We start from the raw sequence: 57,671 nt of genomic DNA on the forward strand, positions 1-57,671 counted from the left end.
GCGTTCGGGTGCGGCGGATGATGCGTGCGTGTGTGCGGGTCGGTGGTCGGGGATGGGGAGGTCAGCGGTCGGCGGGGGTGTCCGTGCCGGTGGCCGGGGTCTGGGGGCCGGGGTTGTCCGGTGTGGTTGTTTCCTTCTGACCGTACGGCGCATCGGTGGGGGTGGAGGGGTGAGGGTGGAGGTTTTCCGGTTCCTGGCCGTCCGACGCCTCGGCGTCCTCGCCGCGTGCGCGGAACGTGCCACGCTGGAAGCCGGCGAGTGAGGAGGCGGCGCGCTCCGCCGTGAACTCCTCCTCGGAGCCGTCCTGTTCGGCGGGCGCGGCGTCCTCGCGGAGCTCGACGGCGAGGCTGGTCTGGGGGACACGGCGGGGGAGCGGGGCCATGCCCGGGCGGCGCCCGGGGTGTGCGCCCTCGCCCGCACCCGCGTCACCAGGGACCCTGGGCCCTCCCGGCCGGTCGGTCTCACCCGCACGGGAGTGCTCCGAGTCGCCCTGTACGCCTCGTCGGCGCGCGGGCAGAGGCGGGACGGAGGCCTCGACGTCCCGCGCCTGCCTCTCGGGTCCCGGGGCCTCCGTACGCCGCTGTCGGACCGGAAGCCGGTCGTCGACGTCCGCCTGTCCAGGAGCCCCTGTGGTCGCACTCCGCTCCACGCCGGGTGTGCCGACGTCCGTGCTGCCGCGCTGGACTGTGCCGGCGTCCGTGCTGCCGTGTCGGACAGCGACTGCTGCGTCGGAGTCGGTCAGTTCAGCCGCCCCTGTGTTCGCACTCTGCTTCACATCGGTTCCGGCGGTGCCCGCGTCGCTGTGTCGGAGGAGCCCCTCGGCGTTGGTGCTTGCCGGTTCGAGGGCTCCCTGCTCCACGCCGGGTGCGTCGGCTGCCGTGATGCCGCGTTGGACGAGGGCTCCGGCGTCGGAGTCGGCCAGTTCGGTCGCCCCCGTGCTCGTACCCCGCCCCGCACCGGACTCGGCGATGTCCGCGGTGCCGCTGAGGACAGCGACTCCCGTGTCGGCGTGGGTCAGTTCAGGGAGGCCCCCCGCCACAGTGGGTTCGTCGGCGTGCCGGACCGGGCCTCCCGTCCCGACGCGGGCCAGGCTCGCGGTCGTACCCCAGGTCGTGCCCGGCCCGGTCGCCTCCCCCGTACCCGGCACATCGGCACCCGCGATGTCCCGGACCACGATGTCCTGCGGCAGCAGCACGATCGCCGTCGTGCCGCCGTACGGCGACGGGCGCAGGGTGACCGCAATGCCGTGGCGGGTGGCGAGGCGGCCGATGACGAACATGCCGAGGCGGAGGTCGTCGGCGAGGGCGACCACGTCGAACTTCGGAGGCACCGCCAACTGGGAGTTGAGGGACGCGTAGTCCTCCTCCGACATGCCGAGGCCACGGTCCTCGACCTCGACGGCCAGGCCCTTGGCGACCGACGAGGCCTGCACCGTGACCGGCGCCGGCGCGGGCGAGTACACGGTCGCGTTGTCGATGAGCTCGGCCAGCAGATGGATCACGTCGGCCACCGCGGGCGGCGCGAGATACACGTCCTCCTCGGTGTGCACCTCCACCCGCCGGTACTCGGCGACCTCGCCCACCGCACTGCGCAGGATGTCGACCAGCGCGACCGGCTCCTGCCAGCTGCGCCCCGGCCGCTCACCGCTGATGACGACGAGATTCTCCTCGTACCGCCGCAACTGACTGGCCGTGGAGTCCAGTTCGTACAGACCCTTGAGGACCTCGGGATCGGTGTGCCGACGCTCCAGCGCGTCGAGCTTGGTGAGCTGGAGGTTGACCAGGTTCTGGCTCTGCCGGGCGATCCCGAGGATCACCTTCTGGAAGCCGCGCCGGGTGTCGGCGAGTTCGATCGCCGTGTGCACCGCCGTACGCTGCGCCTTGTTGAACGCCCGTGCCACCGCGCCGAGTTCGTCACCGCCGTAGTCCAGCGGCGGGGCCGCGAGGTCCGCGTCGACCGTCTCGCCCCGCTCCAGCCGCGACACCACGTCGGGCAGCCGCTCCTCGGCGAGGCTCAGCGTGGCCTCGCGCAGCCCGTTCAGTCGCCGGGACAGGGACCGGGTGATCCGCCAGGACATGCCGATGCACACCAGCAGGCCCAGCAGCCCGCCCGCGCTCAGCGAGGCGGCGGTGAGCAGCAGACTGTGCGCGTTGTCCGCGCTGCGGTCGAGCAGCCCGGACGTCTGGTCCTGGATCAGCCGGGTGTACGCGGCGGCGACCTTGTCCAGCGCGGCCGTCCACTTCTTCTGCGCGTCGGGCAGCGCCACCTCGCCGCCGGCGGCGGAGGCCCGGGCGGCGAGCACCTGGTCCTCGATCTTCGTCAGGCTCTGCCACTCGGAGCTCTGGAGGATCCGCTCGGTCTGTGTCTTCGCGCTGCCGCTCAACTGCGGGACGATCTGGTCCTCGACGAGCCACCGCTGGGCGTCGACCAGCTGCGCGAACCCGATCCACTCCTTCTCGGTGAGGTGTCCGGACGGCCAGGCCAGGGTGAGCTGCGCGTCCTCCTGGGAGACCAGTTCCGCCGCGTGCTCCAGCGCGACCAGTGGGCCGGCCTGCGAGGTGAGGTCGCCGTCGTCGACCTGGGAGAGCTCCTGGAAGGCGTGGATCTGGCCGTCGATGATCGCGCTGTACTGGTCGAGGACCTGGGCGGGGGTGATGTCGGTGGGGTCGTCCACCTGGTCCCGGTAGTACTCCAGGCTGGCCACCGAGCCGAGCACCGAGTACAGCCGGTCCGAGATGCGTGACGGCGCCTTCGCGATCGCGTCGGACCGCCCGACCAGCTTGGCGACCGCCTTGTCCGTCTCCTCGCGCTGCGCGTCCAGCGCGGCCCGGGAGCCGCGCGGCGAGGCCAGCAGGGCCGCCGACAGGCTGCGTTCGCGCTGGAGGGCGAGTGTGGCGTCGGTGCCCATGGCCCCGGTCGACCGGCTCAACTCGGTCTGTCCGCGCAGCCGTAGGCCCTCGGTGAACATCTGCGTCGTCGTCACGCCCCACAGGGCGGTGAGCGTGACGCTGGGCACCAGGGCCAGCAGGATCAGGGAGAGACGTATGGAGCCGAGGCGGCGCCTTGCACCTGTCCGTGGAGACATTCGTCGTCCTAGGCGATGAGCAGGGAAGGGAGGGGGGTGCGGAGAGCGGGGTGGCGGGCTCGGGTCGGGTCCGTCACCGGGTGCCGTTGGCCGCGAACCTGGCCACCGCGTCCACGTTCGCCTTGGTCACGAACGCCGGACCGGTGAGCACGGGCGCCACCCCGCCCCCGCTGACGTTGCCGTTGGTCCGGTACAGCCAGAGCGAGTCGATGGCGAGATACCCCTGGAGATAGGGCTGTTGGTCCACGGCGAACTGCACGGCACCGCTCTTGACCGCCTTCACCAGGTCTTTGTCGATATCGAAGGTGGCGACGCGCGCCTTGCTGCCCGCGTCCTTCACCGACGCGACCGCGGTGAGCGCGAACTGCGCGCCGTTCGTGACGACTTCGTCGACCGTCGGATCTTGCCGCAGCCGGGCCGTGATCACGGCGGTGAGGGCCTTGGTGTCGGTGCCGTCCACATAGAGGTTCTCGGTCTCGCCGTCGAAGGTCTTCTTCACCCCGGCGCAGCGGGCCTCCAGGGCGATGTTGCCGCGCTCCTGGATCACACACAGGGCGTGCCGGGCCTTGAGGCCGTCCAGCTTGTCGCCGACGGCCCGGCCGGCCACGCTCTCGTCCTGGCCGAAGAACTCCAGGAGCCCCGTGGACTGCCAGGAGTCGCTACCGGAGTTGAGGCCGACCACGGGGATGCCGGCCGCCTTTGCGGCGGCGACCGGTGCGCGCATCGCCTGCGGTTTGGCGAGGGTCACCGCGATGCCGTCGACCTTCTCGCGCACCGCGTCCCGCACCAGTTCGGCCTGTCCGGCCGAGTCGGGGTCGCTGCTGTACGTCAGCTCGATGCCGTCCTTGGCGGCCGCCGTCTCGGCACCCTTGCGCACCAGGTCCCAGAAGGTGTCGCCCTCGGGGGCGTGGGTGATCAGAGCGATTTTGAGCCCGGCTCCGTCCGCCTTGCCGACGGTGACGGCGGCGGTGCCGGTGCCGGAGTCCGACGTACCGCCGGAAGCGGAACAGCCGACCACGAGCAGACAGGCGGCGGCGACGGCCAGGACGGCAACACGTCTGTGGGAAGCGGGAGGTGGGGGAGGAGTGATCATGATGGTGCGACACCTCGCTGTGCGGCCGAGCTGGAGGAACGGCGAAAGGGAGCACTCCGGTGAAGTTCGACTCGTCGTACGCCGTCCGGGTGACTCTCGCTGGCCGGAGCCAATCGCGTGCGGCCGTCGATAGTCAAGTGAGCAGCGACTTTCAGTGAGTTCTTGCTGCCGCTTCGTGATGTTCAGGTGCGTACCAGCCGTAAAGCTTCACGGTTTGCGCCCGATCACCCCGTACATCGCGATGTCCTCGTCCCGGATCCCGTCGGTGTCCGTGCCGTCCGGATGCCACTTGTGCACCTGCACGATTCCGGGGGCGACGAGGTCGAGCCCGTCGAAGAACTCGGCGGCCTCGGCGTGGCTGCGCAGCCGCATCGGCATGTCACGGGCCGCGTACTCGCGGGCGACCCGGCCGACCTCCGCCGGGGCGAACTCGGCGGTGCCGATGGACATCGCCAAATGGCTTCCGGAGGGCAGTGGTTCGAGGAGGCGGCGGACGATGCCCACCGCGTCGTGCTCGTCCAGCATGAAGTGGACGATCGCGACGACGGTCAGGGCGACCGGCTCGCCGAGGTCGAGCGTCTCGCGGAACCCGGGGGAGTCGAGAATGCTCGCCGGGTCACGCATGTCCGCCTCGACGTACGCCGTCCTGCCCTCCGGCGTGCTGGTCAGCAGCCCCTCGGAGAGCGCGAGGACCAGCGGGTCGTTGTCGACGTACACCACGCGGGCGTCGGGGGCCGCCGACTGGGCGATCTCATGGATGTTCGGCGAGGTGGGGATGCCGGAGCCGATGTCCAGGAACTGCCGGATCCCCGCCTCCGCGGCGAGCCACCGCACGGCCCGGTTCATCCAGTCGCGGTTGGCCCGCATGTGCACGGGCAGCGCGGGCCACTCGCGGCACATGGCGTCGCCCGCCTCCCGGTCGGCGGGGTAGTGGTCCTTGCCGCCGAGGATGTAGTCGTAGATCCGAGCGGCATGCGCGGTCTCGGTGTCGATGCGGTCGGTGGGCCGTCCGTTGGCGGGCAATGTGCCCCTCCCGTCGCGTGGAATACGAGTTCAAGGTTCAACTTCCCATCAGACGCAGGGTAGTTGTGCGCGCACGTGAGAAATCGCGATCCTCGGTGATCCGCACCAACCACTGGGTACGCCCCGGCGACTTCATCCGTACGTCAGATTCGAGCAGGGATCGTCATCCGCGGACCGCGCGCCGTCCGCGACCTCGGTGGGCAGGGCCGTCGGTGTCGCGGAGGGGGTGGCGGCGTACGACCGGCCGACTACGACGCTGATCCCGGCCCCCGTGACGGACTCCAGCTCGGCACCCGGGAACGCCTCGGCGACGGTACGGGCCCGGGACAGCTCGCCGGGCCCGTACTCGACGGACGTGCCGGTGTGGTCCTGCGTGGCCGCCGTCGACGTACCGGTGACGGTGAAACCGTCCGACGTGAGCGTCGCGGCGGCCCGCGCGGCCAGGCCCGTCACCGTGGTGCCGTTGTAGACGGAGACATCGATCCCGGCCCCGGAGACCGGCGAGGCGGAGACGGGCGAGGCGGAGGCGGCCGGCACCGCCTTCTTCTTCCCACTCGCGTTCTTGCCGTCGATCGTCCGGTCCGCCTTCAGCGTGGCGAACAGCTCGCTCGCGTCCGGCTGCACGATCGCGACGCGTGACCCCTCGTACCGCCAGGGCACGGTCACGAACTTGGTGTCGTGCAGGTCGATGTCCTTCAGTGCCATGGCGAAGGAGATGAGCTTGTCGGCCGTGCCCAGACCCGAGTCGACGGTCAGTGACTTCGTGGCCGCGTCGGCGAGCGGCAGCAGCCTGGTCGGGGTGAGCCCCCTGCTCCTCACCTCCTTGAGCAGGCTGGCCACGAACGCCTGCTGGCGCTTGATACGGCCGATGTCGGAGCCGTCCCCGATGCCGTGCCGGATCCGGACGTAGTCCAGCGCCTTCTGCCCGGAGACGGTCTCCTCGCCCTTCTTGAAGAGCCGCTTGCCCGGGGTCGTGCGGTGGGGGTTGAGGTCGTTCTGATAGACGTCCTGGGGAAGGCACACCTTCACGCCGCCCACCACCTCGGTCAGCCGGGCGAAGCCCTTGAAGTCGACGACGACGGTGTGGTCCACGCGCAGCCCGGTGAGCTGCTCGACGGTGTTCTGGGTGCAGGCCGGGTTGCCCTTGGCGGTGTCGCCGACGGAATAGGCGGCGTTGAACATCGTGTCGGTCTGTGTCTTCGTCCAGCTGCCGTCGGGGAGCTTGCACGGCGGGATGGCCACCAGGGTGTCGCGCGGGATGGAGACCGCGAGGGCGTGCTGATGGTCGGCGTAGATGTGCAGCAGGAACGTGGTGTCGGAGCGCCCGATGTCGTCCTTGTCGCCGCCGCCGAGCTTGTCGTTGCCTCCGGTGCGGGCGTCGGAGCCGATCAGCAGGACGTTCTCGCCCTTCTGGGAGGCCGCGTCGGGGCGGTGGTCGGAGAGGCCGCCCGAGTCGAAGGTGCTGATGTTGCCGTCCAGCTTGAGGTAGAGCCAGCCGGCGCCGGCGGTCGCGAGCACCAGTACGGCGAGGCAGATCAGCAGCGCGAGGCGTATCCGGCGCCCCCGGCGACGTGCGGCCCGGCGGCGGCCGCTCTGCCTGTGCCGCGGGGGCGCGGGCCTTCGCGTGCTGGTGATCGTCATGCGCGCCCTCTTGTGTATTGCGGGGGTTTGTCATGTTCGCCCTGAGTTGTACAGTTGCGCACCACAGCAACCGTCATCCGACGGGCGGCCGGGGCAAGTGTGCTCGACCGACGTAAGAGTGAGTTGAGAAGAACTCCGGAGAAAGAGGTCGCGGCCGTGCTCCGTAACGGACTGGAACCCTGGCACCTGCTGATCGTGGCGATAGTCGTCATCGTGCTGTTCGGCTCGAAGAAGCTGCCCGACACCGCACGAGCGCTCGGCAGGTCCATGCGCATCCTCAAGAGCGAGGCGAAGGCGCTGAAGGACGACGACACCGCGGCCCCGGAGCCACCGGCCACTACCCCGGCGGCGGGCCCCACGACCTGACCCGGGGCGTCCCCGACCGGCCGCCCACCGGCACCGATCCGCACTGCGACGACGGCGCACCGGGCGGGCCGCGGCCTACGGCGACGTACCGGCATCCAGGCTCGCCTCGCCCGTGCGAACCAGCTCACTTTCAGGTCCGTCCGGCAGGCGTACCGGCATCCAGGCTCGCCTCGCCCGTGCGAACCAGCTCACCTTCAGGTCCGTCCGGCAGGCGTTCCGGCTTCCTGGGTCGCCTCGCCCGTGCGAACCAGCCCACCCCCAGGTCCGCCCGGCATGTCCAGCGCCAGGTTCGTCGCGCCTTGGCGCGGGGAGCGGCCGCAACGGCGTGCCGCCTCGGGTCGCGGTCCGCGGTGATGTCCCTGCACGGACCGGCGCAGCCCCTCCGGTCCGTCCCGGAAGTCCAGTGCCAGGCGCGGCATGCCCTTGCCGCGGTGCGTCGGTGAGCGACGCGCGAGGGCGAGCCGCTCCCCGCCGTGGTCGGCGCTGTGCCGCCTGGGTCGGGCCCCGCCTGCGCGGAGCGGATCAGCCCTCGCGGTCCGTACGGCGACGGCCCGGCCTCAGGGTGCCGTAGATGCGCCCCCACCACGGGATGGTCCGCCGACCAGCCCTCCACACGCGAACTCCCCCTGAAACACCGGCTGTTCATCCCGCGCACGTCAGGTGGGTCGGGGTGGGCAGCCGGTGGTTCAGAGGGAGTCGGTGGTGGAGCGGGGTCAGGCGGGCTGCTCTTTGGCGGTGCCCTGTGGCGCCGCCGCCCGCGCTGCCTTGCGTCGCTTGCGACGGCTCACGCGCGGCTCCTGGTCCGGCAGCCAGCCGAAGGTCATGCAGCTGCCGACGACACCGAGCAGGAGCCCGACGAAGAAGCCGCCCAGGTTGGAGGTGAGCCAGGTGCCCAGGGCGAGCAGCACCCCGGTGATCGAGTAGAAGAGGCGCTGGGCGGGGTTGAACAGGATGAGCAGCCCCAGCACCACCATCAACGCCGGCAGCAGGTAGCCGGCCAGTCCCTGCATGCCGATGTGCAGGATGACCTTCAGTGACGCCTTCTCGGTGAGCAGGATCCAGGCCCCGCCCAGGGTGAGCAACAGCCCGCCCGAGAACGGACGGTCGGCCCGCCAGGCGCGGAAGGCCGACCGCACTCCCTGTGGAGACCGGAGTGGAGTGTCCGACATCAGCAACCCGTACCGCTGAAGCTGAGCTTGAGGCCCGGAAGTTTGAACACCGCGGCCGTGGTCGCGTAGTTGGTCTGCCGCAGGTTGCTGATCTGGACAGTGTCGGCCTGCTGGCTGAAGACACCGCTCGGACCCTTGACCCCGGCCTTGGTCAGCGTGCTGGCGTCGTTGCCGATCTCGATGTTGGTGAAGGACGCGTTGCCCGACATCTCCGTGGAGTCGGTGATCAGGTCGGTGGCCGTCACCTTCTCCGAGCCGCTGCCCGCCTTGATGAGCAGGTTGGTGCCGCCCAGGTCGACGCTCTGGCACAGGCTGTCCAGGGTCGCGTGCTTGATCGCGGAGGTCACGACCAGCACCTGCCCGCCGGTGTCGCCCTCGTTGGGGCTGTTCGGCGCCATGTTGTCGAGCCCGCCGAACTGCTCGAACCCGGTGCCGGTCATCTCCTTGGCGGTGACCGTGAACGCCATCCCGGAGATCGCGAACTGCACGCCCAGCGCGCCCTCCGCGGTGAGAACCGCGAGCGTCGCGGCGATCAGAGTGGCCGGCACCGCCATCACGGCGGCCCGGCGGGCCCGGACCCGTCCGCGTCTGACGGGGTCGGGCGAGGAACCGCTTTCCGGGTTCTCGGGGGTGTTGTCGGCGGACGACGAGACGTCCGAGGACGAGGCCATGTCTGCTCCCAGGTGCATTAGAAAGTGCGGTCCGGCATCTCACTGGCACGTTGTCCTGGCGCGGACAGCGCATGCGGCGCGCGACCCTCACAACTCCCGGCGGGCGCAAGGGCTTTCTCGCTACTCCGCAGTAGCCGCTGAGGAAGTTACCCGGGGTTACATTCGAGGGTCAAGGGAGTTGTGAAAAAAGGGTGCTGGTTGTGCCCCACCTGTGCGTCAAGGAATTCCAGCGTCTCGGCAAAACTATTGAACGATCGTCAACTACCCTGTTTCTTCTTGACGTTGACTGACCATCAGGTCTACAACTCTCACTGGTTCACCCCGGATCCGTGGCGCCGGATCCGTCACGCGGCACTGCCCGCGTCTCCCGGACGTCCTGTCCGTACCGGGCACCTCCCGTGCCCGCCTCCTCCCAGGCACCCACACGGTCGCTTCCCCCCTCGGTCCGTGCCGAGTGCCTTTCCGCCCGGCCCGGCCGGAGGCCACCCCACGGTTCTCCGGCCGGTCACCGGCCGGCTGCCGTTGCCGGTCCGTCACGTACGGAGAAGGCGTGACGGGCCGGTGACGGCGGACGCCGCGTCGCGTCCTCGCACCCCTTTCAGACCCCCCACCTCGGAAAAGAGGCACCCCCGCATGCGTACGCGAACCCTGCTCACCCTCACCGCCGCCCTCGCCGCCTTCACCCTCCCGGCGATCTCCCCGGCCTCTGCCGCCGACAACGTCCTCACCACCGGATCCGCGGGCGGCGACGCCGTCGCCGAAACCACCACGCTCACCGCACCCCTGGCGAGCGGCACCACGGCCACGCTCTACTCCAGCGCGACCGGCACCACGGGCATCACCTGCACCACCTCGCAGTTCACCGCGACGGTCGACAGCAACCCGGCCGCTCCCGGCACGGCCTCCGAGTCGCTCACCGCGCACACCTTCAGCAACTGCACCTCGAACAACGTGGGTGTGCTCGGCGTCACCAGCGTCACGGTCAACAACCTGGCGTACACCACCACCGTGGCCTCCGACGGCACCGTCACCGTGGCCCCCGGGAGCGCCGGCGCCATTCAGACCACCGTCGTGCTCAGGACCCTGCTGGGCAGCGTCACCTGTGTCTACCAGGCGACGAACGGCGACCTCACCGGCGCGGCCTCCAACACCGACAACAGCATCCAGTTCGCCAACCAGCAGTTCACCAGGACCTCCGGCTCCTCGCTCTGCCCGGCCAGCGGCTTCTGGACCGCGAAGTACGCCCCGGTCGCCACCTCCGACGGCGCGGCGGTCTTCGTCAACTGACCCTCACGCGCACGGCGTTCAGCGTCGACGCAGACGCAGCGCCAGGGCGGCGCCCCCGGTGATCACCAGCACCGCGGCGGCGCCGCCCGCCACGAGCGGGGCCGAAGGGCCGGAGTCCGCGGTGGGGGTGGAGGCCACGGGAGTGGTGTCGGGGCTCGCCTTCGACGGCGTCGGTGAAGGTGTCGCCGTCCGGGGCTCGGCGCTCGGCGAGGCGCTCGCGGAGGTCTTCGCGCCCGCGGCCACGGACGGCGAGGGCGAAGGCGTGCCCGGCTCCTTCGTCTTGTCTTTCGCGTTCTCTTTCGCGGCCGTCGGGAACACCACGTCGGAACACGAGTAGTAGGTGTCCGGCGTACTGCTGTTCTGCCAGATCGTGTACAGCACATGGCGACCGGTCCGGTCGGAGGGCAGCTTCGCCGGCAGGCGGTACGCGCCGCCCGTCAACGCCGGGTCCTTGACCTCGGCGAAGGGCTGCGACGGCAGGTCGGACCAGGTGAGCGGCTTCGACGGGTCGTAGCCGGGCTTGGTCAGGAACATCTTGAACGTGCCAGTGTGCGGGATCGTCGAGGCGTACGTCATCGTCATCGACGCGCCTGGAGTGAGGCGCGTCGACGGCCAGTCGGTGCGGGTCAGGTCGAGACCCTTGTAGGCTGGCAGGCCGCCGCTGCAGAGCTCGCCGTCGGGAACGGTCTGCCGGTCGCGGCCGTTCACGTTCGCGATCCGCAGGTTGTCCCAGGCGGCGAAGGAACTGCCGTTCGCGGCGACGGCGGCGCGGCAGGCCGCCGTACCCGCCCGCTCGCCGCCCTCGGGGGAGCAGGCGTAGGCGCGGCTCACCGGATCGGTCGGCGCTCCGTGCGCCTGCGCCGGACCCGCCGCCCAGACGGTGAGCAGCAGCGGGGCGGCGGCGGTGGCCGCCAGAACGGTGCGGTATGCGGTCATCCGGGGCATGCGGGACGTCTCCTCGGCCGACGCGGGAACGGTTTGCTCCCGTGCAGTACGGAAAACGGGCCCGGCGCGTTCAGTGCGGGACAGCAGCGGGCGAAAGGGGTCATTCCCTCTCAACTCCTCGGCGGCGAGGGTGGGTTTCCCGCCGGATCGAGGGTTTCCCCTGTATTCACATGACCTTCCCTTTGCCTATCGTTCGACCACAGCCGACCCACAGGTAACCCCTTCAACAATCGGCTCACGCGCCCAGGGGGTGTCTGCCGGCCCCCTGCGGCGTCGCGACGTCTGGCACGCACGCTCGCCGCGTTGCCGAACCGCCCACGTGGCTCCGTCACGAGGGCGCTCCGGCGCCTTGGCTCGCACGCGCCCCCACTCTCGACTTCGCTCGAGCGGGGGGACCCCCGGACGCCGCTTCTTCCTCCGCGGTGGACCGGCAGACACCCCCTGCCCGGCCACCGCGCCGCTTTTCGATCTACCCCCCGCCGCTTCACCGACGAAGCGATCAGACCGCCGCTCCGCGCTGCCCGGAGACGGCTACGAAAGGCAAGCCCTTGCGTACCTCCCCCTCCCTGCGACGGAAGCTGGTCTCCGTCGCCGCGGTCTCCGCCGCGCTGTTCTCGGCGGCCGGCACCACCGTCGCCGTGGCCCAGGAGTCCGCCGCCCCGCGGGCCGCCGCGGTCCCCACCGCGCAGACCGAGGCCGCCCCCGGCGTCGCGGCCGAGCGCCTCATCGTCGGCTACAAGTCCGGTGCCACCGAGGCCAAGTCGAACAAGGCCGCCGAGGCCGACGCCGTCGCCAAGGGCAAGGAGGCCGGCGAGGACGTCGACTTCCAGCGCCGCCTCGGCACCGGTGCCGCCCTCGTCGACCTGGGCGCGGACCTGACCCGCACCGATGTCGCCGACGTGGTCGCCGAGTACAAGGCCGACCCGCAGGTCGCCTACGTCGTACCGGACCGCCTGAACACGCCGCAGGCCGACCCGAACGACACCGAGTACGCCAAGCAGTGGGACCTGTTCGAGGCCACGGCCGGCATGAACGTCCCCGGCGCCTGGAACACCACCACCGGTTCCGGCGTCACTGTCGCCGTCATCGACACCGGCTACGTCGCCCACACCGACCTCGCCGCGAACATCGTCGCCGGTTACGACTTCATCGCCGACACCGCGGTCTCCGTCGACGGCGACGGCCGCGACAGCAACCCGGCCGACCCGGGCGACCACTACGCGGCCAACGAGTGCGGCTCCGGCATCCCGGTGTCCAACTCCTCCTGGCACGGCACGCACGTGGCCGGCACCATCGCCGCGGTCACCAACAACAGCAAGGGCATCGCGGGCATCGCCTACGGCGCGAAGATCTCCCCGGTCCGCGTCCTCGGCAAGTGCGGCGGCTACGACTCCGACATCATCGACGCCATCACCTGGGCGTCCGGCGGCACCGTCTCCGGCGTGCCCGCCAACACCAATGTCGCCAAGGTCATCAACATGAGCCTGGGCGGTGACGGTGCCTGCACCACCGCGACCCAGAGCGCCATCACCGCCGCCGTGAACCGCGGCACCGTCGTCGCCGTCGCCGCGGGCAACGACAACGAGAACGTCTCGGGCCACTCGCCGGGCAACTGCAACAACGTCATATCCGTCGCCGCGACCAGCCGCACCGGCGCCAAGGCGTCGTACTCCAACTACGGTTCCCTGGTCGACATCTCGGCGCCCGGCGGCCAGACCAGCACCGGCACCGCCAACGGCATCCTGTCGACGCTGAACTCCGGTGCCACGACGGCGTCCACCGAGAGCTACGCCTACTACCAGGGCACCAGCATGGCCACCCCGCACATCGCGGGCCTCGCCGCGCTGCTGAAGTCGGCCAACTCCTCGCTGACCCCGGCCCAGATCGAGACCGCCATCAAGAACAACGCCCGTGCCCTGCCGGGTGCTTGCTCGGGCGGCTGCGGCGCGGGTCTCGCGGACGCGGCGAAGACGGTCGCGGCCGTGAGTGGTGGTACGAGCACGGGGACGACGTTCTCCAACACCACCGCCGCGTCCATCCCGGACAACGGCTCGGCGATCGAGTCCTCCATCGCGGTCACCGGCCGCACCGGCAACGCCCCCTCGGCCCTCCAGGTCGCGGTGGACATCACCCACACCTACCGCGGTGACCTGGTGGTCAGCCTCGTCGCCCCGGACGGCACGGTGTACACCCTGAAGTCCGCCAGCTCCTCGGACTCCGCGGACAACGTCAACACCACCTACACCGTGAACGCTTCGAGCGAGACGGCCAACGGCACCTGGAAGCTGCGCGTCCAGGACACGGCCGCGCAGGACACGGGCACGCTCAACAGCTGGAAGCTGACCTTCTGAGCTGCTGAGTCTCGAACTCTCTGAGCGCGCCCTGAACAGGCGGGCCGGCCGGTGCGGATGGGGCACCGGGCCGGCCCGCCTTTTTGTGCCGCCCGCCCGGTTTCTCCCGCCGATGCCTGCGGTACGCGCACAAGTGATCTACAAGTTGTGGGAGGCCTGGAAACTGGACGGAGTTCGGGTGTCCCGTGATGGCCGTCGGACCGTGAGATATCGTGTACAGGGAGTAAGAAACAAACGGCATGGCCTGTTCTTTTCAGGGCATGCTCTCTCGCCCCCAGGAGAGACTCGCCTATGGCCAGGCAATTACGAGCCGAACAGACTCGCGCGGCGATCATCGCCGCCGCCGCGGAGCTGTTCGACCGGCGCGGATACGAGTCGACGAGTCTCAGCGACATCGTCGATCATGCCCAAGTCACGAAGGGCGCACTCTATTTCCACTTCGCGGCGAAGCAGGATCTCGCTCACGCCATCATGGAGATCCAGTACAGAAACCTGAACCGGCTCTCGGAGGAGATGGACAGCCGCGGCTGCACCGCGCTCGAGGCCCTGATCCGCTCCACGTTCGGCATGGCGCGGCTGTCCCTGGAGGGGCCGTTGCCGAGCGCAGGTCTCCGGCTCGCCACCGGCGGCCTGGAACTGCCGCCCGAACTCCCGCACCCCTTCACCCAGTGCCTGGGCCTCGCCACCCGCAGACTCCACGACGCGGTCAAGGAGTCCGACCTCCACGCCGACATCGATGTCGACGCCGCCGCGCACTCCCTCGTCGCGTCCCTGGTCGGCACCCGGGTGGTGGGCCACTCCCTCGAACCCGTCACCCGTCACCCCCGCCGGCTGGCCGGGCTGTGGCACATCCTCATCCGCGGCATGGTGCCGGTGCCCCGCCGCGCCCGCTATCTGAGCCTCGTCACCCACCTGGAGCGGGAGCTCAGAGCCGCGTGATCCGCGCGGTACCGTGGCGCCCATGCCCGATATCCCGCCCGTGATCCTCGCCGCCGAACCCGGCTCGTTCCCGCACAGCGTGCTCGCCGAGCGGCATCCCGCGATCATCCGGCAGGTGCGGGATGCCTTCCCCTACGGCCCCGAGCAGCACCGCGCCCTCGACGCGCTGCTGGAGAGCTGCACCAAGGGCGTCATCGAACCGCTTCCCGCCACCGCGCCGGACCGTGCCGCATGGGCGGCCTGGGGGGCGGACGAGTACCTGGGCCGCTCCTGGTTCGATGTGCCGTGGCTCTGGTCGGAGAGCTGGTTCTATCGCCAACTCCTCGAAGCCGTGGGCTACTTCGGCTCCGGGCCCTGGCAGGGCATCGACCCCTTCCGTCCCTTCAAGCTCGCCGAGCTCGACGCCCCGGAGACCGACGAGGAACTGGCCGCGCTCGACGCCCTCGGCGGCCGGCCCGCCGACGAACAAGGCGCGGCCCTGCTGCACGGCTCCCTGTGGGGCAACCGCGCGGACCTCGGCTTCCGCCTGTCCGACGCCGAGGGCCGGGACGCCGTCCCGGGGCTGGTCGCCGACGACAGCGCCGCCCTCTGGTCGCTTCTCGACGGCGCGGACACCCTCTGTCTCGTCGCCGACAACGCGGGCCGCGAACTTGTCCCGGACCTCCTCCTGATCGCCCACCTCCTCGCCCAGGGGCGCGTCCGTCGGGCGATCCTGCACGTCAAGTCGTATCCGTACTACGTCTCCGACGCCACGACCGCCGATGTGGTCGACGCCGTGCGCCGGCTGACCCGGGCGCCGGGCGCGGCGGCCGACCACGGGCGCGATCTGTGGTCGGCGATGGCCGACGGCAGCCTCACCGTGCGCGCCCACCCCTTCTCCTGTGCCCCGCTGCCGTACGAGGCGATGCCGGACGATCTGCGTGCCGAGTTCGCCGAAGCCGCGCTGACCGTCGTCAAGGGCGACCTCAACTACCGTCGCCTGGTGGGGGATCGGATGTGGCCGCCCACGACCCCCTTCGCCGACGTCACGGCCCACTTCCCGGGCCCGGTGGCCGCTCTGCGCACCCTGAAGTCCGACGTGATCACCGGCCTCGCCCCCGCGACGGAGGCCGCGCTGGTGGCGGCGCAGGGGCAGCGATGGCGGACCGGCGGCACGCACGCCCTGATCCAGGTACGCCCCTGAGCGGGTCGGGTGAAGTCCTCCACGGTTCGGCAGCGCCCTGAAGGGGCGCGGGGCCGTATCCATATGCGGCTCCTCCGCGGGGCGTGACCAGCCACGACGGCGCCGCGGACGGGTGACAGCACATCGCGGCACTTCCCGCGGAGCGCTTAGCGCTCAACCGGCCTGTATCGGCAGCGATGTGAGTCCGTTGACGAAGTCGGACACCAGCCGCCCGGGCGGTCCCGCCGCGCGGATTCGGAGCGCAGTCGTTCATGCGACTCCGGGTGCTCGGCCAGAGTCAGCAGTCCGCAGGGCGGCGTACGGGCGCATGGCCGCGGCGGCGGATTGTTGGCTTGCTTGTGTGTAGTGATCATGCCAAGCGGAGCGTCATCATGCGCGGATGGCGTCACGTCCATCGTGTTCGGGAAGAGGAAAGGCGGCGGCCGCCGCGATCGCCCTCGCGCTCGCGCTCACGGCCTGCGGCGACGACAACGACTCCGCGTCCTCGGACGGCGACCGGCGGACGGTCACCGTGGCCGCGCTGCCCCTGGTCGACTGCGCCATGCTCTACATCGCGCAGGACCGGGGCCTGTTCGAGAAGGAGGGCCTGGACGTCCGAGTCCAGCAGATCCAGCAGAGCCTCCAGGCGCTGCCGGCCCTGTCCAAGGGGCAGATCGACATGGTCGCGAGCGCGAACTACGTCACCTACTTCCAGGCCCACGAGAAGGGCACCCTCGACATCCGTATCGTCGCCGAGTCGATCAGGGCCGCGCCGAAAATGATGGACGTGCTGGTGCCGAAGGACTCCGACATCAAGTCCGTCGCCGACCTCACCGGCCGCAAGCTCGCCGTCAACGTCCTCAACAACGTCCAGTCACTGACCTTCAACGAGATCCTCGCGGAACAGGGCGCCCCCGGTAAGCCCGTCTACCGGCAGATCCCCTTCCCGCAGATGGGCGCCGCCCTGGACAAGGGGCAGGTCGACGCCGTGCACGTCGTCGAGCCCTACGACAGCGCCATCCAGGACGAGTGGGGAGCGCGAGTCCTCGTGGACGGGGCGTCCGCGCCCGTCGAGTCCATCCCGCTCAGCGGATACCTCACCACCCAGAAGTACGCCTCCAGGAACGCCGATTCGCTGGCCGCGTTCCAGCGAGCCCTCAAGGCGGCCGTGAAGATCGCCGAGGCGGACCCCGAGGCCGTGCGCAAGGTGCTGCCGACCTACACCAAGGTGACCGAGAAACAGGCGGAGTCGATCGACCTGCCGGTCTTCCCGGCGGCCATGGACGCGGCGCAGATCGGCCGGCTCACCGAACTCATGAAGAAACAGGGGATGTTGAGCAAGCCGATCGATCCGGCGACGTTGCTGGTGCGGTGAAGCGGACGGGGCGGCTGCGGGAGTGGTGGCTGGGCGCCCTCGGCGTACTGCTCGCCCTCGGCGTGTGCGAGGCGGTGAGCCGGGCCGGGATCGTCCGCCGCAGCTACCTCCCGCCCGCCTCCGAAGTCCTCGCCCGGGCCGTGGAGTTGGCGGGTGACAGCGTGTTCCTGGACGGGGTCGGCGCCACCCTGCGCGCCTGGGCGCTCGGCCTCGGACTGGCCTGTGCCATCGCCGTCCCGCTCGGCCTTCTCTTCGGCAGCGTGCCGGTCGTCGACGCCGCCGTACGCGCGATCGTGGAGTTCCTGCGGCCGCTGCCGTCCGTGGCACTGATCCCGCTGGTCTCCCTGCTGCTCGGCTCGGGCACCGAGACCAAGGTCGCGCTCGTCACCTACGCCTCCGTGTGGCCGATCCTCTTCAACACCGTCTACGGCCTCGGCGAGACCGACCCCCTCGCCAGGGACACCCTGCGGGCCTTCGGCTTCGGCCGGCTGTCGGTACTCCTGCGCGTCGAACTCCCCGGCACGGCCCCCTTCATCGCCGCCGGCATCCGAATCTCGGCCGCCGTCGCCCTCATCCTCGCCGTCGCCACGGAGATCATCGCCGGGTTCGGCGAGGGCCTTGGCATCTACATCGCCCAGGCAGGCCTCGCCACGGACGGCACCCGCGACGTGCTCGCGGGCGTGGTCTGGGCCGGGACACTCGGGCTCGTCATCAACGGGGTGCTGGTGTGGGGGGAGCGAAAGCTGTTCCCGTGGACACCGGCGCACCGGGGGACGGGGGTGACGTCATGAGACGGCGGGGGACTGGGACCGGGGTGGCGTCATGAAGCGGCGGCGCGCCGGGGCCGAGGTGACGCGATGAGCAGTGGCCGGGGGCCGGGCGACGGTCAGGAGAGCGCGGGGGAGAGCGTACGTGCCGCGGACGGGGCCGGGCTCGGTCTCCCGCGCGCCGCGTCCTCGGACCCGAGCGGGGGCGGGCAGGCCGGGTCGGCACGGCCGGCGCCAGGCTCCCCCCGCCGGAGCCGGCGGCACGGGACGGCCGACCTCCGGTCCTCGAAGGGGGCGCAGCGCGGGCGCCCGTCGACCGGTCTTCGTCACGCCCTCCTGCGCTGGCTCGTCCTCGCCGTCGCCGTGGCCCTCTGGGAGGTGGCCGCCCGGGCGCACGGCAGCGTCTACTTCCCGCCCCCCGGCCGCATCGCACGCCACGCCCACGCGCTGTGGTTCTCCGGCCCCGTCCGCCATGTGTTCCTCTCCGAGGCCGCAGTCGCCGACATCCTGCCCAGCCTCGGCCGGATGGGCGCCGGGTTCGGGCTCGCCGCCGTCGCCGGGATCGCCCTCGGCGTCGCGGTCGGCCGCTCACGGCGCGCATACGCCCTGTGCAACCCCGTCCTGCAGTTCGCACGCGCCGTCCCACCACCCGCGCTGGTCCCGGTCTTCGTCGTGGTCCTCGACTTCGGTACGCCGATGCAGATCGCGTCGATCGCCTTCAGCGCCGTCTGGCCTGTCCTCATCAACACCGCCGAAGGCGCCCGCAACACCGACCCACTGCGCCTCGACGTCGCCGCCGTGCTCCGACTGAACCCCGTCGAACGGCTCTGTTTCCTCATCCTCCCCTCCGCGCTGCCCCGCATCTTCGCGGGCCTGAGACTGAGCCTTTCGCTCTCCCTCATCCTCATGGTCTTCTCGGAGCTGCTCCCGGGCACCGCCAACGGCATCGGCTTCGCCCTCACCGACGCCCAGACCCGCTCCGACCTGCTCACCGTATGGGCGGCCCTGGTCCTGCTCGGCGCCCTCGGCTACCTCCTCAACACCGGCCTGCTGGCGGTCGAGAAACGCCTCGTCGGCAGCGGGAGGACCACCGCATGACCCGTACCGAGCCACCCCACGACCCCCGGGCCAGGTGACACACGCACATGCTCCGCCTCGACGCGGTCGGCCAGTACTACGGCGACCACCCGGTCCTCACCGACCTCACCCTCACCGTCCCCGACGGCCAACTCCTGTGCGTGGTCGGCCCCTCCGGCTGCGGCAAGTCCACCCTCCTGCGCACCGTCGCCGGACTGCTGCCCGCCCGCGAGGGCGAGATCACCGTCGACGGCACCCCCGTCACCGGCGTGCCCGACCGGCTCGCGGTCGTCTTCCAGGACTACGGCCGCTCCCTCTATCCCTGGCTCACCGTCCGCGACAACGTCGCCCTCCCCCTGCGCCGCCGCGGCCTCGGCCGGGCCGAGCGACGGGCCGAGGCCGAGCGCATCCTGGAACGCGTCGGCCTCGACGGCGCCGCCGGACGCCATCCCTGGCAGCTCTCCGGCGGCATGCAGCAGCGTGTCGCCATCGCCCGCGCCCTGGTGTGCCGCCCCTCCCTGCTGCTCATGGACGAACCCTTCGGCTCCCTGGACGCCCAGACCCGCGAGGACCTGGAGGACCTCCTCCTGGAGGTGCACCGCACCGACGGCACGACCATCGTGTTCGTCACCCACGACATCGACGAGAGCGTCTACGTCGGCGACCGCGTCGTCGTCCTGTCCCCGGGCCCCGGCTCCCACATCGTCCTCGACCTGCCCGTCGAACTGCCGGGCAAGCGGGAGCAGATCGGGACCCGGGGACTCCCGGAGTTCGTGGCGCTCAGAGCGCAGGTGGGGCGGGCGGTACGGGGCACCTAGCCTCAGGTCAGGCGACCCGCACGTCCTGCCACACCAGCCGGTGGTCCGAGGTCGGCACATTCGTCCCGCCCCCGACCAGCCGGTACAGCGGATCGTCCGACGTCGGCCAGAACACCCCGTTCCCCAACGGCTCGAGACCCTTGGACGGCAGGACGTGGTCGACCCGCAGATTCCCGGGCGCGTTGTCGTTGAAGTCGGACGTGTCGTACGCCGGGTTCCCGATGTGCAAGGCGTTGGCACCGCCCTGCGACCGCGCCGCCTCCACTCCTCCCGCACTGGCCGGTGGTGTGGCGGGCAGCCGGATCGCCGGGTGCTCCAGCAACTGCCGTACGGCGTGGTCGTAACTGTCCCCGTCGTACGGGTCCGCATTGAGGTCGCCCGCGATCACGAACCGCGAGCCCGGCCGCAGACCACCGCGCCGCCCCTTGTCGTCGTACAGGTAGGAGCTGCGGCGGGGCCCGGAGATGTAGTCGGCCCACAGGCGGATCTCGTCGTGGTTGCGCCGGCCGTTGCGGTCCTCGGGGCCGTCGAAGGTGGGGGGTGTCGGATGGGAGACCAGGAAGTGCACGGTGGAGTGTCCGACGCGCACCGGCACGTCCCAGTGGCTCTTGGAGGACAGCCGCAGGATCGCGCGGGCCTCGTCGCTGTAGTAGCCCGGTGGCATCACATGACCGGGCATGTCCTTCCACAGGAAGTGCCGGAAGGTGCGCACCGCGCGGGCGTCGATCGGGTACTTGGAGAGCACGAGCATGCCGTACTGCCCCGGGAACCAGCCGTACCCGAAGGCGTCCTGGCCGTACGCGTCCGAACCGGGCGTGGTGACCGCGCCGCCCCGCCCGTCGAGGTCCACGCCGGAGGCGACGCCTGTGTTGACGGGCCCGGTGCAGCGGTACGGGAAGCGGATCGGGGCCGCCCCGTTCTGGCCGACGGCGAGGTAGTTCCGCAGGAACAGCCGGGCCGCCGTACCGGCGTCGTCGTAGTCGAACTCATTGATCAGCAGCACGTCCGGGTCGACCCGCTGGATCGTCTCGGCGGCATTGCGCGCCTGGACGTTGTCCGGGGTGGACAGGTCGGTGACGAGGGCGCCCTGGGTGCCGCGGTTCAGGGACGCGTTGAACGTGGCGAAACGGACGGTCCGGCGGCCGGTCGCCGACGCGGGGACCGCGGTGGACCCGGCGAGTGCCGCGCCGGCGACGGCGGTGAGCGCGGTCCGGCGGGAGAAGGCTCTGTGGTCGTGGTTCATCGGGACTCCGGTGAGGAGGGGACACGTGAACGGGTGCAGTCTGCGCGCGTAGAGATGAACGCCACAAGACCCGTCGAGAACTCCCGAGTTCAGCCCCGATTCACGCGATGGTGTGATCATGTGCCGTGCCGCGGATGCCCCCGGAAGGGCCTGGGTAGGGCCCCGCCCATGACGCAGCCCTTCGAACTCCCGCACTTCTACATGCCGTATCCCGCGCGGCTGAACCCGCACGTCGAGGAGGCACGCGCCCACTCGAGCCGGTGGGCACGCGACATGGGCATGCTGGAGGGATCCGGGGTCTGGGAGCAGTCCGACCTCGACGCCCATGACTACGGTCTGCTCTGCGCCTACACCCACCCCGACTGCGACGGCCCCACCCTGTCGCTGATCACCGACTGGTACGTGTGGGTCTTCTTCTTCGACGACCACTTCCTGGAGATCTTCAAACGCACCCAGGACCGCGCCGGCGGCAAGGCCTACCTCGACCGGCTGCCGCTGTTCATGCCGATGGACCTCGCCACGCCGATGCCCGAGCCGGAGAACCCCGTCGAGGCGGGCCTCGCCGACCTGTGGACGCGGACCGTGCCCGCCATGTCGGCCGACTGGCGCCGCCGCTTCGCCGTCGCCACCGAGCATCTCCTCAACGAGTCCCTGTGGGAACTGTCCAACATCAACGAGGGGCGGATCGCCAACCCCGTCGAGTACATCGAGATGCGCCGCAAGGTGGGCGGCGCCCCCTGGTCGGCGGGGCTCGTCGAGTTCGCGACCGCCGAAGTGCCCGTGGCCGTCGCGGGATCCAGGCCGCTGAGGGTCCTGATGGAGACGTTCTCCGACGCCGTCCACCTGCGCAACGACCTCTTCTCCTACCAGCGGGAGGTCGAGGACGAGGGCGAGAACAGCAACGGTGTGCTGGTCCTGGAGACCTTCTTCGGCTGCACCACCCAGCAGGCCGCCGACACCGTCAACGACATCCTCACCTCCCGGCTCCACCAGTTCGAGCACACCGCCCTCACCGAGGTGCCGGCGCTCGCCCTGGAGAAAGGTCTCGCCCCGGGCGACATCGCCGCGGTCGCCGCCTACACCAAGGGACTTCAGGACTGGCAGTCCGGCGGCCACGAGTGGCACCTGCGCTCCAGCCGCTACATGAACGAGGGCGCCACCTCCACCGCGCCCTGGCACGGACTCACCGGCCCGGGCACCTCCGCCGCCGACATCGGCGCCCTGCTCGCCTCGGCCGGTGCGGAAAGGCTGCGGGCGTACACGCATGTGCCGTACCAGAAGGTCGGTCCTTCCCGGCTCCCCGACTTCTTCATGCCCTTCGAGGTCGAGCTCAGCCCGCATCTGCCCGCCGCCCGCCCCCGGCTCACCGAGTGGATGCACCGGATGGGCATGCTCCAGGAGGGCGTCTGGGACGAGGACAGGCTGGCCGCGGCCGACCTGCCGCTGTGCTCGGCGGGACTCGACCCGGACGCCACCCCCGAGGCCCTCGACCTCAGCTCGCAGTGGCTCGCCTGGGGGACGTACGGCGACGACTACTACCCGCTGGTCTTCGGCCACCGCCGCGACCTCGCCGCCGCCCGGTTGATCACCCAGCGTCTGTCGGACTGCATGCCCGTGGCGGGCGAGCAGGTCCCGGCGCCCCTGAACGGCATGGAGCGCGGCCTGATCGACCTGTGGCGGCGCACGACGGCGGACATGACGCCGGACCGGCGGCGCACCTTCAAGGACTCCGTGAACGTGATGACCGAGAGCTGGGTCTGGGAGCTCTCCAACCAGGTCCAGAACCGGATCCCCGACCCGGTCGACTACCTGGAGATGCGCCGCGCCACCTTCGGCTCCGACCTCACGATGAGCCTGTGCCGGATGGGCCACGGCCCCGCCGTCCCGCCGGAGGTCTACCGCAGCGGCCCGGTCCGCTCGCTGGAGAACGCGGCCATCGACTACGCCATGCTCATCAACGACGTCTTCTCGTACCAGAAGGAGATCGAGTACGAGGGCGAGGTCCACAACGCGATCCTCGTCGTGCAGAACTTCTTCGGCATCGACTACCCGACCGCGCTCGACGTCGTCCACGACCTGATGACCCAGCGCATGCAGCAGTTCCAGCATGTCGCCGCGCATGAACTGCCCGTCGTCCACGACGACTTCGACCTCTCGGACGAGGCCCGCGAGATCATGCGCGACTACGTCGCCGACCTCCAGAACTGGATGGCGGGCATCCTGCACTGGCACCGCACCGTCGACCGCTACAAGGCCGCGTACCTGTCCCGCCGATCCCACGGCTTCCTGCCGGACCGGCCACCGGCCCTGACACTGCCGCTCGTCGGCTGACCCGGCGCTCCGGGCCCGGCCGCCGGGGGCGGGTTCTCGCGCGGGAGCCGGAGAGCGTGATCCGTCATGTCACTGAACGTAACAGCCGCCGGTGTCAACGGGAGTTCGCGTGCCCATGCGCGGTTTTCGGACCTTCTCGTGCGGAACGGGATATTCAGGGAACTTCGGCGATGCGCCAGGAGTCTTGCGGGGTGAGGGAATCAAGACCACAGAACACACGGGGGTGTTCGACCTTGACCGACATCATCGAGAGGATCACGGAGAGCGACAAGGGGGAGCAGGAGGCGGTGCCGGGCGAACTGGCGCCGTATGTCGCGCCGTTGCCCGTCCCGCCCGTCCTGCGGCCCGCCACCGGCGACGCGCTGCGTGAGACGGAGATCGCCCTGCAGCCGACCTGGGTCCGGCTGCACCCGCAACTGCCGCCGACCCTGATGTGGGGGTACGAGGGCCTGGTGCCCGGCCCCACCATCGAGGTGCGGCGCGGACAGCGGCTCCGCATCGCCTGGACCAACCGCGTTCCCAAGGGCAGCGAATACCCGGTCACCGCCGTCGAGGTACCGGTCCGCCCGGCGGGCACCCCGCCCGCCACCACCGAGCCCGGCCGCGACGGCGTCAAGCCCGACGAGGACGTGGCCGCCCTGCCCGCCTGGTCGGTGACCCATCTGCACGGCGCCCAGACGGGGGGCGGCAATGACGGCTGGACGGACAACGCCGTGGGTTTCGGCGACGCCCAGCTCTCCGAGTACCCGAACGACCACCAGGCGGTCCAGTGGTGGTACCACGACCACGCCATGAACATCACGCGGTGGAACGTGATGGCGGGCCTGTACGGCACCTACCTGGTCCGTGACGAGGAGGAGGACGCCCTCCATCTCCCCTACGGGGAGCGGGAGATCCCGCTCCTGCTCGCCGACCGCAACCTCGACACCGACGAGGACGGTCTTCTCAACGGCCGGCTGCTGCACAAGACGATCGTGGTGAACCCGTCTCACCCGGAGACGGGCAAGCCGGTCACGACACCGTTCCTCGGCCCGTACACCACGGTCAACGGCCGCATCTGGCCGTACGCCGACGTGGACGACGCCTGGTACCGCTTCCGCCTGGTGAACGCGTCGAACGCGCGCATCTACGACCTGGTCCTGGTGGACGAGGACGACCATCCGGTGCCGGGCGTCGTGCATCAGATCGGCAGCGACGGCGGGCTGTTGCCGCGGCCCGTGCCGATCGACTTCGACGGGGCGCTGCCCACCCTGACCGCCGCCCCGGCGGAGCGCTTCGACCTGCTCGTCGACTTCCGTGGTCTCGCGGGCCGCAGGCTCCGTCTGGTCAACAAGGGTCCCAACCAGCCTGTGGGCGTGCCCGACCCGGTGGGCAATGTGCGCTACCCGGCGGTCATGGAGTTCCGGATCCGTGAGTCCTGCGAGACCGACACCTTCGAGCTGCCCGAGATGCTCTCGGGTTCCTTCCGCCGGATGACGCACGACGTGGCGCACGGCCACCGGCTGATCGTGCTCACTCCGCCCGGCACCAAGGGCGGCGGCGGACACCCGGAGATCTGGGAGATGGCCGAGGTCGAGGACGCGAGCGGCATCCAGTTCCCCGCCGAGGGCATCATCCAGGTCACCGGTCCGGACGGCACCACGAAGACCTACCGGCGCACGGCCCGGACCTTCAACGACGGCCTGGGGTTCACCATCGCCGAGGGCAGCCACGAGCAGTGGAGCTTCCTCAACCTCGCGCCGATTCCGCACCCGATGCACATCCACCTGGCCGACTTCCAGGCGCTCGGACGGGACCCGTACGTGGTGACGGGCTTCGACCAGGCGGTGGGCGGCACCCGCACACCGATCGCGTACGACCCGACCAGGACGATTCCACTGGGACCCAACGAACTGGGCTACAAGGACGTCTACCGGGTCCCCGGCAACCAGATGCTGCGCATCATGGGCAGGTTCGACGGGGCGTACGGCCGGTTCATGTACCACTGCCACTTCCTGGAGCACGAGGACATGGGCATGATGCGGCCCTTCGTCGTCATGCCGCCCGAGGCGCTGAAGTTCGACCACGGCGGCGGCCACCACGGCGGGCACGGGGAGGGTCACACGGGCTGACCCCGGTGCAGCACGGCGTGCTCCACCGCGGCTCGCGCCAGCGCCCGGACCATCGGGTGCGGGCGCGAGCCGTCGCCGGCCAGCTCGGGCTGGAACAGCGAGGCCAGGAAGAAGGGGTGGCCCGGCAGTTCGGCGATCCGGACGTGTCCGTCCTCGTCGTACCCGGAGAAGCGCAGCCCGTGCGCGCGCAGCGTGTCGAGGTGGCGGGACGCGCCGTAGGCGCAGAAGTAGCGCTCGACCGTGCGTTCCGATCCGATCACGGACTGGGCGAGCGAGCCCGGCTCGATGGTGACCACGCCCTCGTGGCCGACGAGGGAACAGGCCAGCGGCTCGATGAGCAGGTCCTCGGCGTCGGGGTCGGTCTCGGCGTGCGCCACGCGCGCGAGGCCGCACACATCACGGGCGTACTCCAGCAGCGCATGCTGGAACCCGGCGCACGTACCGAGGAACGGAATGCCCTCCACGCGCGCGGTGCGGATCGCCGCGAGCACGCCCTCCTCGCTGCGGTACGGGCTGCCCGGCACCACCCACACCGCGTCGAACCCGCTGACGGCGCCCTCCGCCTCGGCGTCCTCGGACGGGATCCAGTAGGCGTCGAGCACGAGCCGGTCGCGTTCGGCGAGGGAGTCCATCAGAAGGGGGATGCGGGTGTGGGACACGACGCTGGGGGAGCGGTCGCCGACCAGGGCGATCCGGGCGGTCACGGTTGCGGAGTTCGTCATGCCCTCATCCTGGGCGCGGCCGCCGGATCGCGTCCAACGATGATTTCTGCACTCCCGATAAGCAGAGCTGATGCGACCCTGGACGCATGGACCCGCACCTCCTGCGCACCTATGTCACCGTCGCCCGCCTCGCCTCCTTCTCCGAGGCCGCCCGCGAGCTGGGCTACACCCAGTCGGCCGTGTCCCAGCACATCCAGGCCCTCGAACAGGACCTGGGCGCCCCGCTGCTGACCCGCCGTCCCGTCCTGCCCACGGCGGCCGGCGAGCGGCTCCTCGAACACGCGGGCCCACTGCTGCTGCGTCTGGACGCGGCCCGCGCGGACGTCGTACGGATGGCTGCCGCGCCCGAGCACGGGCTGGTCCTCGCCGCCGCCCCGACCGCGCTCGGGCCCCATGTCCTGGCCGCGCTTCCGGCCGCGGGTGTGACCCTGCGGGTGCTCGCCCGCGAGGCTGTTCCCGCGGCCGTCGCCACCGGTACGGCGGACCTGGGCCTGGTCGACGGCCTGGCCGCCCCCAGCGACCCGCTGCGGCTGCCCGACGTGGCGCCGCTGACCACGCGCGGCGCCGGCGAGGAGCCCGTGTGCGTGCTGCTGCCCGACGCGCATCCGCTCGCGCGCCGCCCCGGCCTGCGCCTCGCCGACCTCGCCGACGCCCGCTGGCTGGACGCACCCGACGCCGGCCTGCCCCTGACCCACCTCCGCGCGGCGAACGGCGGCCACGGGTTCCGCCCCGCACTGCGCTACGACGGCACGGACGTTCGTACCCTCACCGCCCTGGCCACGGCGGGGCGAGGCCTGACCCTGCTGCCCCGCTCGGCGGCGACGGGAATTCCCGGCACGGTCGCGGTTCCGGTCACGGAGCCGCGAGTCGTCCATCGCACAGAACTGGTCCACGCGGGGGTGCTGCGGGGAGCGGCGGCGGCGCTGGCGGACGTGCTGACCGGTTGAGTTCGAACGTGCGCGTTGTCGATCGGCCCGAACATCCATGGCTTCCCGTTCTTGACCGCCAGTCAGTCTCACTCGTTCGTGGTTCGTCCGGCGCCGCCGTCCCGGGTAGAGCACCAGCCGGGAGCGACCCCGTTCCCCCACTGCCTCAAGGGCGTGGGCGGTGCCCCCAGCCGGAGGCAAGCCATGGAACAGACCGCGTTGCGTCCGAAGCCGATGCCGGGCCAGGAGCCCGGCGGCGGCAGCAAACCCCGTGCGGCCCGGCACCCGCACGCCGCGCCCCGCCGTGCCCGAAAGCTGCGGACCCTGCTGCTCGCGCTGTTCGTCGGAGCGGTCCTGGTCCTGTCCGGCGTCGGCCTCGGCACGATCGGCGCCACGGTGATCGGCATGAGCAGACTCGCCGAGCTGCAGCGGCAGATGGAGCGGACCCCGCCCGTCTCGACCCGCTCCGCCCCGTCGTCGCCCTCGCCGTCCTCCGCGTCGCCCACCCTCGCGCCTGCCCCGCCCAGGGCCGCCCTCGGCGTGGAGGCCGTCGACGCCGAGAAGGCGGGCGCCGTGATCGTCGGCGTGCATGTGCCGGGCCCCGGCTTCGCGGCGGGCCTGGTGCGGGGCGACGTACTCCTCCAGGTCGGCAGGACGCGCGTCGACTCGGCCGCCGACCTCGCCCGAGCCGTGGCCGACACCCGCCCCGGCAAGGAAGTCAAGCTGACGGTCCGTCACCAGAGCGGTGGTTACCAGCAGTTGACCGCCGTGCCCGGCATCGTCACATGACCACCCGGAAGTGGCTGGTGAGCCGCCCCGCGTCGTCGAGGATGTGGAAGGCGAACCCGACCGGCGCGTCCCGGTCCGCGATCCGCTCGCCCTCCCAGGGCATCCGCAGCGTCCACGTCACCCCCGGGCCGACCACCAGCGGCCGCCCGGCGAAGGTGGTCGCGGCGGGCGTGTGGGCGTGACCGGTGATGATCCCGGCGATCTCGGGGCGGCGTTCGAGCAGCGCGGCCAGCCGGTCGGGCTCCCGCAACGGGTACGAGTCCGGCAGCGGGTGGTGCAGCGCCACCGGGGGGTGGTGGAAGGCGAGCAGCGCGCGCCGTTCCTGGCCCAGCCCGTCCAGCGTCGCCTCGATCCAGTCGTACGTCTCCTCCTCCAGGGCCCCTTCGTCCTTCCCCGGGATGCTGGAGTCGCACATCAGCACCGCGGCGTCGTCGAAGAGGCGCACACTGTTGACCGGACCGTCCGCCGCCGGCAGGCCCAGCAGGGCCTTGCGGTACGGGGCGCGGCTGTCGTGGTTGCCCGGGCAGGTCAGCACCGGGAACGGTGCGTCGCCCAGGATCCGCGCGACCTCCTCGTACTCCGCCTCCGCGCCGTGGTCCGCGATGTCCCCCGTCACCAGCAGGGCGTCCACCCGCCCCGGCAGGTCCCACAGCCGGTCGCGCACCCGCTGCGCGCGCTCCGTGGCCCGTTCGCTTTTGTCCAGATGCAGATCGCTGATGTGCGCGAGTACGAGCACGGTCGGATGCCTCCCCTGAGATCGACCTTAATGGCGTATGTCGATCTAAGCATTAGGGCTAATGCTTGAGCAATGCGTAACCGTTAAGTCGGAAAACGCCGCGAACCGGCTCGCGCGGCCCCCGCTGTCCGGGCAGGATGCTGCCCGTAGCCCCCGTTGTCCCTTTGTCCGCCCAGGGAGGCCCGGATGACCGGCCGTACGCTCGCGCCCTTCACCGCCGACGACTACCGGGCCCGCATGGAGCGCGCCGCCCGGGCTGCCGCCGACGCCTCACTCGCCGGACTCCTCGTGGCACCCGGCCCGGACCTGGTCTGGCTCACCGGCTACACCCCGACCGCGATCACCGAACGGCTCACCCTGCTGGTCCTCGCCGCCGGCCAGGACCCCGTCCTCGTCGTCCCCACCCTGGAGGCCCCGGACGCCGCCCACGCCACCGGCGCGTCCGCGCTGACCCTGCGCGACTGGACCGACGGCAAGGACCCCTACGCCGCCACCGCCGCCCTCCTGGACTCCGGCGGCCGGTTCGGCATCAGCGACAACGCCTGGGCGATGCACCTGCTGGGCCTGCAGACGGCGCTCCCCGGCACCTCGTACGCCTCCCTCACCCACGCCCTGCCGATGCTGCGGGCCGTCAAGGACGCGGCGGAGCTGGAGCTGTTGGCGGCCGCGGGAGCAGCCGCTGACGCAACGTTCGAGGAGATCCGGAAGGTTCCCTTCGGCGGCCGCCGGGAGTCCGAGGTCGCCGCAGACCTCGCCGGTCTGCTGCGCCGCTTCGGGCACTCCCAGGTCGACTTCACCATCGTCGCCTCGGGCCCGAACGGCGCCAACCCGCACCATGAGGTCGGCGACCGGGTCATCGAGCGCGGCGACATGGTCGTCCTCGACTTCGGCGGCCTCAAGGACGGCTACGGCTCCGACACCTCCCGCACCGTCCACGTCGGCGAACCCACCGACGAGGAACGCCGGGTCCACGACCTCGTGCGCGAGGCCCAGGAGGCCGGCTTCCGCGCGGTACGCCCCGGCGTCGCCTGCCAGGACGTCGACCGGGCGGCCCGCAGGGTCATCGCCGACGCCGGGTACGGCGAGTACTTCATCCACCGCACCGGCCACGGCATCGGCGTCACCACGCACGAACCGCCGTACATGATCGAGGGCGAACAGCAGCCCCTCGTCCCCGGCATGTGCTTCTCCGTCGAGCCCGGCGTCTATCTGCCGGGACGCTTCGGGGTGCGCATCGAGGACATCGTCACGGTCACCGAGGGCGGCGGCCGCCGCCTCAACGACACGACCCGCGACATGGTCATAGTGGACTGAGCAGCCATCAGGAGCCCCAGCACACCCCCCGAGTGACTACGGCGCGACATGACCCAGGCACCGACACCCACCGCGGACACCGTCCGCCGGCTGGTCCGTTCCCTCCTCAAGGACGCATCGAGCGGCGCCGGACCCGACGTCCGGCCCGTCGCCGAGAGCGCCGAGCCCGCCACCTGGTGGGTCGGCACCCGCCATGTGCTGCGCCTGGCCCCCGACCGCGAGGCCGCCCTGCGCCAGCGCCGCGAACTGCGGCTGCGCGACCTCGTCCGACCGCACGTCCCGGCCGCCGTCCCGACGAGCGTGGCCCACGGCGAGTGGACACCAGGGCTGACCTACACGCTCGACGCCCTGCTCCCCGGCGGCTCGGCGCGCGAGCACGACGTCTCAGCCGTCGGTGAGGCCGACCTGGCCGCGCTGCTCACCGGTCTGCGCGAGGTGCCCGCCCGCCAGGCCGAGACCCTCGGGGTTCCGCGCACCGCCCCGCGCTCCCTGGAGGCACTGCGGCGAGCCGCCGAACGCACGGCCCGATCCCTCGCCGCCGCCGACGAGTTCGACGCGGGCCGCCTCCACCAGCTCACCTCGGCGGCCGCCGTCCAGCTCGCCGCCCAGCCCGGCACGTCCGTCCTCGTCCACCACGGGCTCACCGGCGACCACCTCGTGGTCAGCGCCGACGGCCGGGTACGCGGTGTGCTCGGCTGGGCCGAGGCGATCGTCGGCGACCCCGCCGAGGACATCGCCGGGCTCGCCCTCGCCGTCGGATCCCCCGCCGCCGTCCGCGCCGCCACCCTCGCGGGCTACGGCGCCCGCCCCTGCCTGCGCGGCCTGTGGCTCGCCCGCTGCGACGCGGTCGTCCGCCTCGCAGAACGCCTGGAGGGCCGCGGCGACACGCCGCTCCCGGAGCTACGGGTGCAGCTCCGGCACGCCTGGGAGGCGATCCTGCTGGAGCGGGTGACGGAGCTGCGGGAGGGCGAAGAGGAGGAGTAGCCGCGCCGGGCTTCTCACCCGCGCCGGATCACTGACCCCCACCCGCGCCGGGCCCCTCACACGCGCCGGATCACTGACTCCCACCCGCGCCGGGCCCCTCACACGCGCCGGATCACTGACTCCCACCCGCGCCGGGCCCCTCACACGCGCCGGGCCACTGACCCTCACCCGTGCCGGGCCCCTCACTCCTGAAGAAGCACCACGCACGACTCCCCGGGCACATGCAGCACCCCGTCCGCCCCCGGCCCCTCCACGGGCTCCCAGGCGGCCAGTACACGCGCCTGACGCGGCCCCAGAGGGATCGCGGCGGGTTCCTTGGCCAGATTCACCGCCACCCGCACGTCCCCGCGCCGGAAGGCCAGCCAGCGCCCCCGCTCGTCGTACGCCACCTTCGTGTCGGCGAGGTCCGGGTCGGTGAGGTCGGCCTGTTCGTGGCGCAGCGCGAGGAGCCGGCGGTACCAGTCCAGTACGCGCGCGTGGGGCTCGCGTGCGGGCTCGGACCAGTCGAGGCAGGAGCGGTCCCGGGTCGCCGGGTCCTGCGGATCGGGCACGTCCTCCTCCTTCCAGCCGTGCTCGGCGAACTCCCGCCGCCTGCCCCGCCGTACGGCCTCCGCCAGCTCGGGATCGGTGTGGTCGGTGAAGAACTGCCAGGGCGTCCCCGCCGCCCACTCCTCGCCCATGAACAGCATCGGCGTGAACGGAGCGGTCAGCGTCAGTGCCGCCGCGCACGCCAGCAGACCGGGGGAGAGGGACGCCGAGAGGCGGTCGCCCTGGGCGCGGTTGCCCACCTGGTCGTGGGTCTGGCCGTAGCCGAGCAGACGGTGCGCGGCCACCCGTGAACGGTCCAGCGGACGCCCGTGCCGGCGGCCCCGGAAACTCGAGTACGTGCCGTCGTGGAAGTACCCGCCGGTGAGCGTCTTCGCCAGCGCGGCGAGGGGGGCGCGGCCGAAGTCGGCGTAATAGCCCTGGGACTCGTTGGTCAGCGCGGAGTGCAGGCAGTGGTGGAAGTCGTCGTTCCACTGCGCGTGCAGCCCGAATCCGCCCTGAACGCGGGAGGTGATCAGCCGCGGGTCGTTCAGGTCGGACTCGGCGATCAGGAACAGCGGCCGGCCCGACTCGGCGGCGAGCGTGTCCACCGCCGTCGACAGTTCCTCCAGGAAGTGCAACGCGCGCGTGTCCGCCAGCGCGTGCACCGCGTCCAGGCGCAGCCCGTCGATCCGGTAGTCCCGCAGCCACGCCAGCGCACTGCCGAGCAGATACGCCCGCACCTCGTCCGACCCGGGCGCGTCCAGATTCACCGCGGAACCCCACGGTGTGTGGTGGGTGTCCGTGAAGTACGGCCCGAACGCGGGCAGGTAATTGCCCGACGGCCCCAGATGGTTGTGTACGACGTCCAGGACCACCCCGAGACCGAGCTCGTGAGCCCGGTCGACGAACCGTTTCAGCCCCTCGGGCCCGCCGTACGGCTCGTGCACGGCCCACAGCGAGACGCCCTCGTACCCCCAACCGTGCCGGCCGGGGAAGGGGCACAGGGGCATCAACTCGACGTGGGTGACGCCCAGTTCGACGAGATGCCCGAGGCGCTCGGCGGCCGCCTCCAGGGTGCCGTCACGCGTGTACGTGCCCACATGCAGCTCGTACAGGACCGCGCCCGGCAGCGGCCGTCCGGCCCACTCCGTGTGCCAGGTGTACCTCCCCTGGTCGACGACCGCACTCAACCCGTCCGGGCCGTCCGGCTGGCGGCGCGAGCGCGGGTCCGGCAGCACGGGGCCGTCGTCCAGTGCGAAGCCGTACCGGGAGCCGTCCCGCGCCTGCGCCTCACCTCGCCACCATCCGGTCCGTTCCGGATCGCGCTCCAACGCGCGCGTGGCGCCGTCGCACCGGAGCGTCACACGGTCGGCCTGCGGTGCCCACACCTCGAACTGCACGGACGGTTCCCCTTCGTCTGCTCACCGTGATGTAGCCCGTCCATCGTGCTTCAAACAGGACCGATCCGCTTTTGAATCTTCCCTTTTGCGGCGGGTGTCGTGGCAGGTGGCGTCACGTGTACGCGCGTGGCGGCTGTTCTCACGTTTTCTGGACACCCGGCGTTCACTGCCCGACAATCACGAACGTGACGTCGTCCTTCGAGTTCAACACGTACCCCGCGCGGCTCTCCGACGCGGAGCGCGACAAGGCGCTGAACGTGCTCCGTGACGGCGTCGCGATGGGTCGGCTGTCGCACGACACGTTCATCCGGCGCATGGAACTGGCGCTCGCCGCCCGCCGCTCGGACGAACTCGCGGCGCTCACCGCCGACTTGCCCTCGGAAGGACGCTTCTCCCGGCTGGTGTTCGGCTCCGTGGAGGCGGTCTCCGGCTTCACCCAGCGGCTGCGCCGTGCCTGGCAGGCCGAGCGGCTGCCCAAGCTGCTGCTGCCGCACCCCGGCAACGGATACCCGCTGCGGATCGGCCGCGACCCCGCCAACGGACTGAGGCTGACCCACGAGACGGTGTCCCGGGTGCACGCCGAACTGAGCCGCCAGGGCGGCATGTGGGTGCTGCGGGACCTCGGTTCGACCAACGGCACGACGGTGAACGGGCGGCGTGTCATCGGGGCAGCCGTGGTCCGTGAGGGCGACCAGATCGGCTTCGGGCGGATGTGGTTCCGGCTCTCCGCCGACTGAGCCGAGGCGTCCATGAACTGAGCCGAACCTTAGCTCTGGCCTGGGGTTTACGTCCTGTCGAGGGCTCAGATCCCTTTGCCGACCGCGGTGTTGACGTACCCCACAAGTCGTGACTCACTGTGCGTACACCATGCACATCAGGTGAACCGACGGCACCATATTTGTGGAGGTGTGCCCTGCCGCCACTCCTCCGCTACCCGACCGTCGACGAGTTGGGCGCCCGGGCGTCCGCACTCGTCGCCCGCCACCCCGGCGACGCCAGACTCCGCACGGTCGGCACGTCCCGCGCGGGCACACCGCTGTGGCTGCTGTCCGTCGGCCACGGCACCCGCCAGGCCCTCGTGGTCGCCGGCCCGCACGCCAACGAACCCGTGGGCGGCGGCACCGTCCTGCGGCTCGCCGAACGCGCCCTCGCCGACCCCCTGCTCACCGAGGGCGCCGACGCCACCTGGAACCTGCTGCTCAGCCTCGACCCCGACGGTCTGCGCCGTAACGAGGGCTGGCTGCACGGCCCGTACACCCTCGGCCGGCACTTCCGGAACTTCTTCCGGCCCGGCTTCCTGGAACAGCCCGAGTGGCTGCCCGACGGCGCCGACGCCGTCACGCTGCCGGAGACCCGCGCCCTGCTCGACGTCCAGGACGAACTGCGGCCCTTCCTCCAGTGCTCCCTGCACGGCGTCGACGTGGGCGGCGGCTTCGTCGAGCTGACCCACGACCTGCCGGGCCTCGCGGGCCGCGTCGCCCACCACGCGGCCCGGCTCGGCATCCCCCGCGAACTCGGCCCGTACGACACCCTGTACTGGCCGGTCCTGGGGCCCGCCGTGTTCCGTATCCCGCCGCCGCGCCGGGGCGACCTGGCCGCCGCCATCACCGAGGCCGCCGTCGAGTCGACCTGGTACCACCCGCACCGGTACGGCACCGTGACCGCGATCGTCGAGGCGCCCATGTGGGGCGTGACCGCAGTCGAGGACGGCTCCCCGCCCGTCGACGCGGCCGCCGTACTGCGCGGCGTCAGCCGCACCCTGCGCCACGACACCCAGCGCCTGGAGCGCCTCTTCGCGCGCGTCCGGCCCTTCGTCACCGCCGTCCCGGACGCGGAGCGGCTGCTCGCACCGGTCGACGACTATTTACTGGTCTGCCCCGGCATCGCGGACTCCTGGGATCCCGATGTCGACGACGGATCCCATCCGCTGCCGCCCCTCAGCACCGGCCACCTGGCCGCCCTGCGGATCTCCGGCCGCCGCCTGACGCTGCGCACCGCGGGCCTGCTGCACCAGCTCGTGAGGGCCGCCGGGACCGACCCGGTCGGTGCCCTGCCCGAGCTGGACCGCCTCATCGACGAGTGGTGCGCCGACTACCGCGACGGCTGCGGGGCACGCTGGATCCCCGTCGCCCGCCAGGTGGAGTACCAGGCGCGGGTGGTGCAGACCGTGTTCGAACTGGCCGGGCGCCACACGCGCGTGAGCTCCCGTTCGGGTGAGTCGGGGTGGGGATCCCAGGCCGCCGTGCCGATGCATCTGGAATGAAGAACTGCACCGCATCGAAGGCGGTACGAGGCTCGCTGCTCGCCGCGGCCGCCCTCCTCGTCGCCACCACGGCCCCCGCGCAGGCGGCGCCCGCTGACTCCCGCACCGACAACTGGCTCTTCCTCACGGTCACCAGGGGCGACGCCCGGTCCAGCGACACCCGCGGCACGCTGCTGCTGTGCGACCCGCCCCAGGGACACGGGAAAGCGGCCGAGGCCTGCGCGGAACTGGAGGCGGCGACCGGCGACCTCGCCGCCCTCCCGGCGAAGAACACCTACTGCCCGATGAACTACGCCCCGGTGACCGCACGCGCGCAGGGACAGTGGAACGGGCGGCCGGTCGACTACGCGGAGACCTTCTCCAACGGCTGTGTGATGGCCGGGCGGACCGGATCGGTGTTCGCGCTCGACGGCCTCGCCACCACCTGAGTCCGGCCGGTGGCGGCGGGGCTCAGGACGCCCTCGCGCGCGCGTGGATCGCCGCCGCCACCACCGTGCGGGACTGGTGCTCGATCTGGTGCTCCAACGGCACCCACCGGGCCTGGAAACGGTCGGCGAAAGCCTCGCTCCAGGTCGCCACCAACCGCTCCAGACGGGGCGCCGCACGGTCGTCGTACTCCAGCAGCACCCGCAGCAGCATCGACGCCGCCCGCAGCGGCAGCCGACGCGCGAACGCGTCCACGCTGCCCACATACGCGCGCGTGTTGTCGGCGGGCGGGGTGTGCATCCAGTCCGCGGCCAGCCCCGGCACCAGCTCCAGGCCCCACTTGGAGGCCCGCAGCAGCGGCCCCTCGACGTCCGGCAGACGCGGCGTGGCGTCGGCGAGCACCCGCTCCACCTGCCGCGCGTCCTGCAGCAGCCGCCCCGCCAGACGCCGCAGCGCGACGGCCGGGGCCGGATGCGGTGCCGGGTCGTCGACCAGGTCGCTCGCCCACATCGGCACCTCGACGATCGCGGTCAGCCCGCCGTACCGGTGCGCGTGGTACCAGGTGCTGTTGCGCGCGTCGTCCGGCATGCTCGGGTACGCCGCCCCCGCGCCCGGGGCGGGCATCACATGTACCCCGGGCCCGGACGCGGGCCAGCCCGCGGCGTCCGAGGCGCCCGTCTCCACCGGGATGTTCAGCTCCGCCGCGGACTTGGCGAACGGCTCCGCGAGACCTGGGATGTCCTTCGTCAACTGCACCCAGCTGCCGCCCAGATCGGTGCCGTGCAGGGTGACCTGGAGGTAGGGGCGCAACTCGTCGATGACGCCGGTCAGGGCCCGGGTCTCCGGTGGCAGCCGGTCCGGCGGCAGCACGGCCGGGGACCACTCCGGCTGCTCGTGGCCCGCGGGCCGGAAGAAACCGAGGTGGTAGTCGAACAGGCTGCGCGGCGCGGGCGTGATGTGCAGGCTCGCCCCGTCGGGATCCGCGCACAGCAGGAAGTGCCAGGACGTCTCCAGCCTCAACTCCCTTTCGTGCACCACACGTTCGGCGACATCGAGGAGGGTCGCACCACCGGTCGGCTCGTTGGAGTGGGCGCCGGCGACGACGAGCACGGCACGCCGGGCATGGCCCACGGACAGCAGATGCAGGGGTCTGCCCGCCCGGGACCGGCCGACCTGACGCAGGGTGCACAGAGCGGGCCGCCGAGCGGTCAACGCCCTTGCGGACGTGACGACTTCGGTCACTGTGGGGTAGCGCAGCTCCGGCAGGAGACTCACCCCCGACACATCCGCCCGGCTTCGCAATCCGCAGTACGCCACGCCCTCTGTGAAGTGTCAAGCGCGCAACGGGGGAGCCTCCAGGGGGCGCCCGGATGCATTTACCGCCAGCTGGAACGGCCGTTGGTGCCAGCGGGGGTGCCGGGGTCGGATGGGACGGGCCCGGGCGCCGGCGCGCACCTCCGGACCCCATCCGATGGCCGTTCGCGGTGTGGATCGAGCGTGCGCCGTCGCCCGTCACCGCGCGCCGGCCGCCCGGTCCGGGCTCCGGGAGCGCACGCGGTCACGAGCCGGTGGGCCGGGCCGTGCGACGGCGTGCGGTGACGGCGCCTGCGCCCGGGGTGAGTTGGCAGGCCCGGCTCAGTCGCGGTCCGCTTCCACCCGCTCCAGCAACGCCACCGGCAGCCCCTCGAAGAGCTCCGCCACGCGCACGTGCCCCGTGAACTCCCTTCCCGGAGACAGGACATCGGTCCATCGGCCCGGTGGCAGCGGCAACCGGGTCTCGCGCCAGCCGCCCGCCTCCGCCAGCCGCAGCGACAGCCGCGTCACGGCGGTGACGACCTCCCCGGAGCGGGCGAACGCCAGGCAGTGGGCCGCCGCCGGACCCTCGGCGGACAGCGGCGCGTACGTCGCCGAGTCGCCGAACGCGGCGGGGCGTCGTGCCCGCAGGTGCAGCGCCGCCGTGGTGAGCGCGCCCTTCTCACCGGGCTCCTCGGGCGGGAACCGCACGGGTCGGCGGTTGTCCGGATCCACCAGGGCCCGGTACTCGGCCTCTGTGCCCTGGTAGATGTCGGGCACCCCCGGCATGGTCAGATGGAGCAGCGCCGTGCCGAGCATGTTCGCCCGGACGGACGGCCCCAGCGCACCGCGGAAGGCGGCCACGTGTTCGCCCGGCGCCCCGGACGGCCCCGCCGCGACAAAGGCCGCCACCGCCTCTTCGTACGGCGGTTCCTGCTCCGTCCAGCTCGTGTACAGCCCGGCCTCGCGCACATGCTTCAGCAGCGCCTGCTGCACCCGTTCCGGGTCCGCCGGGCCGAGCCCGAACACCGTCTGCCAGGCCGCCCACGCCAGCTGCGCGTCCGGCACCCCTTCGCCGGTGCGGGTCACCTCGGCCAGGACGTCGGCCCAGCGCTGCGGGCACTCGGTGAGGACGGCCAGCGCGGCCCGTACATCGGCGCTGCGCTTGGTGTCGTGCGTCGACACCGCCGTGCCGGTCGCCGGCCAGTCGCGCTGCACGCGCGCGCAGTACGCGTGGAAGTCGCCCGGGGACACCGCGGGTGCGCCCGGATTCCCGCCCACCTCGGTCGCCGACAGCAGCGGCACATAGCGGTAGAACGCCGTGTCCTCCACGGACTTGGCCCGCAGCGCCGACGAGGTCTGCGCGAACCTGGTCCCGAACTCCACATGCTCGGGCCCCTCACCCGCCTGCCCCAGCACCAGAGCGCGGACCACGTCCACCGCACCGGCCTCCTCGGGCACCACGAACGCCTGCCGGGCCTCCTGCGCGGCCTCCTCGGTGAGGACGGAGGCGGCGTCGACGGAGCCGTAGGGCCGGTAGACCTCCATACGGACCAGCAGTTCCTGCAGGGCGGTGCGCAGCGCCCACGGAGCGCGGTCGCGCAGCGCGGGCTCCGGGGACGTGGCGCACAGCCGGACCGCCACCCGGGTCAGCCGCTCGGTCTCGGCGGCCAGCTCGTGCGCGAGCACCTTGTACGCCGCCCGCCGCACCGTCGCCTCCCACTGCCCGCCCCGGTCCGTCTGCGGGGCCGCGAACCGCCGGTACTGACCGAGGAGTTCGCCGAACCCGGCCGGGTCCGTGAGCACGCCGTCGATGTGCCGCAGGGCGTCGTACCCGGTGGTGCCCGCGACCGGCCAGGACGCCGGCAGCGGCTCGCCCTCCGCCAGGATCTTCTCCACCACCGTCCAGCGGCCGCCGGTCGCCTCGTGCAGCCTGCGCAGATACGCGTCGGGGTCGGCGAGACCGTCGGGGTGGTCGATCCGCAGCCCGTCGACGACGCCCTCGTGGAGCAGCTGGAGGATCTTGGCGTGGGTGGCCTCGAAGACCTCCGGGTCCTCCACCCGCACCCCGATGAGCTCCGAGATGCTGAAGAAACGCCGGTAGTTGAGCTCGGTACGGGCCAGCCGCCACCACGCCGGGCGGTACCACTGCGCGTCCAGGAGCCGCGGCAGCGGCAGTTCTCCGGTGCCCTCGCGCAACGGGAAGGCGTGGTCGTGGTAGCGCAGGACGTCGCCGTCGACCCGCAGGTCACCGATGACCGAGCCGAGCGGGCCGCCCAGGACCGGCAGCAGCACCTGTCCGCCCTGCGCCTCCCAGTCGATGTCGAACCATCGCGCGTACGGCGACTTGGGGCCCTCCCTGAGCACCTCCCACAGGGCACGGTTGTGGAGCGGGGCCATGGCCATGTGGTTCGGCACGATGTCCACGATCAGGCCGAGCCCGTGCCGCCGCGCGGTGTCGGCCAGCGCGCGCAGCCCCTCCTCGCCGCCCAGTTCGGCCCGTACGCGCGCGTGGTCCACGACGTCGTAACCGTGCGCGGAGCCGGGGACCGCCTCCAGGACGGGGGACAGGTGCAGATGCGAGACGCCGAGCGTGGCCAGGTACGGCACGGCGGCCGCCGCGGCGGCGAAGGGGAACTCGGGCTGCAGCTGCAGCCGGTACGTGGCGGTCGGCACCACCGGGTCGGGTCGCTCAGGTGTCATGCAGACCTACGTACCCGCCCCACCGTGTTTCGTGTCATCGCCCTGTGCACGTCCCCTCGCGCGCGTGGCTGGCTTCGAAGCGATGGGGCCCATGGGACCGGAGCCCTGGGCGGACCGCCCACACCGCTCCTCGCGGTCCTCGGCGCGACGGCGGGTGCGACCGTGCCGCTGACCGGCCCCCTGGCCCGCGCCCTCCTGATCGCCCTGGCCCCCGCCGTGCGGACGCCGATCTCCTTCGTCCTGGTCCCCGCCCTGGTCGGCCTCGCCACGGTCATGGCCCACCCGGCCTACGCACTGGCCGCAGCCGCGGTGTCGGTGGCCGTGTGCGGAAGCGGCTTCGCCCTGCACCAGACGCCGATGCGACGGACCGGTCCCGTCGAGACGCCTGCGACTCGACGCCCCGGTCCCGTCCCGACGCCGGCAGCACGACGAAACGGTCCCGTCCCGACGCCGGCGACGCGACGATCCGTGCCTGTCCGGCCCCGCCGCGGCGTTAAGCCTGGCGGGCGCGCTCGCCTTCGCGTTCGCACTGGCGGCGAGGCCGGCTTCGTGCGCCCGGTAGATCGGGAGCACGCTCCACGCGCGCGTGCCGACCGGCAGTCCCTGGACCGGGCAGGTCCTAGACCGGCCGCTGCAGTACCGTCATGCTCCGGTCCACCAGTGTCAGCCGGTCCCCGGCCTGCACCTTGGCGCCCGTGCCCGGCGGCACGCCGTCGGCGAGGGCGGTGTCGACGACGACCTCCCACTGCCGGCCGTGGTTGACCGGCACCACGAAGTCCAGCGTCCGGTGCGAGGGGTTGAACATCAGCAGGAACGAGTCGTCGCCGATGCGCTCCCCGCGCGGGCCCGGCTCGGAGATCGCGTTGCCGTTGAGGAACACCGAGATGGCCGACGCCTGCGCCCGGTCCCAGTCCCGCTGGGTCATCTCCTCGCCCTCATGGGTGAACCAGGCGATGTCCGACAGCTCGTCATGGGTGCCCTCCACGAGCCGCCCGTGGAAGAAGCGCCGCCTGCGGAAGACCGGATGGTCCCGGCGCAGCCACACCATCGCGCGCGTGAAGGCCAGCAGATCGCCGAAGACCTCGCCCTCCTCGGGCCACTGGACCCACGCCACCTCGCTGTCCTGGCAGTAGGCGTTGTTGTTGCCGCGCTGCGTGCGGGCGAACTCGTCACCATGGCTGAGCATCGGCACGCCCTGGGACAACATCAGCGTGGCGATGAAGTTCCGCATCTGCCGGGCACGCAGCTCCAGCACGTCCGGGTCGTCGGTCTCGCCCTCGGCTCCGCAGTTCCAGGACCGGTTGTGGCTCTCGCCGTCCCGGTTCTCCTCGCCGTTGGCCATGTTGTGCTTGTCGTTGTACGAGACGAGGTCGTGCATCGTGAACCCGTCGTGGCAGGTCACGAAGTTGATGGAGGCCAACGGGCGCCGCCCGTCGTCCTGGTAGAGGTCGGAGGAGCCCGTCAGCCGGGACGCGAACTCCGCGACCGCCCGCCGCTCACCGCGCCACAGGTCGCGCACGGTGTCGCGGTACTTGCCGTTCCACTCCGTCCACAGCGGCGGGAAGTTGCCCACCTGATAGCCGCCCTCGCCGACGTCCCACGGCTCGGCGATCAGCTTCACCTGGGAGACCACCGGGTCCTGCTGCACCAGGTCGAAGAAGGACGACAGCCGGTCCACCTCGTGGAACTGCCGGGCCAGGGTCGCCGCGAGGTCGAAGCGGAAGCCGTCGACATGCATCTCGGTGACCCAGTAGCGCAGCGAGTCCATGATCAGCTGGAGGACGTGCGGGGAGCGCATCAGCAGGGAGTTGCCGGTGCCCGTGGTGTCCATGTAGTAGCGGGGATCGTCGGTGAGGCGGTAGTACGACGCGTTGTCCAGGCCCCGGAAGGACAGCGTCGGGCCCAGGTGGTTGCCCTCGGCGGTGTGGTTGTAGACCACGTCGAGGATGACCTCTATGCCCGCCTCGTGCAGCGCCCGCACCGCCGACTTGAACTCCAGGACCTGCTGGCCGCGGTCGCCCCAGGAGGCGTACGCGTTGTGGGGGGCGAAGAAGCCGATGGTGTTGTAGCCCCAGTAGTTGTTCAGGCCCATGTCGACCAGCCGGTGGTCGTTCACGAACTGGTGGACCGGCATCAGCTCCAGCGCGGTGACGCCCAGTTCCGTCAGGTGCTCGATGACCGCCGGGTGCGCGAGGGCGGCGTAGGTGCCGCGCAGTTCCTCGGGCAGGCCGGGGTGGCGCATGGTGAGGCCCTTCACATGGGCCTCGTAGATCACCGTGTGGTGGTAGTCGGTGCGCGGGCGGCGGTCGTCGCCCCAGTCGAAGTACGGGTTGACCACGACCGAGCTCATGGTGTGCGGGGCGGAGTCCAGGTCGTTGCGCTTGTCGGGCGAGTCGAAGTGGTAGCCGTAGACCTCCTCGCCCCACTGGATCGCCCCGCTGATCGCGCGCGCGTACGGGTCCAGGAGCAGCTTCGCGGAGTTGCAGCGCTGTCCGCGCTCCGGGGCGTACGGGCCGTGCACCCGGAATCCGTAGCGCTGGCCCGGCATCACGCCGGGCAGATACGCGTGCCGGACGAACGCGTCGCTCTCCCGCAGCTCCACCGCCGTCTCCGAGCCGTCGTCGTGCAGCAGACACAGCTCTACTCGGTCCGCGGCCTCGGTGAAGACCGCGAAGTTGGTGCCGGCGCCGTCGTACGTGGCACCGAGTGGATACGCCTCTCCAGGCCAGACCTGCATGGATACGACTCTTTCAGCTCGTGCCCGCCGCCGGGGCGCCTTGACCCCGAGTCTCCCCGAAAGTGATGGAACCACCTATGACTTACGTCCCTCTTACCGGCCGACCGGTGCATACGAGGTATGCGCAGACCTGTGGGGCAATCACATACTCCCGTGACCAGGGGGAGCAGGGGGAAAGACGTGCGCGAAATAGTGCGCCGCCACCTTGGCAAGGTGGTGGCCGGTGCGGCCATCGCGGTGGCCTCGACCGCCGTGATGGTCGGAATCACCCTGCCGGGCACGGCCGGGGCCGACGAAACGGGAGGAACCAAGGGGGGCGGGCAGGCGGCCGCCGGGCAGCAGCAGGACCAGGAGACCCAGGGTGCGGCCGCCGCGCCGGGCGTCGTCGAGGAAGCCCCCGCCGAGGGCGACAAGGGCAAGGGCCGCGACCCGCTGACCGACGACGAGATGGAGCGGGTCGCGAAACTCGCCCTCAACCGGCAGCTGTTCAACGCCAGTGAGGACGTCGACGGGGACCGCGGACCGCAGCAGCTCGGCATCGACCTCGCCGACCCCGGGGCGAGCGAGCTGGACGACGCGAACGCGCCGCGGCGCGCAGACGTGACGTACTACGACTACAAGGACGACACCCTCGTCACCCGGACCGTCGATCTCGACACCGGCAAGGTCGTGGGGACCTCCACCAGCCACGGCGTACAGCCGCCGCTGAGCCGGGCCGAGACGGCCGAGGCGGCCCGACTGCTGCTCGCCGACCCGCTGTCCGCGGGGCTGAAGGGCGACTACAAGGACGCCACCGGCAAGGAGCTCACCTCGCCGGACCAGCTCCAGCTGAACAGCATGGTCTTCAGGGCGAACCCGGGGGTCAGGCCCGCCGCTCTCACGGCCTGCGGCGAGCACCGCTGCGCGACGCTGACCCCGAAGGTCAAGAACGGACCGTGGATCGACACCCGGGACCTGGTCATCGACCTGAGCACCCGCAAGGTCGTCGAGATCGTCCGCGGCTGAGCCGCCCACCCGTTCGCTTTTCCCATTCGCACCTCCTGTAAGGGAGTCATTTCTTCATGCGCGTGAACAGAATGAGCCGTGCCGGCAGGCGGACGCTCCTGGGTGTCGCCGTCATGGCCCTGGCGGCCGGCGTGACCACCGGTGCGGGCCCGGCCGCCGCCCAGCCGAAGGCCGCCCCCGCCGCGGCGGCGGCCGCCGACTGCAGCACGGCGTACCAGATCGAGAAGAAGCTCGCCTCCGGCACGACCTGGCGGATGTGCTGGCGCTTCGAGAGCAAGGCCGGGATCGTCCTGGAGGACATCTCCTACCAGCCGCCCGGCGAGACCAAGCCGATCAAGGTTCTCAACAGCGCCAGGCTCGCCCAGATCCACGTGCCGTACGACGACGGCAGGAGCGAGTACAACGACCTGACGACGTACAACTTCGGCGACGGTCTGATGAACATGACCGCCGCGGAGTGCCCCGGCGGCACGATCAAGACGGTCAAGGTCAAGAACACCTCGTACTACCAGGACCCGAACATCAAGGGCCTGTGCACCACCACCAAGACCCGCGGCCACGCCTACCGCCTCATGAACTACGAGCAGGGCAACACGGTCTACCAGGCGCAGGGCAAGGACCTGCTCGTCTACACGGTCAACAAGGTCGACTGGTACGAGTACATCACCGAGTGGCGCTTCCAGGACGACGGCACCGTCCACATGAACGTCGGCGCGACCGGCAGCCTCTCGCCGTACGACTACGACGCCGGTGACGGCCGCAGCTGGCCGATCGGCAAGGGCGCGGCGGCCAAGGCGGACAGCCACAGCCACAACGTCTTCTGGAAGCTCGACTTCGCCCTCGACGGCTCCTCCAAGGCGAAGGTCGAGCAGTACGACTCGAAGGTCACCGCCCCGGCCGGCGCCGGCAACGGCCCGACCGCCAAGACCACCCGCACCACGGTGACCAAGGAACTGGCGGGCGACAGCAAGAACATGCGCTGGTGGCGCGTGGTGAGTTCGGCGGGCAAGAACAAGGACGGCCACCCGCGTTCGTACGAGCTCGTCCCCGGACCCACCAGCAAGTACTCCGGCCGCCCCTTCACCAAGCACGACGTGTACTTCACCCAGTACAAGAGCTGTGAGAAGTACGCCAGCGAGAACCAGCCCGGCTGCGCCTCCGGATCGGGTTCCTCCGTCGACAAGTTCGTGAACGGGCAGACCCTCACCCAGCCCGTGGTCTGGATGAACATCGGCTTCCATCACATAGCCCGGGACGAGGATCAGCAGCCGATGCCGGTCCACTGGCAGGGCTTCTCCATCGCCCCGCGCGACGTCACGGCTATGAATCCGCTCACTCCCGCCGCCCTCGCCGGGCAGAACGGCGACTGGAACCGCGGTAGTTGAGAAACGACCCTGTCCATCCGGCTGCACCGCCGACCGCTCCCGGAGTACCCTTCCTTGATCGTTGGGTGGGGCAGTGCTCGGGGGAGCGGAAGGCGGTGCGCGGGTGGGCTCGGGAGGGCTGGAGTTGCCCCCTGGTGACGAGGGTCACGAGGGGAACTCCGCAGACGTCCCGCCCGGCACGGTGTCGCTGGCCCGGCCCATGGACGCCGCCGGCTCCATCGGGCCGGAGCTGGACTGGGACGCCGACGCCTGGAGCGAGGTGCGTACGCGCGCCCAGCGGGCCGGCCGGGCCTACATCTGGCTGAACCTCGTCGAACAGCGGCTGCGCGCGGTCGTGGCCGCTGTTCTGCGTCCCATCTACGAACCCGTCCACGGCGACGACTGGGTGGTCGCCGCCGCGGGACCGGCCGGCCAGGAGTGGGTGCAGCGCGCGGTCGCCGTACGCGAAGTCAGCCGCCGCAAGGGCTACTTGCTCGACCCGGCCGACGACAATGTCCTGAGCTTCCTCACGTTGCCGCAGCTGCGCGAGCTGATGGTGCAGCACTGGCCGTGCTTCGAGCCCTACTTCGACGAGCGCCGGGACGTCGAACTCGCCCTGGACGAGCTGGAAGTGACCCGGAACGTCGTCTCGCGCAACCGGGCCCTGTCCGAGGCCGTCCTGGGGCAGGCCGAGCGGGCCTCGGCGAAACTGCTGGAGATACTCGGCGCCGGCGGCGACGTGCCGTCCGCGCGCCGGCTCCCCGTGGACGCGGTCGAGGACCTCGTCGGCGACCGGTACGCGGACGTGGTCGCCGTCCACTCCGACCGGGTGCGGCTGCTGCGCCAGTTCCCCGCAGAGGACATCTTCGGCGGCGCCCGCCGCCTCGACGCCGTCGGCATCGGCCTCAACCTGCTCGTGCAGAACTTCTCCGGCCGCCGGCTGTTGCGCCTCGCCGAGGCCGGGTGCCGGGCGCGGCTGCTGTTCCTGAACCCGGCGTCCAGTGCCGTCAAACGGCGCGAGCGTGAACTCGGCATCAAGCGCGGTGAGTTGAGCCGTGCCGTCGAGATGAACATCCTGCACATGCGCCGGGTGCGGTCCCGGCTGCGCGACCCGGGCGCCTTCGAGATCCAGGTCTACGACGAGACACCGCGCTTCACCGCCTACCTCGTCGACGGGGACGGCGCGGACGGGGTCGCGGTCGTGCAGTCCTATCTGCGGCGGTCGCGGGGCATGGAGGCGCCGGTGCTGGTGCTGCGCAACGGGAACAAGGTGGTCAAGCCGGGCGAGATCGACGACAGCGGACTCTTCCCGACCTACCGCGAGGAGTTCGAGACGTCTTGGGTGGATTCACGGCCGGTGTCCTGAAAGTTCCGTAAGCGGAACGCGGTCCTCTGATTGTCAGTGGCGCATGGGATCGTGGAGACCACTGGGGGAAAGCACCACCAAGAAGGGGGGCCGCCGCATGGGCTGGCACCAGGAGCTGCTGATCGGCTTCGACCTGGAGACGACCGGAACCGATCCGCGCGAGGCGCGCATCGTCACGGGGGCCGTGATCGAGGTCAGGGCGGGACAGCCCATAGGGCACCGCGAATGGCTGGCGGACCCGGGCGTGGAGATCCCCGCGGACGCGGTGGCGGTCCACGGGATCAGCAATGAACGTGCGGCCGCGGAGGGCCGCCCGGCCGACCAGGTCGCGGACGCCATCGCCGACGTCCTGACGACCTACTGGAAGACGGGCGTCCCGGTCGTCGCCTACAACGCGGCCTTCGACCTGACCCTGCTCTCGGCGGAGCTGCGCCGCCACGGCCTGCCCTCGCTGCGGGACCGCCTGGGCGGCGTCGATCCGGCCCCGGTCGTCGACCCGTACACCATCGACCGGTCCGTCGACCGCTACCGCCGCGGCAAGCGCAACCTCGAAGCGGTCTGCAGGGAGTACGGAGTCCCGCTCGACGCCGCCCACAACGCCTCGGCGGACGCCCTCGCCGCGGCCCGGCTCGCCCACGCGATAGCCGACCGCCACCCCAAGATCGCCTCTCTCGGCCCGGCGGAACTGCACCGCCGCCAGATCGAGTGGTACGCGCAGTGGGCGGCGGACTTCCAGAGCTTCCTGCGCCGCAAGGGCGAGGCGGACGCGGTGGTCGACGGGACGTGGCCCCTGCGGGAGTTGGCGGACGAAACGGTCTGAGCTCCGGTACGGCGCGTCGAGCTCAACGGGAGCGGAACAGCGGGCCCGAGACAACGGGACCGGGCACTGCGGGGCCCGCTCAGCGAGAAGCAGCGAGACCCGAACAGCGGGACCGGCTCAGAACGGATACCAGCGCACCGTCTCGTCCCCGTCCCGCAACGACGCCACCCGTCGCTCGAACTCGGCCAGCGCCTTCGGGTTGCTCGGGGCGTGCTGGGCCACCCAGGCGCAGCTCGCCGTCTCCCGGGCGCCCCGCAGCACGCCGCAGCCCTCCCACTCGCGTACGTCCCAGCCGTACGCCTCGGTGAAGGACTCGTAAGCCGCCGCGGGCATCCCGTAGCGGTCGCGGGACAGGGCCATCACCACCAGGTCGTGCTCGCGCAGGTCGGCGGAGAACGTCTCCAGGTCCACCAGGACCGGGCCGTCGGGGCCGATGTGCACATTGCGGGGGAGGGCGTCGCCGTGGATGGGGCCGGGCGGCAGCTGCGGGGTGAGTGCGGCCGCGGCCGCCGCGAAGCCGTCCCGGCGCTGTCGGAGGTACGCCGCGTCCGCGGGGTCGATCGCGTCACCCGCGAGACGCAGCCAGCGCTCGACCCCGCCCAGCAGCTCGCGGGGCGGAAGCGCGAAGGCGGGGGAGGGGAGAGCGTGGACCACCCGTAGGAGTTCGGCCAAATCCCGGGGCTCGGCGGGCCGTACGGGATCGGGCAGCCGGTGCCACACCGTCACCGGGTGCCCCTCGACGAGCAGCGCCTTCGGCTCGGCAGCCCGCACCGCCGGCACACCCGCCTCGGCGAGCCACACCGCGATGTCCAGCTCCCGGCGGGCCCGGTCCAGGAGCTCGGCGTCCCGGCCGACCTTGACGACCAGGTCACCGGCGGCGAACACCGCGTTCTCGCCCAGCGCGAGCAGCCGCGCCTCGTCGGCCGGCCCGGGCAGCACTCCCGCCGCGGCCAGTACGTCCCGCGCCCGTGCCTCGTCCATCGTCCGCCTCCCTCTCCTCGGCCCTGTCCGTGCCGGATGTCCCGGATATGCCGATGTGCTCGTGCACACGGCGTCGACTTCCCGCCATCCGTCGGCCAGTCTCGCATTCGTACAGGTCGGACGGTGTGCGCGGTGCCTTGACGACCCGTAACCCCTTCACGACCATGACGGAGGCCCACCGGGGGCGGGGCCTGGCCGGTCCCCGTCACGAGCCGTGCGAAGGAGCCGATCACGTGACAACGGTGACCGTGACCAAGCGGTCGACGCGGGGTGCGCCACGCGCCGGCGGGGACCGGCGGGTGGTGGACCGCGGGGCCTGGTTCCTGGTGCTGCCCGCGCTGATCCCCATCCTGGTGCTGAGCGTCGGGCCGTTGCTGTACGGCATCCTGCTGGCGTTCACGGACGCCCAGTCCGGCCGGACCCGGTCCACGCAGTGGATCGGCACCCTCAACTTCCAGGACCTGCTCCACGACACGCTGTTCTGGGAGTCGTTCCGGATCGGCCTGGTGTGGGCCGTCGGGGTGACCGTGCCGCAGTTCCTGCTCGCCCTCGGTCTCGCCCTGCTCCTCAACCAGGACCTGCGGCTGAGATGGCTGGCCCGGGCGCTGGCGATCATCCCGTGGGCCATGCCCGAGGTCGTCGTCGGTGTGATGTGGCGCCTCGTCTACAACCCGGACGCCGGCGTCCTCAACGAGGCCCTTCGCGACCTCGGCCTCGGTGACGGCCGTGACTGGCTCAGCGGTCTGGGCACCGCCCTGCCCGCGGTGGTCGTCGTCGGCATCTGGGCCGGCATGCCGACCACCACGGTCGCCCTGCTCGCGGGCCTGCAGAACACCCCGCGCGAACTGCACGAGGCGGCGGCGGTCGACGGAGCCGGTGCCTGGCGGCGCTTTCGGACGGTCACCTGGCCTGCTCTGAGGCCGGTCGCCCTCGCCATGGTCGCCCTCAACCTGATCTGGAACTTCAACTCCTTCGCCCTCGTGTACGTGCTCACCAGCGGCGGACCCGGCGGCCGCACCCGGCTGCCCATGCTCTTCGCCTACGAGGAGGCCTTCCGCTACGGGCAGTTCGGGTACGCGGCGGCCATGGGATGCGTGATGGTCGCGGTGATCTCCCTCCTCCTCGCCGTCTTCCTGGTGGGCCGGATCAGGGGCGGTGGCGAGGCATGAGGACCAGCACCACGGGCCGCGTCGGACAGTACGCCGCCCTGCTCGCGTATCTCGTCTTCCTCGCGTTCCCGTTCCTCTGGCTACTCTCCACCGCGTTCAAGCCGCCCCGGGAACTGGGCAGTCTGCACCCGACCTGGATCCCCGAGGACCCCACCCTCGACAACTTCCGGCAGGCCTTCGACGAACAGCCCCTGCTGCGCGCCGCGGGCAACTCCCTGCTCGCCGCGCTCGGCGCCGCCCTCGTCGCCGTACTGATCGCGACCCCGCTGGCGTACGTCATGGCCCGGCACCGCACCCTGTTCGCGCGGGCGGCGACCGGCTGGGTGGTGGTCAGCCAGGCGTTCCCGCTGGTGCTGGTGATCATCCCGCTGTTCCTCGTGCTGAAGAACCTTCAGCTGATCAACTCGCTGTTCGGGCTGGTGCTGGTGTACGTCGTGTGGGCGCTGCCGTTCGCGCTGTGGATGCTCGTCGGCTACGTCCGGGCGGTGCCCGTCGAACTGGAGGAGGCGGCGGCCGTCGACGGGGCCGGGAAGTTGCGGACGCTGGTGTCGGTGACCGCGCCGCTGCTGGCGCCGGGGATCGTGGCGACGGCACTGTTCGCGTTCATCACGGCGTGGAACGAGTTCTTCTTCGCGCTGGTCCTGCTGAAGACCCCGGAGAAACAGACCCTGCCGGTCGTCCTCACCCACTTCATCGGCGCGGAGGGCGTCGCCGATCTGGGCCCGCTGGCCGCCGCCGCGTTCCTGGCGACCCTGCCCTCCCTGGTCGTCTTCGCCCTCATCCAGCGGCGGATCACGAGCGGCATGCTGACCGGGGCGGTGAAGAGCTGATGCGAAGGCGATGGATTACAGCCCTGTGCCTGACCCTGCTGCTCACCTCCTGCACCGGCGGCGGTGACAGCGACGACGACGGCACCGTCACCCTGCGCTTTCAGTCCCTGGCCTGGCAGGAGGAGTCCGTCGAGGCGAACCGGCAACTGGTGAAGGAGTGGAACGCGACCCACCCCGGCACCAAGGTCGAGTACGTCCAGGGCAGTTGGGACAGCGTCCACGACCAGCTCCTCACCTCCTTCGAGGGCGGCGAGGCGCCGGACATCATCCATGACGCCTCCGACGACCTGGCGGACTTCGCGTACGGCGGCTATCTCGCCGACCTGACCGACCTGCTGCCCGCCCGGCTCAAGTCGGACATCCCGCAGCGGAGTTGGGACACGACGACCTTCGGCGGCGGTGTCTACGGTGTGCCCTTCCTCCAGGAACCGCGGGTGCTGATCGCCAACGCCACGTGGCTGAAGGAGTCCGGCGTACGGATCCCCACACCCGACGACCCCTGGACCTGGCCGGAGTTCCGGCAGATCACCGACGAGTTGAGCGGCGACGGGAAGTACGGCGTCGCCTGGCCGCTCAAGGAGCCCGTCTCGGCCACGCTCAACCTGTCCCTGTCGGCGGGCGGGCAGCTCTTCCACCGGGGCTCCGACGGCAAGGTGACGATCCGGTTCCAGGAGGGCGACCAGGTCGTGCCGCGCACCGTCCACGACCAGGCGAACACCGACCACAGCGCCTCGCCCACCACCCTCGGCAGCGGCGGCTCGGACACTCTGCCCGGCTTCTTCGGCGGCAAGTACGCGATGGTCCCGCTCGGCTTCTCCTACCGCCAGCAGATCGTCCAGCAGGCACCGAAGGGCTTCGACTGGCAGGTACTGCCCGCCCCGGCCGGCGCCGACGGACTCAGTCAGGGCGTCAGCCCGCAGACGCTCTCCGTCGCTGAGGACAGCCCCCACAAGAAGGAGGCCGTCGAGTTCGTCGACTTCCTGCTCCAGCCGAAGAACATGGTGCGCCTCGCGCTGGGCGACTGGATGCTGCCCACCGGCGCCGAGGCACTGAAGGACCCGGCCCTGCGCACCAGCAAGAACGACTGGGCCACGGGGACCGCGCTCGCCGGCCGGCTGCGCTCGGCTCCCGCCCAGTCCGTGCGCGGCTACCCCGAGTGGAAGGACAAGGTCGCCACGCCCGCCTTCCAGGAGTACTACAGCGGGGCGATCGGACTCGACGAGCTGCGTGAGCGGCTGGAGAAGGACGGCAATCTGGTGCTCGCCCGCTATCAGCGCTGAGGCAATGCGGTGGTCGAGCGACCCCGCCAGCACGCCCTTCAACAGGCCTCACCTGTCCATGTGGTGACCTCCCCCGTGATCGAACCCCGTGGTGGAACCCGTGATCGAACAACCGTGTTCGACCGGAGACTAGAGGAGGCAGGCGAAGGCCCGTTGGTTCCCCCGGGACACCAACGGGCCTTCAGTCAACGGGCGGAATCAGACAGGGACGCGATCGCCCTCGTCGTCCCGCGCCGACTGCACCACGGCCTCGGGCGCCTCGTCGTGCGTGAGGTCCGGCAGCCGGTTCAGCCACTTCGGCAGATACCAGTTGCGCTCACCGAGCAGTGCCATGACCGCGGGCAGCAGCACACCCCGGATGATCGTCGCGTCGATGAGCACCGCGGCCGCCAGGCCCACACCCATCTGCTTCATGGACTGCATGGACAGCGTGCCGAAGATCCCGAACACGGCGACCATGATGACCGCGGCACTGGTGACGACACCGGCGGTGGTGACCACACCGTGCTGGATCGCGTCCTTCGTCGTACGGCCGCGCAGCCGGGCCTCGCGGATCCGGGAGACCACGAACACGTGGTAGTCCATCGACAGGCCGAACAGGATCACGAAGAGGAACAGCGGCAGCCAGCTGATGATGGCGCCCACACCCTCCGCGCCCACCAGGGACGCGCCCCAGCCGTGCTGGAAGACGGCGACGAGGATGCCGTACGCCGCACCCACCGACAGCAGGTTCAGCACGATCGAGGTGATCGCGATCGTCAGCGAGCGGAACGACAGCAGCATCAGCAGGAAGGCGAAGACCACGACGAACGCGAAGACCGGGACGACCGCGCCGGTCAGCTGGTCGTTGAAGTCGTTCGAACCGGCCACCTGTCCGGTGATCGGCGCCTGCAGACCGTCCACCTTGCCGAGCGTGGCGGGCCGCACCTCGTCCCGCAGCTTCTCCAGGCTCTCGCCCGCCTTGTCGAGGTCGGAGCCGCCGACCAGCGGGACGTACACGAAGGCGAGGTTCTGCGCGTCGTGCAGCTTGATCTCCACCGGGCCGCGCGAGGCACCCGAGGCGATCGCCTCCTGCTTGAAGGCGGCCAGCGCGTTCGTCACCTCCGCAGCGTTGATGTCGTCCGCCTTGACGATCACCTCGGCGGGCTCCGAGCCGCCCGGGAAGGCCTCGTTGACCCGGTCGTAGGTCTGCACGATCGGCAGCGAGTCGCCGAACTCCTGGTCCAGCGTGAGGTTCTGGGTCTTCATGCCGACCGCGGGAGCCGCGATCGCGAGCAGCACACCGGCCGCGACGACGACCGAGACCATGGGACGCTTCAGCACGCCGCCGAGGACGGCCGTCCAGAACCGGCTCTCCCGGTTGACGCGCCCGCGGTTGCGGCGAAGGCGGCTCTCCGGGTGGAGGAAGGGGATCTTGCCCTTCTCGACCCGGTGGCCCAGCAGCGACAGCACCGCCGGCAGCACGGTCACCGAACCGACCATGGCGACAGCGACGACGATCAGCGAAGCCAGGCCCATCGCCTCGAAGTCGGCGATCCCCGTGAAGAGCATGCCGGCCATCGCCACACACACCGTGACACCGGAGACGATGATCGCGCGGCCACTGGTGGCGGCGGCTATGCGCAGGGCCGTCTCGGCGTCCCGGCCGGCCTCGCGCTCCTCGCGCTCACGGCGCAGATAGAACAGGCAGTAGTCGACGCCGACGGCCAGACCGACCAGCAGCATCACCGAGTTGGCGACATCGCCCATCGGCATCACATGGCTGACGATGCCCATCAGACCCATCGTCGCCATGATCGCGGTGATCGCCAGCAGCACCGGCACCAGCGCCGCCACCAGGGCACCGAAGGCCACGAGCAGAATGCCGAGGGCCACGGGCAGGGCGGAGTACTCGGCCTTCTCGAAGTCGTCGCCGAACGCGTCGTCGAACGTCTTCTGCATGCTGGCGCTGCCGATCTCCTCGATCCGTACCGAGGAGTGGTCCTGCTGCACCTTCTTGACCGCGTTCAGCACCGGCTCGACCCGCTCGGCCGCGGTCTCCGCGTCGCCGCGCATGTCGAACTGCACCAGCGCGCTGCGGCCGTCCTTCGAGATCGTGTCGGCGGTGTACGGCGACTGGACGTCCGTGACCTTCCCGGTCGCGTCGACGGCCTTGACGACCGCGTCCACGGCGGCCCGGAACTCGGCGTCCGTCGCCGTCAGCCCGCTGCCCTTCGCCTGGACGAGGACCGTCTCACCGGCCGGTTCCTCGATGTCGGCGTCCTTGATGATCGTCGCGGCGGTGTGCGTCTCGCCCTTCAGGCCTTCGCTCTCGTCGACGTCGACCCGGCCCGCCGCCGAACCGAGTCCCATCGCCAGGACCACGAACAGCACCCAGATGCCGACCGCCGCCCAGCGATGCCGGGCGCTCCAGCCGCCGGCCCGGGCCGCGAGGCCCCGCACGCGTGTTTCTCCGTTCCCCATGACGGGCTTGCCCCCTTGATCGACGTGACGGCCCCCTGCCGCCACCAGACGATGGCGACCCGTGCCGCACACCGTTCGATTCGAAGGTATGGCGCGGATAAAGCCATCTCGTCGTTCTGCCTGGTGAAGTGAGGTGGGCGGGATCGTCCGCTCGGACCCCCCGGACCCTCCTCACTGAGGAGGAGGGTGACCCTTACACCTAACGGCGGCTCTGCGGGGAGGCCATCGGGGAGAGGCCGCCCTAGGGTGTGCCCATGACGACGTATGCGGCGCTGTTGCGCGGGATCAATGTGGGCGGAGCCAAGAAGGTCCCGATGGCGGAGCTCCGCACGCTGCTGGAGGGCCTGGGGCACGGCGGAGTGCGCACGTACCTCCAGAGCGGCCAGGCCGTGTTCACCAGCGACCACGGCGACGAGCGGTCCCTCGCCGCCGAGCTCACGGCCGCGGTCGAGAAGCACTTCGGGTTCTCGGTCGACGTGATCGTCCGCGACCACGCCTACCTCACCGCCGTCGCCGACAACTGCCCGTTCCCGGCAGCGGAGTTGGAGGCCAAGCAGCTCCACGTCACCTACTTCTCCGAAGCCGTAGACGCGGACCGCTTCGCCGCCATCGACCAAGGCACCTTCCTCCCGGAGGAGTTCAAGCTCGGCAACCGCGCCCTGTACCTGTACACGCCAGTCGGCCTCGGCCGCTCCAAGCTCGCCGAACAGCTCTCCAGACCGCGCGTGAACAAGGGCCTGATCGCCACCACCCGCAACTGGAACACCGTCGTCAAGCTGGTGGAGATGACCGCAGAGTGACCTGCCGTACGCCGCGATAGGTGGTGTACGAGGTGATCGTGCCCGGCACGATCAGCCGCGGGTCGTCGCCGGCCACCTCGCCCGCGGCGACCGCGTCCATCAGGGCGAGGTCCTCGGCGGTTAGGTCCGCGTCGTCCATGATCTGCCGCGGGCCCCAGCCGTCCCAGGGGAGCGGTTCGACCCCGTTCAGGGCCGCCAGGTCCTGCAGGAGCCGCGCCCGGACGTACCACAGCCCCCTCAGGTGCTCGATCGGGCTGAAGCCGCACGTGCGGGGGTCGATCCGACCCTTACGGCAGGTCCGCCAGACGTTCGCCGCGACGAGGAAACGGTCCCGTGGCACGTCCAGCGGATCGAAGGGCACGTCGTACGACTCGTGCAGTATCTGTGGGTCCACCAGCCGCCAACTCCCGTCCGGCAGACGGTACTCGCTGACCCAGTGGCACTCGTGGAAGCCCGCCACGAAGTAGGTCGCGAAGCCGCCGCGGATCCGCGAGGGCGTCCCCGTCGCCCGGAGCAGCGAGCAGTGCAGCAGGGCGAAGTCCCGGCAGGTGCCCACGAACCGGCCCCCGGGCGCCCGCGACTCGGTCAGCGGGGCGTCGCCGCGCTCCCGCAGGATCCGCAGGAGCTCGCCGGCGTACCGCGACTCCGCGTCCCCGTGCAGCCGTTGCTCGGGGACCGCGTAGCCAAGGCGCTCGCACTCGCCCCGATGGATGATCAGGTTCCTTGTCAGGTGGGCCAGTTCGGCCGGACCGTGCGGCAGCTCGCCGATGTCCAGGTCGCCCGGGTCGCTGAACACCGTCTGCCTCAGGTAGTCGTCCATGGCCGCGACCCTCGGCCTTTACCCAAGGACAAGGTCAAGCGTGCGAGGCTCGTCCCATGCGTTACATCATCATCGGAGCAGGGGCGGTCGGCGGTACGGTCGGTGGGCGGCTCGCGGGGGCGGGGCATGAGGTCGTGCTGGTCGCGCGCGGCGCCCATCGCGCGGCACTGGAGGACGGCGGGCTGCGGCTCAGGGTGCCGGAGGGCGAGCTGACGTACCGGCTGCCGGTCGTCGAGGGACCCGCCGGGCTCGGCGAGCTGCGCGCCGACGACGTGCTCGTCCTCGCCGTGAAGACCCAGGACAGCGCGGCCGCCCTGCAGACCTGGGGCCCGGCACCGGTCGCGGGCGGCGGTACGGCGGCCGAGCGGCTGCCGCTCCTCTGCGCCCAGAACGGGGTGGAGAGCCAGCGGCTCGCCCTGCGGGTCTTCCGGAACGTGTACGGAGTCTGCGTATGGCTGCCCTGCACCTACATCGAACCGGGCGTCGTCAGCGCCGCCGGCAGTCCGCTCACCGGCATCCTCCACCTCGGCCGGTACCCGCACGGCACCGACGAGACCGCCCGGCGGGTCGCCGCCGACCTGGAGAAGTCGCACTTCGAAGCGCCCGTCACGCAGGACGTGGCGCGCTGGCAGTACGCCAAGCTGCTGGCCAACCTCGGGAACGCGCTGGAGGCCGTCACCGGGCCGATGGAGAGCACGGAGGCGGTGGCGCTCTTCGAGCGGGTGAAGGCCGAGGGCGCGGCCGTCCTCGCAGCCGCCGGGATCCCGTACGCGGGCACCGAGGAGCAGAAGGCGGTCCGCGGCGACAAGGTCTTCCTCGCCCCGCTCCACGGCACCCCGCGCGGCGGCGGCTCCTCCTGGCAGTCCCTCACCCGCGGCACCGGCACCATCGAGGCCGACTACCTCAACGGCGAGATCGCCCTCCTCGGCCGCCTCCACGGCGTACCGACCCCGCTCAACGACCTGCTCCAGCGCCTCGCCAACACCTTCGCCCGCCAGCGCCGGGCGGCGGGGTCGATGCCGGTGGCCGAGCTGATGCGGCTGGCCGACGACGCGCAGCGCTGAACACCGAGCAGTGCCGCGCGACCCTTCGACCGGTACAGGAGAGGTACGTCAGCTCTTGTCGCCGCGCCACTCGCCGTTGCGCTGCGCCCAGCGGACGGCGGGTGCCACCGCCAGCCCCGCGGCCGCGAACAGCACGCCGAGCAGCACCCAGCCCGCCGAACCGTGCTGGATCGCGGTCACCGTGACCAGCGCGGGGCCGGCCATCATGCCCGCCGACGTGCCCGCGCCGAACACCCCCTGGTACACGCCGTGGGCACGGGAGTCGGCGAGCTCGTAGCCGAGCGTCCAGCCGCCCGCCGCGGACAGCACCTCGGCGAAGACCTGCACCACCGCGCCGACACTCAGCGCGAGCACCGCCCACACCGGCGACAGGCCCGCCGACAGCGCGTACACCGCACAAGCCGCCGCGAGCAGCAGCCCCGAGAAGCCCATCGCCCGCACCGCGGACGGGACTTGGGACGCCCGGCGGGCCACCCGCACCTGGAGCAGGGCCACCAGCACACAGTTGAGGATCATCAGCAGGGCCGCCGTCCAGCGCGGCGCCTCGGTCCGCTCGACGATCCACAGCGGCAACCCGACCTCGCTCAGCGTGTACTGCGCCACCAGGATCGCGTTCAGCACGGTCACCCCGAGGAACGGCAGGTCGCGCACCGCCCGCCAGCGGTCGGCGGCCGGGGCACCCTGCGCATGGGCCGTCCGCTCCAGGGCGTGCGGTGCCAGCGGCAGCCGGGGGAGCAGCAGGGCGGGGCCCGCGAGCGACAGAGCGTTGACCACGATCACCGTCATATAGGCGCCACGGGTGTCGAGTTGGAGGGCGATCGCGCCGAACACGCCGCCCACGCCCATGAAGACGTTCGTCACCATCCGCAGATAGGCCCGCGCCTCCACCCGGGTCGCCGCGGGCAGCACATCGGCGTAGATCGCGCCCTGCACCCCGCGGCTCGCCATCTGCAGCCCCGTCGCGCAGACCACCGCGACAAGGAACCCGACATACGACTGCACCAGGACGTACGCGACCGTCGCCACCCCCGTCCCCGCCCACAGCCACGCCCCCACCTGCCGGGCGCCCCACCGGTCCGCGGCCCGCCCCGCCGGCACCCCGGCCGCCACCCCGACCAGGCCCGCGCCCGTCATCCCGAGGCCCACCGAGGTCGCGTCGAGGCCGACGATGCGGGTGAAATAGAGGACGCCGAGCGGGAAGTAGAGCCCGTTGCCGAGGGAGTTGACGGCGGTGAGCAGGGCGGCCCGGCGCAGCGTCGGATCGGTGGGCAGCCGCGAGGGACGCAGCTCCTGGCCGGTGGAGGCGGGCACGGCGGCGGGTGTCGTGGTCATGCGGACATCCCACCCGGCGGCCGGCCCGCGCCGACAATGATTTAGCGTGGTGCTCAATGATCGAGTTCCGCTTCGAGGTCGGCGACCTCGCCACCACCTCCT

At 71.3% G+C, this 57,671-nt stretch carries 45 protein-coding genes and 1 pseudogene (1 of these 46 running past the window's edge); 28 read left to right on the plus strand and 18 right to left on the minus strand.

The window, feature by feature from the left end; genetic code table 11:
• Positions 1-1,158 precede the first annotated feature (1,158 nt).
• The 4 genes and pseudogenes from TN53_RS49605 to TN53_RS24230 all read right to left on the minus strand — a co-directional run.
• Positions 1,159-3,085, minus strand: a pseudogene (locus tag TN53_RS49605) (nitrate- and nitrite sensing domain-containing protein); the annotation flags it as partial.
• A 73-nt stretch (positions 3,086-3,158) separates the two neighbouring features.
• Positions 3,159-4,178, minus strand: coding sequence for a substrate-binding domain-containing protein (locus TN53_RS24220; RefSeq protein WP_046260729.1), 1,020 nt, complete (start codon positions 4,176-4,178; stop codon positions 3,159-3,161).
• Positions 4,179-4,385: 207 nt separating this feature from the next.
• The gene (locus TN53_RS24225; protein WP_046260730.1) at positions 4,386-5,201 is read right to left on the minus strand and encodes an SAM-dependent methyltransferase; all 816 of its coding nucleotides are present in this window, start codon (positions 5,199-5,201) and stop codon (positions 4,386-4,388) included.
• A gap of 132 nt (positions 5,202-5,333) precedes the next feature.
• On the minus strand, positions 5,334-6,842 hold the full coding sequence (locus tag TN53_RS24230) for an LCP family protein (protein WP_046260731.1): 1,509 nt from the start codon (positions 6,840-6,842) through the stop codon (positions 5,334-5,336).
• 156 nt (positions 6,843-6,998) lie between these two features.
• Between TN53_RS24230 and tatA the strand changes: the two genes are divergently transcribed.
• A complete protein-coding gene (gene tatA, locus TN53_RS24235) occupies positions 6,999-7,208 on the plus strand; it encodes a Sec-independent protein translocase subunit TatA (RefSeq protein WP_046260732.1) in 210 nt (69 codons plus the stop codon).
• Between the two features lie 713 nt (positions 7,209-7,921).
• On the opposite strand, the gene TN53_RS24240 is transcribed toward tatA, so the two are convergent.
• Both TN53_RS24240 and TN53_RS24245 read right to left on the minus strand, forming a co-directional pair.
• Positions 7,922-8,377, minus strand: coding sequence for a DUF6114 domain-containing protein (locus tag TN53_RS24240; protein WP_046260733.1), 456 nt, complete (start codon positions 8,375-8,377; stop codon positions 7,922-7,924).
• A complete protein-coding gene (locus TN53_RS24245; RefSeq protein ID WP_046260734.1) occupies positions 8,377-9,048 on the minus strand; it encodes a DUF6230 family protein in 672 nt (223 codons plus the stop codon). The genes TN53_RS24240 and TN53_RS24245 overlap by 1 nt, the downstream gene beginning before the upstream one ends.
• A gap of 633 nt (positions 9,049-9,681) precedes the next feature.
• On the opposite strand from TN53_RS24245, the gene TN53_RS24250 reads away from it, so the two are divergent.
• Complete coding sequence (locus TN53_RS24250; protein ID WP_046260735.1) at positions 9,682-10,335, plus strand: hypothetical protein; 654 nt, start codon at positions 9,682-9,684, stop codon at positions 10,333-10,335.
• Between the two features lie 18 nt (positions 10,336-10,353).
• Here the strand turns inward: TN53_RS24250 and TN53_RS24255 are convergent, their stop codons facing one another.
• Positions 10,354-11,280: a lytic polysaccharide monooxygenase auxiliary activity family 9 protein gene (locus TN53_RS24255; protein WP_046260736.1), complete on the minus strand. Its 927-nt coding sequence runs from the start codon at positions 11,278-11,280 to the stop codon at positions 10,354-10,356.
• 548 nt (positions 11,281-11,828) lie between these two features.
• Between TN53_RS24255 and TN53_RS24260 the strand changes: the two genes are divergently transcribed.
• From TN53_RS24260 to TN53_RS24290, 7 genes are all read left to right on the plus strand, one after another.
• Positions 11,829-13,631 (plus strand): S8 family peptidase, encoded by a 1,803-nt coding sequence (locus TN53_RS24260; RefSeq protein WP_046260737.1) that lies wholly within the window; start codon positions 11,829-11,831, stop codon positions 13,629-13,631.
• Between the two features lie 291 nt (positions 13,632-13,922).
• Positions 13,923-14,570 (plus strand): ScbR family autoregulator-binding transcription factor, encoded by a 648-nt coding sequence (locus tag TN53_RS24265; protein ID WP_046260738.1) that lies wholly within the window; start codon positions 13,923-13,925, stop codon positions 14,568-14,570.
• Between the two features lie 22 nt (positions 14,571-14,592).
• The gene (locus TN53_RS24270; RefSeq protein WP_046260739.1) at positions 14,593-15,753 is read left to right on the plus strand and encodes a damage-control phosphatase ARMT1 family protein; all 1,161 of its coding nucleotides are present in this window, start codon (positions 14,593-14,595) and stop codon (positions 15,751-15,753) included.
• Between the two features lie 379 nt (positions 15,754-16,132).
• Positions 16,133-17,107 (plus strand): ABC transporter substrate-binding protein, encoded by a 975-nt coding sequence (locus TN53_RS24275; protein ID WP_046260740.1) that lies wholly within the window; start codon positions 16,133-16,135, stop codon positions 17,105-17,107.
• On the plus strand, positions 17,104-17,898 hold the full coding sequence (locus tag TN53_RS24280; protein ID WP_046260741.1) for an ABC transporter permease: 795 nt from the start codon (positions 17,104-17,106) through the stop codon (positions 17,896-17,898). Before TN53_RS24275 ends, TN53_RS24280 begins: the two co-directional genes overlap by 4 nt.
• A 66-nt stretch (positions 17,899-17,964) precedes the next feature.
• Positions 17,965-18,972, plus strand: coding sequence for an ABC transporter permease (locus TN53_RS24285; RefSeq protein ID WP_324609625.1), 1,008 nt, complete (start codon positions 17,965-17,967; stop codon positions 18,970-18,972).
• Positions 18,973-19,019: 47 nt separating this feature from the next.
• The gene (locus tag TN53_RS24290; RefSeq protein ID WP_046260742.1) at positions 19,020-19,769 is read left to right on the plus strand and encodes an ABC transporter ATP-binding protein; all 750 of its coding nucleotides are present in this window, start codon (positions 19,020-19,022) and stop codon (positions 19,767-19,769) included.
• A gap of 7 nt (positions 19,770-19,776) precedes the next feature.
• On the opposite strand, the gene TN53_RS24295 is transcribed toward TN53_RS24290, so the two are convergent.
• Positions 19,777-21,012: an endonuclease/exonuclease/phosphatase family protein gene (locus TN53_RS24295; protein ID WP_046260743.1), complete on the minus strand. Its 1,236-nt coding sequence runs from the start codon at positions 21,010-21,012 to the stop codon at positions 19,777-19,779.
• Between the two features lie 168 nt (positions 21,013-21,180).
• On the opposite strand from TN53_RS24295, the gene cyc2 reads away from it, so the two are divergent.
• Complete coding sequence (gene cyc2 / locus TN53_RS24300; RefSeq protein WP_046260744.1) at positions 21,181-23,343, plus strand: germacradienol/geosmin synthase Cyc2; 2,163 nt, start codon at positions 21,181-21,183, stop codon at positions 23,341-23,343.
• A 233-nt stretch (positions 23,344-23,576) separates the two neighbouring features.
• Positions 23,577-25,454, plus strand: a complete 1,878-nt coding sequence (phsA, locus tag TN53_RS24305) for an O-aminophenol oxidase PhsA (RefSeq protein WP_046260745.1) — start codon at positions 23,577-23,579, stop codon at positions 25,452-25,454.
• Here the strand turns inward: phsA and TN53_RS24310 are convergent.
• Positions 25,442-26,176 (minus strand): glutamine amidotransferase-related protein, encoded by a 735-nt coding sequence (locus tag TN53_RS24310; RefSeq protein WP_046260746.1) that lies wholly within the window; start codon positions 26,174-26,176, stop codon positions 25,442-25,444. The two genes, phsA and TN53_RS24310, sit on opposite strands and share 13 nt — an antisense overlap.
• 86 nt (positions 26,177-26,262) lie before the next feature.
• On the opposite strand from TN53_RS24310, the gene TN53_RS24315 reads away from it, so the two are divergent.
• Both TN53_RS24315 and TN53_RS24320 read left to right on the plus strand, forming a co-directional pair.
• Positions 26,263-27,123 carry a LysR family transcriptional regulator gene (locus tag TN53_RS24315; protein WP_046260747.1) on the plus strand — a complete coding sequence of 287 codons (861 nt, stop codon included), beginning with the start codon at positions 26,263-26,265 and terminating at the stop codon, positions 27,121-27,123.
• 183 nt (positions 27,124-27,306) lie between these two features.
• The gene (locus TN53_RS24320) at positions 27,307-27,891 is read left to right on the plus strand and encodes a PDZ domain-containing protein (protein ID WP_046260748.1); all 585 of its coding nucleotides are present in this window, start codon (positions 27,307-27,309) and stop codon (positions 27,889-27,891) included.
• Here the strand turns inward: TN53_RS24320 and TN53_RS24325 are convergent.
• A complete protein-coding gene (locus TN53_RS24325) occupies positions 27,884-28,627 on the minus strand; it encodes a phosphodiesterase (RefSeq protein ID WP_046260749.1) in 744 nt (247 codons plus the stop codon). The two genes, TN53_RS24320 and TN53_RS24325, sit on opposite strands and share 8 nt — an antisense overlap.
• Before the next feature lie 186 nt (positions 28,628-28,813).
• Between TN53_RS24325 and TN53_RS24330 the strand changes: the two genes are divergently transcribed.
• Positions 28,814-29,941 carry an aminopeptidase P family protein gene (locus tag TN53_RS24330; RefSeq protein ID WP_046260750.1) on the plus strand — a complete coding sequence of 376 codons (1,128 nt, stop codon included), beginning with the start codon at positions 28,814-28,816 and terminating at the stop codon, positions 29,939-29,941.
• 48 nt (positions 29,942-29,989) lie between these two features.
• Entirely contained in the window at positions 29,990-30,925 is a 936-nt protein-coding gene (locus TN53_RS24335) for an aminoglycoside phosphotransferase family protein (protein WP_046260751.1), read from the plus strand.
• Between the two features lie 182 nt (positions 30,926-31,107).
• On the opposite strand, the gene treZ is transcribed toward TN53_RS24335, so the two are convergent.
• Positions 31,108-32,853: a malto-oligosyltrehalose trehalohydrolase gene (gene treZ, locus TN53_RS24340; protein WP_046260752.1), complete on the minus strand. Its 1,746-nt coding sequence runs from the start codon at positions 32,851-32,853 to the stop codon at positions 31,108-31,110.
• A 185-nt stretch (positions 32,854-33,038) separates the two neighbouring features.
• Here treZ and TN53_RS24345 point away from each other — a divergent pair, with 185 nt between their 5' ends.
• The 3 genes from TN53_RS24345 to TN53_RS24355 all read left to right on the plus strand — a co-directional run bounded on the left by TN53_RS24345 (position 33,039) and on the right by TN53_RS24355 (position 35,544).
• Entirely contained in the window at positions 33,039-33,590 is a 552-nt protein-coding gene (locus tag TN53_RS24345) for an FHA domain-containing protein (RefSeq protein ID WP_046260753.1), read from the plus strand.
• 161 nt (positions 33,591-33,751) lie between these two features.
• Positions 33,752-35,116 (plus strand): M14 family zinc carboxypeptidase, encoded by a 1,365-nt coding sequence (locus TN53_RS24350; RefSeq protein ID WP_046260754.1) that lies wholly within the window; start codon positions 33,752-33,754, stop codon positions 35,114-35,116.
• Positions 35,113-35,544: an SSI family serine proteinase inhibitor gene (locus TN53_RS24355; RefSeq protein WP_095046705.1), complete on the plus strand. Its 432-nt coding sequence runs from the start codon at positions 35,113-35,115 to the stop codon at positions 35,542-35,544. Before TN53_RS24350 ends, TN53_RS24355 begins: the two co-directional genes overlap by 4 nt.
• Before the next feature lie 22 nt (positions 35,545-35,566).
• On the opposite strand, the gene TN53_RS24360 is transcribed toward TN53_RS24355, so the two are convergent.
• The 3 genes from TN53_RS24360 to glgX form a co-directional block, all read right to left on the minus strand.
• Positions 35,567-36,817 carry a M14 family zinc carboxypeptidase gene (locus tag TN53_RS24360; RefSeq protein ID WP_046260755.1) on the minus strand — a complete coding sequence of 417 codons (1,251 nt, stop codon included), beginning with the start codon at positions 36,815-36,817 and terminating at the stop codon, positions 35,567-35,569.
• Positions 36,818-37,177: 360 nt separating this feature from the next.
• Positions 37,178-39,538, minus strand: coding sequence for a malto-oligosyltrehalose synthase (gene treY / locus TN53_RS24365; protein ID WP_046260756.1), 2,361 nt, complete (start codon positions 39,536-39,538; stop codon positions 37,178-37,180).
• Between the two features lie 619 nt (positions 39,539-40,157).
• A complete protein-coding gene (gene glgX / locus TN53_RS24370; RefSeq protein WP_046260757.1) occupies positions 40,158-42,275 on the minus strand; it encodes a glycogen debranching protein GlgX in 2,118 nt (705 codons plus the stop codon).
• A gap of 180 nt (positions 42,276-42,455) precedes the next feature.
• On the opposite strand from glgX, the gene TN53_RS24375 reads away from it, so the two are divergent.
• The 4 genes from TN53_RS24375 (at position 42,456) to TN53_RS24390 (ending at position 46,830) form a co-directional block, all read left to right on the plus strand.
• Positions 42,456-43,280, plus strand: a complete 825-nt coding sequence (locus TN53_RS24375; protein WP_046260758.1) for a hypothetical protein — start codon at positions 42,456-42,458, stop codon at positions 43,278-43,280.
• 56 nt (positions 43,281-43,336) lie between these two features.
• On the plus strand, positions 43,337-44,665 hold the full coding sequence (locus TN53_RS24380) for a copper amine oxidase (RefSeq protein WP_046260759.1): 1,329 nt from the start codon (positions 43,337-43,339) through the stop codon (positions 44,663-44,665).
• A 73-nt stretch (positions 44,666-44,738) separates the two neighbouring features.
• A complete protein-coding gene (locus TN53_RS24385) occupies positions 44,739-46,010 on the plus strand; it encodes an SAV2148 family HEPN domain-containing protein (protein ID WP_199924644.1) in 1,272 nt (423 codons plus the stop codon).
• A 97-nt stretch (positions 46,011-46,107) separates the two neighbouring features.
• Complete coding sequence (locus TN53_RS24390) at positions 46,108-46,830, plus strand: 3'-5' exonuclease (protein ID WP_046260761.1); 723 nt, start codon at positions 46,108-46,110, stop codon at positions 46,828-46,830.
• Positions 46,831-46,947: 117 nt separating this feature from the next.
• Here TN53_RS24390 and TN53_RS24395 read toward each other — a convergent pair whose 3' ends face one another.
• Positions 46,948-47,811 (minus strand): phosphotransferase enzyme family protein, encoded by an 864-nt coding sequence (locus TN53_RS24395; RefSeq protein WP_046260762.1) that lies wholly within the window; start codon positions 47,809-47,811, stop codon positions 46,948-46,950.
• A gap of 233 nt (positions 47,812-48,044) precedes the next feature.
• On the opposite strand from TN53_RS24395, the gene TN53_RS24400 reads away from it, so the two are divergent.
• The 3 genes from TN53_RS24400 to TN53_RS24410 are packed head-to-tail and all read left to right on the plus strand — an operon-like array spanning position 48,045 to position 51,090.
• Positions 48,045-48,980: a carbohydrate ABC transporter permease gene (locus TN53_RS24400; RefSeq protein WP_046260763.1), complete on the plus strand. Its 936-nt coding sequence runs from the start codon at positions 48,045-48,047 to the stop codon at positions 48,978-48,980.
• Positions 48,977-49,810: a carbohydrate ABC transporter permease gene (locus tag TN53_RS24405; RefSeq protein ID WP_046260764.1), complete on the plus strand. Its 834-nt coding sequence runs from the start codon at positions 48,977-48,979 to the stop codon at positions 49,808-49,810. Before TN53_RS24400 ends, TN53_RS24405 begins: the two co-directional genes overlap by 4 nt.
• Positions 49,810-51,090 carry an ABC transporter substrate-binding protein gene (locus tag TN53_RS24410; RefSeq protein ID WP_046260765.1) on the plus strand — a complete coding sequence of 427 codons (1,281 nt, stop codon included), beginning with the start codon at positions 49,810-49,812 and terminating at the stop codon, positions 51,088-51,090. Before TN53_RS24405 ends, TN53_RS24410 begins: the two co-directional genes overlap by 1 nt.
• A gap of 198 nt (positions 51,091-51,288) precedes the next feature.
• Here TN53_RS24410 and TN53_RS24415 read toward each other — a convergent pair whose 3' ends face one another.
• Entirely contained in the window at positions 51,289-53,553 is a 2,265-nt protein-coding gene (locus TN53_RS24415) for an MMPL family transporter (RefSeq protein ID WP_046260766.1), read from the minus strand.
• Positions 53,554-53,807: 254 nt separating this feature from the next.
• Here TN53_RS24415 and TN53_RS24420 point away from each other — a divergent pair, with 254 nt between their 5' ends.
• Positions 53,808-54,353: a DUF1697 domain-containing protein gene (locus tag TN53_RS24420; RefSeq protein ID WP_046260767.1), complete on the plus strand. Its 546-nt coding sequence runs from the start codon at positions 53,808-53,810 to the stop codon at positions 54,351-54,353.
• On the opposite strand, the gene TN53_RS24425 is transcribed toward TN53_RS24420, so the two are convergent.
• Entirely contained in the window at positions 54,325-55,173 is an 849-nt protein-coding gene (locus tag TN53_RS24425) for a transglutaminase-like domain-containing protein (RefSeq protein ID WP_046260768.1), read from the minus strand. The two genes, TN53_RS24420 and TN53_RS24425, sit on opposite strands and share 29 nt — an antisense overlap.
• 56 nt (positions 55,174-55,229) lie before the next feature.
• Here TN53_RS24425 and TN53_RS24430 point away from each other — a divergent pair, with 56 nt between their 5' ends.
• Positions 55,230-56,237, plus strand: coding sequence for a ketopantoate reductase family protein (locus TN53_RS24430; RefSeq protein ID WP_046260769.1), 1,008 nt, complete (start codon positions 55,230-55,232; stop codon positions 56,235-56,237).
• A gap of 48 nt (positions 56,238-56,285) precedes the next feature.
• Here the strand turns inward: TN53_RS24430 and TN53_RS24435 are convergent, their stop codons facing one another.
• Entirely contained in the window at positions 56,286-57,569 is a 1,284-nt protein-coding gene (locus TN53_RS24435; RefSeq protein ID WP_052745295.1) for an MFS transporter, read from the minus strand.
• Positions 57,570-57,625: 56 nt separating this feature from the next.
• On the opposite strand from TN53_RS24435, the gene TN53_RS24440 reads away from it, so the two are divergent.
• On the plus strand, positions 57,626-57,671 hold the 5' end (the start) of the coding sequence (locus tag TN53_RS24440) for an ArsR/SmtB family transcription factor (protein ID WP_046260770.1). 1,022 nt of this gene lie beyond the right edge of the window; only the first 46 of its 1,068 coding nucleotides appear in the window; its start codon is at positions 57,626-57,628; its stop codon lies beyond the right edge, outside the window.

The organism is Streptomyces sp. WM6386 (assembly GCF_000972385.1).
In the GTDB taxonomy this organism is placed as follows: Bacteria; Actinomycetota; Actinomycetes; order Streptomycetales; family Streptomycetaceae; genus Streptomyces.

Bases quoted from the DNA above. Each gene is read 5' to 3' on its own strand.
- TN53_RS24220 (WP_046260729.1), bottom strand. From the start codon at position 4,178: ATGATCACTCCTCCCCCACCTCCCGCTTCCCACAGACGTGTTGCCGTC.
- TN53_RS24230 (WP_046260731.1), bottom strand. From the start codon at position 6,842: ATGACGATCACCAGCACGCGAAGGCCCGCGCCCCCGCGGCACAGGCAG.
- TN53_RS24240 (WP_046260733.1), bottom strand. From the start codon at position 8,377: ATGTCGGACACTCCACTCCGGTCTCCACAGGGAGTGCGGTCGGCCTTC.
- TN53_RS24245 (WP_046260734.1), bottom strand. From the start codon at position 9,048: ATGGCCTCGTCCTCGGACGTCTCGTCGTCCGCCGACAACACCCCCGAG.
- TN53_RS24250 (WP_046260735.1), top strand. From the start codon at position 9,682: ATGCGTACGCGAACCCTGCTCACCCTCACCGCCGCCCTCGCCGCCTTC.
- TN53_RS24255 (WP_046260736.1), bottom strand. From the start codon at position 11,280: ATGCCCCGGATGACCGCATACCGCACCGTTCTGGCGGCCACCGCCGCC.
- TN53_RS24265 (WP_046260738.1), top strand. From the start codon at position 13,923: ATGGCCAGGCAATTACGAGCCGAACAGACTCGCGCGGCGATCATCGCC.
- TN53_RS24270 (WP_046260739.1), top strand. From the start codon at position 14,593: ATGCCCGATATCCCGCCCGTGATCCTCGCCGCCGAACCCGGCTCGTTC.
- TN53_RS24275 (WP_046260740.1), top strand. From the start codon at position 16,133: ATGGCGTCACGTCCATCGTGTTCGGGAAGAGGAAAGGCGGCGGCCGCC.
- TN53_RS24285 (WP_324609625.1), top strand. From the start codon at position 17,965: ATGAGCAGTGGCCGGGGGCCGGGCGACGGTCAGGAGAGCGCGGGGGAG.
- TN53_RS24290 (WP_046260742.1), top strand. From the start codon at position 19,020: ATGCTCCGCCTCGACGCGGTCGGCCAGTACTACGGCGACCACCCGGTC.
- TN53_RS24295 (WP_046260743.1), bottom strand. From the start codon at position 21,012: ATGAACCACGACCACAGAGCCTTCTCCCGCCGGACCGCGCTCACCGCC.
- cyc2 (WP_046260744.1), top strand. From the start codon at position 21,181: ATGACGCAGCCCTTCGAACTCCCGCACTTCTACATGCCGTATCCCGCG.
- TN53_RS24310 (WP_046260746.1), bottom strand. From the start codon at position 26,176: ATGACGAACTCCGCAACCGTGACCGCCCGGATCGCCCTGGTCGGCGAC.
- TN53_RS24315 (WP_046260747.1), top strand. From the start codon at position 26,263: ATGGACCCGCACCTCCTGCGCACCTATGTCACCGTCGCCCGCCTCGCC.
- TN53_RS24320 (WP_046260748.1), top strand. From the start codon at position 27,307: ATGGAACAGACCGCGTTGCGTCCGAAGCCGATGCCGGGCCAGGAGCCC.
- TN53_RS24330 (WP_046260750.1), top strand. From the start codon at position 28,814: ATGACCGGCCGTACGCTCGCGCCCTTCACCGCCGACGACTACCGGGCC.
- TN53_RS24335 (WP_046260751.1), top strand. From the start codon at position 29,990: ATGACCCAGGCACCGACACCCACCGCGGACACCGTCCGCCGGCTGGTC.
- TN53_RS24355 (WP_095046705.1), top strand. From the start codon at position 35,113: ATGAAGAACTGCACCGCATCGAAGGCGGTACGAGGCTCGCTGCTCGCC.
- treY (WP_046260756.1), bottom strand. From the start codon at position 39,538: ATGACACCTGAGCGACCCGACCCGGTGGTGCCGACCGCCACGTACCGG.
- glgX (WP_046260757.1), bottom strand. From the start codon at position 42,275: ATGCAGGTCTGGCCTGGAGAGGCGTATCCACTCGGTGCCACGTACGAC.
- TN53_RS24380 (WP_046260759.1), top strand. From the start codon at position 43,337: ATGCGCGTGAACAGAATGAGCCGTGCCGGCAGGCGGACGCTCCTGGGT.
- TN53_RS24390 (WP_046260761.1), top strand. From the start codon at position 46,108: ATGGGCTGGCACCAGGAGCTGCTGATCGGCTTCGACCTGGAGACGACC.
- TN53_RS24395 (WP_046260762.1), bottom strand. From the start codon at position 47,811: ATGGACGAGGCACGGGCGCGGGACGTACTGGCCGCGGCGGGAGTGCTG.
- TN53_RS24405 (WP_046260764.1), top strand. From the start codon at position 48,977: ATGAGGACCAGCACCACGGGCCGCGTCGGACAGTACGCCGCCCTGCTC.
- TN53_RS24410 (WP_046260765.1), top strand. From the start codon at position 49,810: ATGCGAAGGCGATGGATTACAGCCCTGTGCCTGACCCTGCTGCTCACC.
- TN53_RS24415 (WP_046260766.1), bottom strand. From the start codon at position 53,553: ATGGGGAACGGAGAAACACGCGTGCGGGGCCTCGCGGCCCGGGCCGGC.
- TN53_RS24420 (WP_046260767.1), top strand. From the start codon at position 53,808: ATGACGACGTATGCGGCGCTGTTGCGCGGGATCAATGTGGGCGGAGCC.
- TN53_RS24425 (WP_046260768.1), bottom strand. From the start codon at position 55,173: ATGGACGACTACCTGAGGCAGACGGTGTTCAGCGACCCGGGCGACCTG.
- TN53_RS24430 (WP_046260769.1), top strand. From the start codon at position 55,230: ATGCGTTACATCATCATCGGAGCAGGGGCGGTCGGCGGTACGGTCGGT.
- TN53_RS24435 (WP_052745295.1), bottom strand. From the start codon at position 57,569: ATGACCACGACACCCGCCGCCGTGCCCGCCTCCACCGGCCAGGAGCTG.